41 protein-coding genes are annotated in these 57401 nt (G+C 68.0%); 30 read left to right on the top strand and 11 right to left on the bottom strand.

The window, feature by feature from the left end; translation table 11 throughout:
* The first annotated feature begins 214 nt into the window (after nt 1-214).
* Nucleotides 215-1402 (top strand): acyltransferase family protein, encoded by a 1188-nt coding sequence (locus TA3x_RS28970; RefSeq protein WP_435022655.1) that lies wholly within the window; start codon nt 215-217, stop codon nt 1400-1402.
* Nucleotides 1403-1462: 60 nt separating this feature from the next.
* Here TA3x_RS28970 and TA3x_RS28965 read toward each other — a convergent pair whose 3' ends face one another.
* Together TA3x_RS28965 and TA3x_RS28960 are read right to left on the bottom strand one after the other, a co-directional pair.
* A complete protein-coding gene (locus TA3x_RS28965; protein WP_435022653.1) occupies nt 1463-3001 on the bottom strand; it encodes a replication initiator protein A in 1539 nt (512 codons plus the stop codon).
* An 808-nt stretch (nt 3002-3809) separates the two neighbouring features.
* Nucleotides 3810-5030, bottom strand: a complete 1221-nt coding sequence (locus TA3x_RS28960; RefSeq protein ID WP_435022651.1) for an FHA domain-containing protein — start codon at nt 5028-5030, stop codon at nt 3810-3812.
* A gap of 270 nt (nt 5031-5300) precedes the next feature.
* On the opposite strand from TA3x_RS28960, the gene TA3x_RS28955 reads away from it, so the two are divergent.
* The 25 genes from TA3x_RS28955 to TA3x_RS28835 all read left to right on the top strand — a co-directional run bounded on the left by TA3x_RS28955 (nt 5301) and on the right by TA3x_RS28835 (nt 38439).
* Nucleotides 5301-7550: a polysaccharide biosynthesis tyrosine autokinase gene (locus tag TA3x_RS28955; RefSeq protein WP_435022649.1), complete on the top strand. Its 2250-nt coding sequence runs from the start codon at nt 5301-5303 to the stop codon at nt 7548-7550.
* Nucleotides 7551-7661: 111 nt separating this feature from the next.
* A complete protein-coding gene (locus tag TA3x_RS28950; protein ID WP_435022647.1) occupies nt 7662-9512 on the top strand; it encodes a hypothetical protein in 1851 nt (616 codons plus the stop codon).
* Between the two features lie 93 nt (nt 9513-9605).
* Nucleotides 9606-10649: an NAD-dependent epimerase/dehydratase family protein gene (locus TA3x_RS28945; RefSeq protein WP_435022645.1), complete on the top strand. Its 1044-nt coding sequence runs from the start codon at nt 9606-9608 to the stop codon at nt 10647-10649.
* A 169-nt stretch (nt 10650-10818) separates the two neighbouring features.
* Entirely contained in the window at nt 10819-12135 is a 1317-nt protein-coding gene (locus TA3x_RS28940) for a transporter substrate-binding protein (protein WP_435022643.1), read from the top strand.
* 69 nt (nt 12136-12204) lie between these two features.
* A complete protein-coding gene (locus TA3x_RS28935) occupies nt 12205-14250 on the top strand; it encodes a methyl-accepting chemotaxis protein (protein WP_435022641.1) in 2046 nt (681 codons plus the stop codon).
* A gap of 65 nt (nt 14251-14315) precedes the next feature.
* Complete coding sequence (locus tag TA3x_RS28930) at nt 14316-14783, top strand: chemotaxis protein CheW (protein ID WP_435022639.1); 468 nt, start codon at nt 14316-14318, stop codon at nt 14781-14783.
* The gene (locus tag TA3x_RS28925; RefSeq protein WP_435022637.1) at nt 14780-16012 is read left to right on the top strand and encodes a CheR family methyltransferase; all 1233 of its coding nucleotides are present in this window, start codon (nt 14780-14782) and stop codon (nt 16010-16012) included. The genes TA3x_RS28930 and TA3x_RS28925 overlap by 4 nt, the downstream gene beginning before the upstream one ends.
* Nucleotides 16009-16686, top strand: coding sequence for a chemotaxis protein CheW (locus TA3x_RS28920; RefSeq protein ID WP_435022635.1), 678 nt, complete (start codon nt 16009-16011; stop codon nt 16684-16686). Before TA3x_RS28925 ends, TA3x_RS28920 begins: the two co-directional genes overlap by 4 nt.
* Entirely contained in the window at nt 16683-19166 is a 2484-nt protein-coding gene (locus TA3x_RS28915; RefSeq protein ID WP_435022633.1) for a hybrid sensor histidine kinase/response regulator, read from the top strand. The genes TA3x_RS28920 and TA3x_RS28915 overlap by 4 nt, the downstream gene beginning before the upstream one ends.
* Nucleotides 19163-20212, top strand: a complete 1050-nt coding sequence (locus TA3x_RS28910; RefSeq protein ID WP_435022631.1) for a chemotaxis response regulator protein-glutamate methylesterase — start codon at nt 19163-19165, stop codon at nt 20210-20212. Before TA3x_RS28915 ends, TA3x_RS28910 begins: the two co-directional genes overlap by 4 nt.
* Nucleotides 20209-21414 (top strand): SpoIIE family protein phosphatase, encoded by a 1206-nt coding sequence (locus tag TA3x_RS28905; protein ID WP_435022630.1) that lies wholly within the window; start codon nt 20209-20211, stop codon nt 21412-21414. Before TA3x_RS28910 ends, TA3x_RS28905 begins: the two co-directional genes overlap by 4 nt.
* Nucleotides 21415-21532: 118 nt before the next feature.
* Nucleotides 21533-22810, top strand: a complete 1278-nt coding sequence (locus TA3x_RS28900) for a glycosyltransferase (protein WP_435022628.1) — start codon at nt 21533-21535, stop codon at nt 22808-22810.
* A gap of 195 nt (nt 22811-23005) precedes the next feature.
* A complete protein-coding gene (gene rfbB, locus TA3x_RS28895) occupies nt 23006-24067 on the top strand; it encodes a dTDP-glucose 4,6-dehydratase (RefSeq protein WP_435022626.1) in 1062 nt (353 codons plus the stop codon).
* 26 nt (nt 24068-24093) lie between these two features.
* The gene (gene rfbA, locus TA3x_RS28890; protein ID WP_435022698.1) at nt 24094-24969 is read left to right on the top strand and encodes a glucose-1-phosphate thymidylyltransferase RfbA; all 876 of its coding nucleotides are present in this window, start codon (nt 24094-24096) and stop codon (nt 24967-24969) included.
* Complete coding sequence (gene rfbC / locus TA3x_RS28885) at nt 24966-25532, top strand: dTDP-4-dehydrorhamnose 3,5-epimerase (protein ID WP_435022624.1); 567 nt, start codon at nt 24966-24968, stop codon at nt 25530-25532. Before rfbA ends, rfbC begins: the two co-directional genes overlap by 4 nt.
* Nucleotides 25533-25580: 48 nt before the next feature.
* Nucleotides 25581-26807 (top strand): glycosyltransferase family 2 protein, encoded by a 1227-nt coding sequence (locus TA3x_RS28880; protein WP_435022622.1) that lies wholly within the window; start codon nt 25581-25583, stop codon nt 26805-26807.
* Between the two features lie 395 nt (nt 26808-27202).
* Complete coding sequence (locus TA3x_RS28875; protein WP_435022620.1) at nt 27203-27934, top strand: sugar transferase; 732 nt, start codon at nt 27203-27205, stop codon at nt 27932-27934.
* A gap of 189 nt (nt 27935-28123) precedes the next feature.
* Nucleotides 28124-28891, top strand: coding sequence for an exosortase-associated EpsI family protein (locus TA3x_RS28870; protein WP_435022696.1), 768 nt, complete (start codon nt 28124-28126; stop codon nt 28889-28891).
* A gap of 838 nt (nt 28892-29729) precedes the next feature.
* Nucleotides 29730-31901, top strand: coding sequence for a polysaccharide biosynthesis tyrosine autokinase (locus TA3x_RS28865; RefSeq protein WP_435022694.1), 2172 nt, complete (start codon nt 29730-29732; stop codon nt 31899-31901).
* A gap of 60 nt (nt 31902-31961) precedes the next feature.
* Complete coding sequence (locus tag TA3x_RS28860; RefSeq protein ID WP_435022692.1) at nt 31962-32930, top strand: exosortase/archaeosortase family protein; 969 nt, start codon at nt 31962-31964, stop codon at nt 32928-32930.
* Nucleotides 32931-33001: 71 nt separating this feature from the next.
* Nucleotides 33002-33745 (top strand): WecB/TagA/CpsF family glycosyltransferase, encoded by a 744-nt coding sequence (locus tag TA3x_RS28855; RefSeq protein ID WP_435022690.1) that lies wholly within the window; start codon nt 33002-33004, stop codon nt 33743-33745.
* Between the two features lie 62 nt (nt 33746-33807).
* On the top strand, nt 33808-34866 hold the full coding sequence (locus tag TA3x_RS28850; RefSeq protein WP_435022688.1) for a glycosyltransferase family 2 protein: 1059 nt from the start codon (nt 33808-33810) through the stop codon (nt 34864-34866).
* A gap of 18 nt (nt 34867-34884) precedes the next feature.
* The gene (locus TA3x_RS28845) at nt 34885-36054 is read left to right on the top strand and encodes an HAD-IIIA family hydrolase (protein WP_435022686.1); all 1170 of its coding nucleotides are present in this window, start codon (nt 34885-34887) and stop codon (nt 36052-36054) included.
* Between the two features lie 93 nt (nt 36055-36147).
* Nucleotides 36148-37137: a UDP-glucose 4-epimerase GalE gene (gene galE / locus TA3x_RS28840; RefSeq protein WP_435022684.1), complete on the top strand. Its 990-nt coding sequence runs from the start codon at nt 36148-36150 to the stop codon at nt 37135-37137.
* A 36-nt stretch (nt 37138-37173) separates the two neighbouring features.
* Nucleotides 37174-38439 carry a glycosyltransferase family 4 protein gene (locus tag TA3x_RS28835; protein ID WP_435022682.1) on the top strand — a complete coding sequence of 422 codons (1266 nt, stop codon included), beginning with the start codon at nt 37174-37176 and terminating at the stop codon, nt 38437-38439.
* A gap of 12 nt (nt 38440-38451) precedes the next feature.
* On the opposite strand, the gene TA3x_RS28830 is transcribed toward TA3x_RS28835, so the two are convergent.
* The 4 genes from TA3x_RS28830 to TA3x_RS28815 form a co-directional block, all read right to left on the bottom strand.
* Nucleotides 38452-40605, bottom strand: coding sequence for a hypothetical protein (locus TA3x_RS28830; RefSeq protein WP_435022680.1), 2154 nt, complete (start codon nt 40603-40605; stop codon nt 38452-38454).
* A gap of 42 nt (nt 40606-40647) precedes the next feature.
* Nucleotides 40648-41922 (bottom strand): ABC transporter ATP-binding protein, encoded by a 1275-nt coding sequence (locus TA3x_RS28825; protein ID WP_435022678.1) that lies wholly within the window; start codon nt 41920-41922, stop codon nt 40648-40650.
* 46 nt (nt 41923-41968) lie between these two features.
* A complete protein-coding gene (locus TA3x_RS28820; protein ID WP_435022676.1) occupies nt 41969-42799 on the bottom strand; it encodes an ABC transporter permease in 831 nt (276 codons plus the stop codon).
* Nucleotides 42800-43032: 233 nt separating this feature from the next.
* A complete protein-coding gene (locus tag TA3x_RS28815; RefSeq protein WP_435022674.1) occupies nt 43033-43980 on the bottom strand; it encodes a bestrophin family protein in 948 nt (315 codons plus the stop codon).
* Nucleotides 43981-44126: 146 nt separating this feature from the next.
* Between TA3x_RS28815 and TA3x_RS28810 the strand changes: the two genes are divergently transcribed.
* From TA3x_RS28810 to TA3x_RS28800, 3 genes are all read left to right on the top strand, one after another.
* Nucleotides 44127-44759 carry a RedB protein gene (locus TA3x_RS28810; RefSeq protein ID WP_435022672.1) on the top strand — a complete coding sequence of 211 codons (633 nt, stop codon included), beginning with the start codon at nt 44127-44129 and terminating at the stop codon, nt 44757-44759.
* Nucleotides 44756-47836, top strand: a complete 3081-nt coding sequence (locus TA3x_RS28805) for a response regulator (protein ID WP_435022670.1) — start codon at nt 44756-44758, stop codon at nt 47834-47836. The genes TA3x_RS28810 and TA3x_RS28805 overlap by 4 nt, the downstream gene beginning before the upstream one ends.
* Before the next feature lie 405 nt (nt 47837-48241).
* A complete protein-coding gene (locus TA3x_RS28800; protein WP_435022668.1) occupies nt 48242-50065 on the top strand; it encodes a hypothetical protein in 1824 nt (607 codons plus the stop codon).
* Here TA3x_RS28800 and TA3x_RS28795 read toward each other — a convergent pair.
* Nucleotides 50050-51333 (bottom strand): DUF1207 domain-containing protein, encoded by a 1284-nt coding sequence (locus TA3x_RS28795; RefSeq protein WP_435022667.1) that lies wholly within the window; start codon nt 51331-51333, stop codon nt 50050-50052. The two genes, TA3x_RS28800 and TA3x_RS28795, sit on opposite strands and share 16 nt — an antisense overlap.
* A 328-nt stretch (nt 51334-51661) precedes the next feature.
* Here TA3x_RS28795 and TA3x_RS28790 point away from each other — a divergent pair, with 328 nt between their 5' ends.
* The gene (locus TA3x_RS28790; protein ID WP_435022665.1) at nt 51662-53002 is read left to right on the top strand and encodes an FHA domain-containing protein; all 1341 of its coding nucleotides are present in this window, start codon (nt 51662-51664) and stop codon (nt 53000-53002) included.
* A 22-nt stretch (nt 53003-53024) separates the two neighbouring features.
* Here TA3x_RS28790 and TA3x_RS28785 read toward each other — a convergent pair whose 3' ends face one another.
* From TA3x_RS28785 to TA3x_RS28770, 4 genes are all read right to left on the bottom strand, one after another.
* Nucleotides 53025-54353 (bottom strand): nucleotide sugar dehydrogenase, encoded by a 1329-nt coding sequence (locus TA3x_RS28785; RefSeq protein WP_435022663.1) that lies wholly within the window; start codon nt 54351-54353, stop codon nt 53025-53027.
* A complete protein-coding gene (locus TA3x_RS28780; protein ID WP_435022661.1) occupies nt 54350-55294 on the bottom strand; it encodes an SDR family oxidoreductase in 945 nt (314 codons plus the stop codon). Before TA3x_RS28780 ends, TA3x_RS28785 begins: the two co-directional genes overlap by 4 nt.
* Nucleotides 55295-55467: 173 nt before the next feature.
* On the bottom strand, nt 55468-56499 hold the full coding sequence (locus TA3x_RS28775) for a ParB/RepB/Spo0J family partition protein (RefSeq protein ID WP_435022659.1): 1032 nt from the start codon (nt 56497-56499) through the stop codon (nt 55468-55470).
* The gene (locus TA3x_RS28770) at nt 56499-57401 is read right to left on the bottom strand and encodes a ParA family protein (RefSeq protein WP_435022657.1); all 903 of its coding nucleotides are present in this window, start codon (nt 57399-57401) and stop codon (nt 56499-56501) included. The genes TA3x_RS28775 and TA3x_RS28770 overlap by 1 nt, the downstream gene beginning before the upstream one ends.

Genomic DNA, 57401 nt, shown 5'->3' with positions numbered 1-57401 from the left:
GGCTCGCTCCCTGTGAGGCGCTTTCCCGGGGAAACCGGCCGTTGAGCCGACTTCCCATTCCATGCTCGTTGGATCGGCAGTTTCCCGGGGAAACCGAGAGCGGGAGTTGGCTTTCCCGGGGAAACCGGGTGGCGATGCGACGATTTCCCGGGGATGATGCGGGCCCGGCCGGCTTCCTCGATGTCTCCCCACCCGGCGCGGGGAAGGGCACCCCATGACGACCGAACTCCCGGCATCCCCACCCAACCGGCTCGCCTCGCTCGACGCCTATCGCGGCACGGTCATGCTCCTGATGATGGCCGAGGTCCTGGAATTTCAGGAGGTCGCCAAAGCGGTGCCCGGGCCGGTCTGGCGATTCCTGGCCGACCAGCAGACCCACGTCGCCTGGCGCGGGTGCTCGCTCCACGACCTGATCCAGCCATCGTTCTCGTTCCTGGTCGGGGCCGCTCTGCCGTATTCGATGGCCGCCCGCCAGAGGCGCGGCGAGCCGTTCTCGCGGTCGCTGCTCCACGCGGCGTGGCGGTCCTTCGCCCTGATCGTGCTGGGGATCTGGCTCCGGTCGATCGGCCGAAAGCAGACCAATTTCACGTTTGAGGACACCCTCACCCAGATCGGCATGGGCTACCTGCCGTTGTTCCTGCTCGGCTATGCGTCGGCCCGGGCCCGTTGGGCCGCCTTCGTCGCGATCCTCCTGGGCTACTGGGCGGCGTTCGCGGCCTACCCGCTCCCGGGCCCGACCTTCGACTGGTCGGCGGTCGGCGTCCCCCCGGACTGGCCCCACCATGAGTCCGGGTTCTCGGCCCACTGGGACAAGAACAGCAACCTGGCCTGGGCGTTCGACACCTGGTTCCTCAACCTGTTTCCCCGGGAAAGCCCGTTCCTGGCCAACCGGGGCGGGTATGCGACCCTGAGCTTCATCCCCACCCTGGCCACGATGCTCCTCGGGGCAATCGCGGGGGACTGGCTCCGATCGGATCGGACGCCCGGCCGCAAGCTGGCGATGATGGTCGGGGCGGGGGGTGCCGGCCTCCTGCTCGGCCTCGTCGTCCAGGGCCTCGGCCTGTGCCCGATCGTCAAGCGGATCTGGACGCCGAGCTGGACCATGTTCAGCGGCGGGTTCTGCCTGGCGATCCTGGCCGGGTTCTACGCCGCCCTCGATCTCGGAGGGCCGCAAGGGTGGTCCTACCCGCTGCGGGTGATCGGGCGGAACTCGATCGCCGCCTATCTGATCGCCCACCTGATCGATGGCTTCATCCGGTCGGATGTGCGGACCCACTTCGGGCCGGGCGTCTTCACGCGATGGGGGCCGTATGAGCCGCTAGCCGGGGGAGTGGTGGTCCTGGCGGCCTACTGGCTGATCCTGCTCTGGATGGATCGCCGGCGGATCTACCTCAAGATCTGACCGGGCGATTTCCCCGGGAAAGCGACGGGCCGCCCGCCGCTTTCCCGGGGAAAGCGGTCATCAATCGTCCTCGGCCGTGAACAATCCCTTCTGGACGACCATGGGGGGTCGCGGGGCGTCCATCGCGGCGAGGCACAGCGGTTCGAGCATGTGCTTCCACCGGCCGAGGCCCGGGTTCGATGCCTTGACCGACAGGCGGATGGCCTCGCGTTCGGATTCGGGCAAGCGGTCCCAGCGCTCCCGGAGGGCGGCCTCGCGGGCCTCGGCCTCCGCCTTCTCGTCGCGGGTCTTGCGCCGGGCGGATTGCTTGGTCTCCTCGACGTTGGCCTTCGCCGCCGCCGCGCGGGCCTTCGCCGGGGCGGCGGCGAAGTCCTCGGGCGGCTGGTAGTCGGACCGGATCGAGGCGACCAGGTATCCGGCGGGGTTCTTGCCGACCCGCTTGTCCTCGTTCCGGGTCAACCAGTCGAAGACTTCGAGCTTGGTGCGGATCCGGACCGCCGGGTGGGCCGCGACCAGGTCGGCGGCCGTCTTCGGGGTCACGCCCCGGGCCGTGAGCGCCTCGACCAGCTCGTTGGGCTCGGAGGCCGGGGCAGGGGGGGCCGTGGCCTCGTCCTGGTGGCGGATCAGGATGATCCGCCAGTTTCCCCGGGAAACCCACGAGTAGCGTTCCTCGGCGTCCAGGGGCTCCAGGAAGCCGAGCTGCTCCAGTTCTTCGAGGGCCGGCTTTAGCCTCCGCTTCAGCTCGGTCGGGGCATAGGACCGGCTCATCCCGATGTGTTCGCAGGCCAGGGTCCTGAGGTCGAAATCGAGCCGGTTGCGGCGATAGAATCGCTTGTCCAAAAACCGGAACATCCGCTTGGTCGTGGGCAACCGAAGGCTCAGGTAGAACTCGAGATCGAGCTGCTTCAGGTTGCCGCTCTGGAAGCTCTGGAAGATCACCTCGTTCCAGCGGAAGCTGGACAGGGGCAGGGGGTCCCCCTCGGCACCGACCTTCCGGGGCCGCTTCGACGGCGCGGGCTTCGCCCCCGGCTTGGCCTTGGCCGCCCGCTTGCGACGCTCGCGATCGTAGAGGGTCACGTTGTCGAGGACGTGGAACGTCTCATCGACCCAGCTCTTCTCGATGTTGTCCCACCACGCATTCTCATACGCCAGGACGACCCCGACCCAGCGGTTGAGGGCCTCCTCGATCCGTTTGTAGCTCGCCCCGCTCTGGGGCCAGCCCAGGATCTCGATCAGCTCGTAACGCGAGAACGGCACCTTGGCGTCAGTGAAATTGCTCCGCCTCTTGGTGAGCTGGATTAGGCCCACCAGCACCTCGTCGTCGGTCGAAGTGGGGAGGCCATGCTTGCCGGTCCCCATGATCGTCAGGCGGCGGATGATCGGCGGCTCGTCGCGGCGCTCCAGCTTGTCCTCGAAGACCAGCGTCGTCTGCCCGTTCGGGACCCGGTCGGTCAGGGCCGCAATCGGGAATTCGGCGAGATTGAGTTCATCCTTCCATCCATGATCGGATGCAGTTGCATTCCCTTCGACCGATTCAAAGCCCCCATTCTCTTCAGCCGTCCATTCCAGATCTTCCTGCTTATCCGCTCCAAACATCATGATTGACGTCCAATCGTGCGGGTTGTTCCGGATAATCAGGAGAAAAAGCAACAACAAGACGGCCGCAGGCTGTTGTTGTCTTTCAGTCTAAACAAAAGTCTAAAACAAATTCTAGGCGCCGCAAGTTTGCGATCTAACAGAAGTTGTGGAGCGCAAGTATGTCCGGTTCATCGGTAGTGGTATGTCCGGTTCATCGTGAGTGCACGGACCAACTATGTCCGGTTCATCGGTAAAAGTATGTCCGGTTCATCGTGAGTGCAGCGCCTAACCATGTCCGGTTCATCGGTAATGGACGGGTGTGATCTATGTCTCATCCATCGCTATCGGCGCCTGTCCACTAAAACGGGCCAGGTGACCAAGTATGTCCGGTCTATCGTGATGGACGGATGCCCCCCCGATCCTCACGGCCGACCGGTCGGGGACGAAGTATGTCCGGTTCATCGGTATCGCAACGAGGCCCTTTTCCGGACCCTCAGACGGTGCTTGGGGAGCCACCCAGGGCGGCCCAAGTATGTCCGGTTCATCGGTAATGCGAGCCGATCATCGAGCGTTCGGGCTTGTGGGCTAGGGTGGCCGCCTTCATCGGCTCGGGGGCTGGGCCCAAGTATGTCCGGTTCGTCGTGACCAGATCATCACCATACCGACGGGAGGGACGATCGCAGCAGTCGCTCAGTCGTCATTCGGCGCGAGGCGAAACGATGGCGTGCCCAGGAAAGGCCCTGGCGGATTGCCAGTGCGATCCGGAATCGCCGGACGTGTCATCCGACCATCCAGGATGGCGATGGCACCTTGGGGATCCTGGGCGATTTCAGGATGGGTCGTTTGGAGTGGGCTTCGGCGGGACGAGATCGGTCGTCGGCGGATCGGATTCGACGTCCGAGGAGGCCCGGGGACTGAGTGCCGTCGTGATCCGTCCCAGCATATCCTTCCAGCGCGATCGCGTCTCCGGTTCCAGGGCGTTGAGCCGGCCGAGGAGCCATGCGGCGTTATCGGTCGCGGAAGTCGGGGCGGCGGGCGTGGCCGGGATCTCCAGGTCGAACGGGCGGGCGGACTCCGCCGGCAGGGCGGGGGGCGGGATGAGATCCTCCCGGAGCGCGGCAAGCTCGCGACGAAGGGCATCGATCTGGGCGAATTGGCCTTCGATCAGGGTCGCGGCATCCCCCTGGAACTGACGGAGTAGGTCGAGGATCTCGTTCAACCCGGCCTCGGGTTCGCGAACGGCGGGATGGGCGGTGAGGGCCTCGATCGGCTCCGCCTCGATGACCGGGACGATCTCGCGAAGCACCGCCGGGACCACTGGCAAGGCAACAACTTGGGTGCCGATGCCGACCCGAAATTCGGCCCGGCCGATCCGGAGGATGTCGCCGTCCCGGAGCGGCGCGGAGCCGACAACCGGCTGGCCATTGACCCGGGTGTCGCGGCCGAGGAGGTCGATCACCCGGGCCGAATCCGGCTCGCGCCAGATCGCGCAGTGGATCGGCGAGGCCGCCGAACCGAGGAGCCGGATCCCGCACGCCGCCGACCGCCCGAGGAAGGCGAGCGGCGACCCCAGGACCCAGGGCGCGTGGCCGCCGTCCAGGGGATGCAGCGACAGCCGTTCCAGGTCGGGGCCGGCCGGCGCGAAGAGGTCATCGTAGACCGGGGAGGGATCGATGGCCGCCCCGTCGGCGCGGAGCCGGAGGACTTCCAGGCGTCGGCCGGCGATCTCCAGGGCATCGCCCGGGATGAGCCACTGCGAGGCGATCTCCCGCCCCGCGAACCGGGTCCCGGATCGGGTCAACAGGTCGACGCAGAACAGCCCTCGACGGTCGAGCACCAGCAGGGCATGGCGGGGCGCCGCGGCCCGGTCGGCGATCCGGATCGATGCCCCGGGGTGGCGTCCGATCAGGGCGACCGGCCCTTCGGTTCGGAGGATCCGCCCCGGTTCCTTGCCCGGCCCTCGGAGCCTCAACGTGACCTGCCCGTCGGCCCACGGCACGCCGAGGGCGGGCAACGGGTCCGGGCCGATCGGCATCGCGGCACGACTCATCGGGCCACCGGGAAGAGGAGCAGGGCGGTGTGTCCGGGACGAGGTGGCAACGTCCATCGATCCATGAATTTATAAGGCCGGGTTCGGTTCCGTGAACGCCGCGTTGCGGCCGATCATTCTAGGCGATCGCGACCCTCCGTTGCAATCGTGGGTGGGTCGTCGGGATTTGACCCTTGTCAGGCGATCACGTCGACGCGCATCATGGTCGCCGGACGCGACGATGCGGGCTCGTCCCTCTTGGACGTCCCTCCAGGGAAGGATTCGACACCCATGCCGCCGACCCCCCGCCCCCTTGGGGGCCCCAAGATCCATCACGCGATCGAGAGGCCGCTCGCCCTGCCCGCCCCGGCTGATTTCGGGCCCGTCGCCGATCAGTTGCCGGGCGAACCCGCGTCGACGTCGGCCCGGTCGGGGCGGAAGTCTGGGCTATCGCTCGGCCTGGCATGGCGGGCGGTGCGCCGCCACGCCTGGGTCGCGCTGATCGCCTGGGCCGCCGGCACGGCCGGGCTGATCGCCTGGGCGGACCGGAAGATCCGGCCCGGCTACCAGGCCGTCTCGGTCATCAAGGTCGATGCGGGCGATCGGGGCCGGTTCCGCGACGGCGGGCCGGGCGGCGACTTCGAGGTCTACAAGCAGACCCAGGCGCGACGGCTGGCCAACCCGGGCGTGATCGAGGCGGCCATCAAGGCCCACCCCGAACTGCTCGGCCTGCCCACATTGGCCAGGGGCCAGGCGCCGGAGGACGCGGTCCGGTCGGCGATCGTCGCCCAGGTCGTGCCCCAGACCGACCTGATCCAGGTGACGATGACCTCGCCGACCCCCGACGAGCCGGCCCGGGTCGTGGATGCGGTGATCGAGTCGTTCCTCAGGGCGACCGAGAACGGGGACGACGGTGCGGTCGAGAAGGTCCGCCGGATCCGCGAGGCGCGGGATGCCCGGGCGCGGGAGGTCGACCTCCGCCGCTCCGAGGTCGTCGACCGCGCCGCCAAGCTCGGCGCGATCGATTCGGCTCGCGCCCGCGACCGCGATGCGGTGGCCCTGGATCAGTACAAGACCCTGTCCAATCAACTCCTCACGATCGACCTTGAGATGATGGCGGCGCGGGCCAAGCTCGACCGGGCCCGTCAGCGGTCGGCCGCCCACGAGCCCGACGCCAAGGTCGATGCGGCGGTCGTGGCCGCCTTCTATGCCGATCCCCAGGTCGCCACGCTCCGGGGCCAGGTCGAGGCCGCCCGCGACGAGCTGGCCCAGGCCGATCGGGTGGCCCGCAACGCCAGCGAGATCCCCCGGGGCGCGGCCCGCAAGACGATCGACGAGGGCCAGAAGCAGATCGATCAGCTCTGGATCCGCAAGAAACCTGCGCTGGCCCAGGCCGCCAAGTCCACCTCGGCGGCCGAGGTCGAGGCCCAGCAGGCCGCCGGCCGGCTCGTCGAACTGGAGGCGATGACCGCCGGGCTCAACGATCGGCTGGGCCGGCTCAACGCCCAGACAAAGGCGGCCGGCGCCGACGAACTGACCCTAGAATTCGCCCGCCACGACCTCGCCCGCTCCGAGGCGATGCTGGATACCCTCACCAAGGATCTCGACCGGGCCGAGGTGGAGGCCAAGGGGGCCGTGGCCGGGTTCCGCCAGGAGTTCCCGGCCCGCGTGGCCGAGCTGCCCGACGGCCATCGCCGGATCAAGGCCATGGTCATCGCCCCGTTCGGGATGCTCCTCGGGGTGGTCGGCCTGCTGGTCCTGGCCGAGCTGCGGTCGGGCCGTGTGGTCGGCCCCGATGACCTCCCGACGACGCTCCAGCCCCGCGTCCTGGGCGTCCTGCCGACCCTGCCCCGGCCCGGGACCGCGCGGCATCGCGACGACATCGCCCGGTTCGTCCAGGGCCTCGAACATCTCCGGGTCGTCCTCTGCGATCGCCGCGACCACCGATCCCGCCGCTGCCTGCTGATCACCAGCGCCTCGGTGGGGGAGGGGAAGACGACCTTGGCCGCCCAGCTCGCCGAGCGGTGCGTCAATGCCGGCCTCTCTACGCTGCTGATCGACGCCGACCTGCGGAGCCCGACCCTGAGCCAGATGTTCGACCAGGGGAACCGCCGCGGGCTGGCCGACGTGCTCCGGGGCGAGGCGACCGCCGAGGAGGCCATCGGCGTGATCGGCGACGCCGGGGGGGTCCACTTCCTCGCCGCCGGGACCGACCGGGCCGACCCCGGCCGGCTGCTCCACGGCGAAGCCCTGGGCCGCCTGCTGGCGCGGGCCCGCGAGAGCTTCGACATGGTCATCGTCGACGCCCCGCCCGTCCTGCCCGTGCCCGACGCCCTGACGATCGGCCGCTGGGTCGATGGGGCGGTCCTCTCGGTCCGGTCGGACACCAGCCGGTTCCCCCTGATCGAGCAGGCCGACCAGCGGCTCGCCTCGATGGGCGTGCCGGTCCTGGGGGCTGTCGTTGCCGGCGTCCGCGATGCGGGCCGGGCCTACGGGGTGCCGACCGGGCCCGGGCCGGTGGTCACCTCGGTCGACGGCTGACCCGTCTACCATGCTCATTGCCCTTGTGCAACCGCCCGAACTCGATACCCTTCCGGGCTCGGGGCGGTCGCCGGGGAGGGCCCGCGCTCCCGTCCCCGCCGGGGATGGATCATGGACGGATCGCTTCGCGAGCGATGGCGGCGGCCGATCATCGGCCTGATGGTCGCCTCGTTCGCGACCCTCCTGGCCGTCCCGCACCTGGGACGGTTCCGCACCCCGTCCCTCTACAGCGATGACCTCCTCCGCGTGGCCGACCTCCAGGCCAAACCCTTGGGCGAAGTCCTGTTCCGCCCGTTCAACGAGCACATGGCCCCCTGGTTCGAGGCCGTCTCGTGGGTCGTCTGGCAAGCGGCCGGCCGCGACCTGACCCGGGCCCCGGCCGCCTTCACGCTGGCGACCTACGTCCCCTTCTGGCTCGCGCTCGGGCTGATGGCCGCTTGGCTCCGGCGCGAGACCGGATCGCGGGCCACCGCGTTAATCGCATGCACCGCCTTCGCCCTGTCGTCGACGACCGCCGAATGCAGCTTCTGGTTCTCGTCGAGCAGCTTCACCTGGGCCTTATTCTGGACCCTGGTCGCGTTGCTCGGCGGCGCCGCGACGGGCGGGAAGAATGCAGGATCACGCGTCGCGGGGCTGTTCCTCGGCGGCATGCTGGCCCCGGCTTCGTCGGCGATCGGCCTGCTGGCCGGCCCGATCGTCGCGACCCGGATGGCGGTCCGCAAGGGGGACCGCCTCTCCGCCCTCATCCCCCTGGCGGGCACGGCCGCCTTCCTGGCGGTCGCCGCGAGCTTCCGCTATGACCGGGTCCTGGGTAGCGGCATCCGCAATCCGCCGGATCGGCTGGGCGGGCTGTTCCTGGCGATGCAGGCCCCCATCGCCCGGCTGCTGCCCGGACTGCTGGCCGGGATCGACCTCGACCGGACCCTGCCGGGCGGGATCCTCTTGGCCCTGTCCGTGGCGGTCCTGACGCTCGCCGCCTTCGTGCTGATCCGCGATCGCCGCGCCGGACCGGCCCTGGTGGCCTTGGGGCTGATCGTGGGCGGTTATGTGCTGACCTACCCCTTCCGCAACTCGCACGGACCACGGTGGTTGTACGCGGTCGGCCGCTTCCATCTCTTTCCCCAGCTCGGGTTGATCCTCCTGTTCGCCCTGTTGTCGCGGCGATGGCTCGGCCGTCTGGATGAGTCATGGCCCCGGACGCTGGCGGCGATGAATGGCGTGGCTGCGGTGCTCCTGCTCCTCCACGGCGGTCGATTCGAGCGGGAGTTCGCGACCTATCACCATCCCGAGCAACGGGAAACGCTCGCCGCGATGGTCCGCGTCGGCGAGGCGTGCGCGTCCCAGGGCATCGACCGCGCCCGGTGCCTCGCCGCGCTCGATCCGGTTTGGTGTTACTGGTTCCAGCCGGAATACAACGGGCTTTGGCTGGTGCCCCGGTTCGGGTCGGGGATGGTCGGCAGCGACGAGGACGCCCGGAGGCTCCTCCTGGGACGTCTTTCGGACGCAGATCGCCGGGCCCTGTGGGGCGGTATGGATGTGTCCGCTCGGGCCCAACCCATCGGGGCAGGCGGGCGGCCCACCCTGACCTCGGGGCATCTGGCGGCCGGGGACCATGCCCGGCCCCTCCTCCCGGCCCAGGCGCTGCCGCAATACGTGATGACCGGCTGGCCCGCCGCGCTGGAGTATCGGATGGACCGCTATTCGGGGGCGGAGGAGCCGCGATTCCTCACCTTCCGGTCGGGTCCGTTGCGGATCCCGATCGAGATCGACTGGCGAGGGGCGGGCGAGGGTTGGTCGAGGGAGCGGAGCATTCGATTCCGGGCCGACCCGGCCGCGGGAGAGCAGGAATGGGCGATCCCCCTGGATCGGCTGCCGCACTGGTCGAAAGGCCGGGTCGAAGCGGTGCGTGTCCGGTTCGTCGCCCCTCCGATCGCCTTCGGCGAACCTCGGCTGACCCGATGAGGCGGCAATTGGCGTATCGCCGGAAGGCCCGGTAAGCTACCCTGACCACGGACCGAGGAAGGTCGACGGATTCGGCGGATCAAGGATTGAGACATGAGCGATCAAGGCGGACGCAAGTGGATCGTCACCGGGGGCGCCGGGTTCATCGGGTGCCACGCGGCGTCGCGGTTCCATGCGGCCGGGGATCGCGTGGTGGTCGTCGACAACCTGAGCCGTCGCGGGGCCGAGGATAACCTCGCCTGGCTGCGAGGGCAGGGGATCGAGACCTTCGTCAAGGCGGACATCCGCGACGCCTCGGCGATGTCCGACCTCCTGGCCCAGCACGCCGACGCCGATGCCGTGCTGCACCTCGCCGGGCAGGTCGCCGTCACCACCAGCGTGGCCGACCCCCGCTCCGACTTCGAGACCAACGCCCTCGGCACGCTCAACATCCTGGAAGCCGTCCGGCTCGCGGCGGGCGGGCGACCCGCCGTCCTTTACAGCTCGACCAACAAGGTTTACGGCAACTTGGAGCAGGAAAAGGTCATCATCCGCGATGGCCGCTATGCCTACGAGAACCGGCCCAACGGGGTGGACGAGCACGAGCCGCTCGACTTCCACAGCCCCTACGGATGCTCCAAGGGGGCCGGGGACCAGTACGTCCGCGACTATGCCCGGATCTACGGCCTGAAGACGGTCGCCTTCCGCCAGTCGTGCATCTATGGCACGCGCCAGTTCGGCATCGAAGACCAGGGCTGGGTCGCCTGGTTCTGCCTGGCCGCCACCCGGGGCCAGAAGTTCTCGATCTTCGGCGACGGCCGGCAGATCCGCGACGCCCTCTGGATCGGCGACCTGATCGACGCCTACGAGATCGCCCTCGACCGGATCGACCGCGTGGCCGGCGAGGTCTTCAACATCGGCGGCGGGCCCGACCGGACGTTAAGCCTCCTGGAACTGGTCGGGATGCTGGAGGCCCACTTCGGCCATCCCCTCAATCCGGCCTTCGCCGACTGGCGGCCCGGCGACCAGCGCGTCTTCGTGGCCGACATCCGCAAGGCGTCGCGCATGCTCAACTGGTCCCCCAAGGTCGGCGTCGCCGAGGGCGTGGGGCGCCTGCTCGCCTGGATCGACGAGAATCGCAACCTGTTCACGGTCTGACCGGGACGGGTTGACCTCGCCGCCCCGATGAGGGGACGGGGAGAAATCTTGCCGATAGGGAAGCATGGGTAGTTGGGGTCGGTTATACTCCCTCACATCCCCTGGACGGTCCCGGCCCCCGGCGTCGGCGGTCGCGATGCGCACGGGTCGTTGATCGTGAGGGCGGCCCATGTGGCGGAAGACGGCGATCGGGGCCTTGATCGGGATCGGGGCCCTGGTGGCCCTGGTCGTGCTCGGCGAGCTGGCGGGATCGCGGACGTTCGCCCGGATCGGGTCGCTCGCCGCCGAGGTGCGGCCGCCGATCCTGGTCGGCGTGATCCATTCCCTCTCTGGGCCGCTGGAGCCCTATGAACGCCCGCTGCGTGACGCCGAGCTGCTTGCAGTCAAGCAGATCAACGACCGGGGGGGCATCGGCGGTCGACTCCTGGAGGTCGTCGAGGCCGATGGCCGATCCGACCCCCGGACCTTCGCGTCGCAGGCCCGACGGCTCATCGAGTCCAACAAGGTCAGCGTCGTGTTCGGCGGCTGGACCGCAGAGAGCCGCCGGCTGATGCGGCCGGTCATCGAGGAGTTGAACTCCCTGCTCGTCTTCCCCGGCGATTTCGAGGGGATCGAGGAGGCGTCCCGCATCATGTACGCCGGGACGACCGCCAATCAGCAGGTCGTCCCCGCCGTGCGGTGGGCCATCGATCGGCTGTCCGTCAAGAAGCCGTTCCTCCTGAGCAACGACGAGGTGTGGTCCCGCACGGTCGCCGAGATCGCGCGGGACCAGCTGCGATGCTCGGGGATCGAGCCGGCCGGCGAGCTGTCGATCTCGCCCGGCGTGGACGGGGTCGCGGCGGCGGTGGCCGCGATCCGGAGGGCCCAGCCCGACCTGATCCTCAACTTCACGTCCGGCGACACCAACACCGCCCTGTTCACGTCCCTGCGGCGGGCGGGGATCACGGCGGCCGGCTCGCCGGCGCTGTCGTTCCGGATGACCGAGGATGACGGCCGCCGGATCAACGCCGATGACCTGAGCGGCCACTACCTGGCGGCGGATTACCTCACCACGCTGGATACCCTGTCCAACCGCGAGTTCCTCCGGATCTTCAAGGCGCACCACGGCGACGACCGGATGCCCTCGGCCCCCGCGGTGATGGCGCACGAGGGGGTCCGCATGTGGGCGAAGGCGGCCGAGGAGGCCGGCGACCCGTCGTCCGCGAACGTCCTCCCCCGGCTGCCCCGGATCAGCCTCGACGCCCCCGAGGGGGTGATCAGCGTCGACTCGGCGATCCGTGCGGTGTGGCGGCCCTGCCACGTGGGGCGGTTCCGCCCCGACGGCCAGATCGAGGCGACCTGGTCGATCGACCGGCCGATCCGCCCGGTCCTCTACACGATCACGCGCGGCGATGGCGACTGGCGATCCTTCCTGGACGGCCTCCGGGAAGGTTGGCGCGGCAACTGGTCCGGCGCCGGCCAGACGCCGGCCGTCCCGCCGGGCTGAAGCCCGGCCGCTCGTCGGACGCGATCCACCCGGAATGATGCCCCCCCTTCGAGATAAGGTCGACCTCGCATGCCTCTCCGAATGCTCGCGCCGAGCCGGGCCAGCATCGCCACCCGGCTGATCGGCTGGTTCCTGGCGATCGCCCTGGTGCCGTGCATCGTGATCACGCTGATCACGGGGCTCCTGTCCCGCTCCGCCCTGGAGACGACGGTCCGCCAGCGGCTCGAATCGATGGCCCGGGCCAAGACGGAGCAGATCGAGACCTACGTCGCGGAGCGGCGGGGGGATGCCCGGATCTCCGGATCGGCCCCGAGCGTGATCAACGCCGTGACCGAACTGGGGGCCCTAATCCGCGATGGCAAAAAAGATACCCCGGAGTTCGCGGCGGGGGAGGGGCGGGCCCGCGACGTCCTGGCGCGGATGATCGAGACCTACGCCTACGAGAACGCCTACCTGCTGAGCATCGACGGGGCCTTGCTCGTCTCGTTCAAGACGGGCCTGGATCCGGGAGCCTCGATCGACGCAGGGCCGCTCCGGGAGACCCAGTTCGCCGACGTCTTTCGCCGCTGCAAATTCCTGATGCAGGCCACGATGTCCGACTTCCAGGTCTACCCCGGCCGGCGCGAGCCCGCCGCCTTCGTGGGCGGCCCGGTCGTCAGCGAGGGGCGGCTGGTCGGCGTCATCCTGTTCGAGTTCGGCAATTCCGCGCTGTTCCGGGTGGCCACCGAGAACGAAGGCCTGGGCGAGACCGGCGAGACCGTGATCGCGATGCGGACCGGCGACGAACTGACCTTCGTGGCCCCGACGAAGTTCGATCCCTCGGCCGGGTTCCGGCGCAAGATCCGGTTCGGCTCCGACGAGGGGATCGACCTCCAGGAGGCCGTGCGCGGGGGCCGGGGCTACGGCGAGACGATGGACTACCGCCGGATCCCGGTCGTGGCGGCGTGGGCCTACCTCCCCTCGCTGCGGTGGGGGATGGCGATCGAGCAGGACACCGCCGAGGCGTTCGCCCTGATCACCCGCCAGCGTCAGGTGGCCGCCGGCCTGGTGGGGTTCACCATCCTGGCCGTCGGGTTGGTCGCCCTGGTGGTGGCCCGCTCGATCACCCGGCCGATCCGCGAGGCGGCCCTGGTGGCCGAGCAGATCGCCTCGGGCGACCTGACCGCGATCGTCTCCGGCGACGCGCCGGGCGAGTCGGGCATGCTCCTCCGCTCGGTGCGCAAGATGACCCTGGACCTGCGGTCGCTGATCGGCCGGATCCAGAAATCGAGCATCACCCTGATGTCCACCGCCACCGAGATCGCCGCGACTTCGCGGCAGCAGGGGGAGGCGATTAGCGACTACGGGGCCTCGACCAGCGAGGCCGCCGCGGCGGTCAAGCAGATCTCCGCCACCAGCCGGGAACTGCTCAAGACGATGGACGAGGTCAACGAGGTCGCCGCACGCACCGCCGGTATGGCCTCGGAGGGGCGGGGGAGCCTCGGCGAGATGGGCCGGTCGATGCGGCAGCTCGCCGAGTCGACCGGGTCGATCGGCTCGAAGCTCTCGGTCATCAGCGAGCGCGCGGCCAACATCAACCTGGCCGTGACCACGATCGCCAAGGTCGCCGACCAGACCAATCTCCTGTCCATCAACGCCGCCATCGAGGCCGAGAAGGCCGGGGAATACGGCCTCGGCTTCCTGGTCGTCGCCCGCGAGATCCGCCGCCTGGCCGACCAGACCGCTGTGGCCACCCTGGACATCGAGCGGATGGTCAAGGAGATGCAATACAGCGTCTCGGCCGGCGTGATGGAGATGGACAAGTTCTCCGACCAGGTCCGGCAGGGCGTCGGCGAGGTGGCCCAGATCGGCGACCAGCTCGGCGAGATCATCAACTCGGTGCAGGGCCTCACCGGACGGTTCGACCAGGTCCACGAGGGGATGCGGGTCCAGTCCCAGGGGGCCGACCAGATCCGCGAGGCGGTCACCCGGCTCAGCGAGGGGGCACACCAGACGTCGATCTCGCTCCGCGAGTTCAACAAGGCGACCGACCACCTCCGCGAGGCGGTCGGCGGGCTGAAGGACGAGGTTTCCCGGTTCACGATCGGGCATCCCGATGCCTCGGCCGCGGGGTGAGGTAGACTGGGGGCGGGGCGGGCCGCCGCCCGGCCCCACCGGCGGCACAACCGAGGCGATCGCCCATGCTGGTCCTCACGTTCCGAGTCGCCGAGGCCCCGTTCGCCGTCGCCGTGGCGCGGGTCGTGGAGGTCGTCCCCCGGGTCCGGCTCCGCGCGTTGCCTCAGGCGCCGGACTACCTGGCCGGGCTGCTCCACTTCCGGGGCAAGGCGGTGCCGGTGGTCGACCTCGGCACGAGGATCGCCGGGATCCCGTGCGCCGACCGGCTGAACACCCGGATCATCCTGGTCGAGGCCGCGGCCCGGGGCGGGCCGGCCAGCCTGCTCGGGCTGATCGCCGAAAGGGTCGACGACGTCCGTTCGGTGGACGAGGCCGGGGCGGCCCTGCCGGCCGCCGGGTTCGCGGCGGCCCCCTACCTGGGGGCGGTGTACCAGGCGGACGGCGGGCTGATCCAGATGATCGAGCCGGACCGGATCCTCTCCGACGGCGATGGGGCCGCGACCGCCGGCCTGGCCGGGGCGGGTGGGCTGTGACCGGGACCATCCAGCGGCTGCTGGCGGATCGGATCGGCCTGGACCCGTCCACGGTCGGGGATAACCTGATCACGCGCGGGATCCAGGCGCGGATGGCCGAACTCGGCCTGCGCGATCGCGGCGAGTACGAGACGCTCCTGTCCCGGTCCGAGGCCGAGCAGCAGGCCCTGGTCGAGGAGGTGGTGATCCCGGAAAGCTGGTTCTTCCGCGATGACCGGCCGTTCCGCCTCCTCAAAGAGCGGGCCCTCGCCGGTTGGGCGTGCCGGCCCGAGCGGCCGCCGTTGCGGGCCCTGAGCCTCCCCTGCGCCGGAGGCGAGGAGGCGTACTCGATCGCCATCAGCCTCCTGGATGCCGGCCTCCCGCCCGGCCGGTTCCGCGTCGATGCCGTGGACGTCAGCCGCCGCAACCTGGATCGGGCCCGGGCTGCGATCTACGGCAGCAACTCCTTCCGGGGCGGGCAGATGCCGGGGACCTCGCCCCACTTTTGCCCGGTCGCGGGCGGGATGGCCGTCGCCCCAGAGGCCCGCTCGACGGTCGCGTTCCACCTCGGCAACATCCTCGACCCGTCGCTCCTGGCCGACGTGCCGCCGTATGACATGGTCTTCTGCCGCAACCTCCTGATTTACTTCGACCCTCCATCGCGGGTCCGGGCCTTCGCCAATCTCGATCGGCTCCTGGCGGACTCGGGAATCCTGTTCCTGGGACATGCCGACCGGACGTCGGACCTCGCCCGATTCGAGCCGATCGACGACCGGGGGTGTTTCGCGTTCCGCAGGTCGGCCCCGGCCCCTCCCCCCGCCGATCCGCCCCGTCCTTACCCGCCGGGATCCAGGCCGACGCCGAAGCCCGTCGCGATCGCCCGGCCCGCCCCGGCCCCGATTCCGGAATCGCCCCATCCAGCGCCGCCCCCGCCGGCGAAGCCTCTGGAGGAGGCGTCGGCCCTCGCGGACCAGGGGCAGTACGACGAGGCGACCCGGCTCTGCGAGCGGGCGATCCGCGCCGCTGGGCCTTCGGCACGAGCCTACTTCCTCCTGGGGATGATCCGACAGGCGGCCGGCGATCGATCCGGGGCCGAGGCCCACCTCCAACGCGCCGTGTACCTGGACGGGCAGCACGATGAGGCGCTCCTGGCCCTGGCGATCCTGGCCCGTCGCCGGGGGGATGTCGCGGCCGAGGCCGGCTACCGCCGCCGCGCCGAGCGGGCCCGATCGCGGAAGGGGACATCATGAGCATCGCGGAGTCCGCCCTCCGGACGATCGACGACTGCTGGAACCGGATCGGCGTCAACGGCGATCAGAGCTGCCCGGAGCTGGCGACGCACGTCCATTGCCGCAACTGCCCGGTGTTCGCCTCGGCGGCCCGCCTCATCTTCGACCGGCCGCCGCCCCCCGGCTATCTCGACGACTGGGGGGGGATCCTCGCCCAGCCCGTCGCCGTGGCCGACCCCGACGAGGTCGGCCTCCTGGTCTTCCGGCTCGGGGAGGAATGGCTCGCCCTGGGGTCGCGCCTGGTCGCGGAAGTGACCACCGTCCGGCCCGTGCATCGCGTGCCCCACCGCTCCAATCACATCCTTTCCGGGATCGTGAATCTGCGCGGCCAGCTCAAGTTATGCGTGTCGCTCCACGGACTGCTCGGGGTCGAGCCGGCCGCCGCCGGCCGCGACGGCGCGGCGCGGACCCGTCTGGTGGTGATCAGCCGCGACGGCGAGTCCTGGGTGTTCGCGGCCGATGAGGTGGCCGGCGTGCAGCGGATCCCCCGCCGCCATCTCCAGAAGGTCCCGTCCACCCTGGCCAACCCGTCGGGCAGCTACAGCCAGGCCGTCTTCGCCTGGGGCGACGACCGGAGCGTGGCCCTGCTGGACGACCCCCGCGTGTTCGCCGCACTCCGGAGCCTCGGCCAATGAGCGACGACCTCAGCGGCTTCTCCCTGATGGACCTGTTCCGGTCCGAGGCCGACGGCCAGACCGCCGCGCTGGCCGAAGGGCTGTTGAACCTGGAAGGGGAGGGGGCCTCGCCCGCCGCGATCGAACCGTTGATGCGAGCCGCCCACTCGCTCAAGGGGGCCGCCCGGATCGTCGGGCTCGATGCGGCGGTCCGCGTCGCCCACGCCCTGGAAGACTGCTTCGTTGACGCCCAGAAGGGCGCGTTCGCGATCCAGACCCACCACGTCGACATCTTCCTCAACGCGGTCGATCTCCTGTCCCGCTGCTCGATGGTCGCCGAATCCGAGATCTCCTCCTGGCAGGCCGAGCATGAAGCGGAGATCGCCGGGGCCGTGGCCCAGCTCGAAGCGATTCGGGAGGGGAAGTCGGCACCGGCCCCGGCGCCAAACGAACCCATCGCACCGGCCCCGGGCGATCCCCCAAACGAACCCAACGGCGCGGGAGAACCGGCCGACCTCGGGACGCCAAACGAACCCAACCCGCCACCGCCGACCGACCCCGCGGCCGTCGTCCCGAACGAACCCAACGACGACCCGCCACCGTCCGTCGCTCCGCCAAACGAACCCAACGAGTCGGGCCCCGACGACCTCCTCGACGACGAGCACGCCCGCGCCGTGACCGGCCGCATCGAGTCGATGGCCCCGGAACTGTCGATCGACGACATGCCGGTCCAGGGCCCGCAGGCCGATTCCCCGAACCGCGTCGTCCGGGTCTCGGCGGAAAGCCTCACCCGGCTGATGGGGCTGGCGGGCGAGTCGCTGGTCCATGCCCGGCAGCTTCGCCCCCTGGTCGATGCCCTGACCGCACACCGGGCGGGGCAGGCCGCCTTGCTGGAAACTTTGCGGGCGCTGGAGGATCGGCGTTCGTCGGGGCCGGGCGGCGGGGTCGAGATGGAGTTGATCGCCAAGGCCCGCGGCCAGGTCGACCGGAGCTTGCAGGACCTGGGCGGCGATGTCGAACTGTTCGAAGACTACGCCCGACGGGGGGAGGACCTGGCCGGCCGGCTCCATCACGAGGTCCTGGCCAGCCGGATGCGGCCGATGTCCGAGGGGGCCCGGGGCTTCCCCCGGATGGTCCGCGACGTGTCCCGCCAGCTCGGCAAGATGGTCCGGTTCGAGCTGAAGGGGGAGAACACCGGCGTCGACCGCGACATCCTCGACAAGCTGGAGGCCCCGCTCAACCACCTGATCCGCAACTCCCTGGACCATGCCATCGAGAGCCCGGCCGAGCGCGAGGCCGCGGGCAAGTCCCCGACCGGGACGATCCGCCTGGAGGCCCGCCACCGCGCCGGGCTCCTGCAGATCACCCTGAGCGACGACGGCCGGGGCATCGACGTCGAGCGGCTCCGGGTCAAGGTCGTGGAGAAAAGGCTCGTGGCCGAGGGGATGGCCGGGCGGCTGACCGAGGCCGAATTGCTCGAATTCCTGTTCCTGCCCGGCTTCTCGACCCGCGATTCCGTGACCGAGCTGTCCGGCCGGGGGGTGGGGCTGGACGTGGTGCAGGACATGGTCCGCACGGTGGGCGGTACGGTGCGGATCGCCTCGCGGCCGGGCCGTGGGACGAAGTTCACGCTCCACCTGCCGATCACGATGTCGGTGGTCCGGGCGCTGCTGGTCCGTGTGGCGGGCGAGCCCTACGCCTTCCCCCTGAACCGGATCGACCGGATCGCCCGGGTGTCCCGGTCGGGGCTGCGGATGCTGGAAGGCCGGCCCCACTTCCCGGTCGACGACCAGCTCGTCGGGCTGGTCGAGGCGTCGCAGGTCTTCGGCCTGCCCGGCGGGGAGACCAGCGGCGATGAGCTGCCGATCGTGGTGGCCAGCGACCGGAGCCAGCGGTTCGGCGTGGTCGTGGAGGCGTTCCTCGGAGAGCGGGACCTGGAGGTCCGCCCGCTCGACCCCCGCCTGGGCAAGCCGCCCGACATCAATAGTGCCTCGGTCCTGGAAGACGGCTGGCCGGTCCTGATCGTCGACGTCGAGGACATGGTCCGGTCGATCGACAACCTGTTCGGCGGCCGGCGGCTCAAGGGGTTGAGCGACGCCGCCGAGCTGGCCGCGCGGCCCTCGGCGAAGCGGATCCTGGTGGTCGACGACTCGATCACCGTCCGCGAGCTGGAGCGACAATTGCTGGAGGGCCGGGGCTACGATGTCGATGTGGCCGTGGACGGCGTCGATGGCTGGAACGCGGCGCGCGGGGGCGGGTATCATCTCATCATCAGTGACGTCGACATGCCGCGCATGGACGGCATCCAACTCGTCCGATCGATCAAGTCCGACGCCCGTCTCCGGGGCACCCCCGTCATCATCGTCTCCTACAAAGACCGGGAAGAAGACCGGATGCGCGGGCTCGACGCCGGCGCGGACGGCTACCTGACCAAGAGCAGCTTCCACGACCGGACGTTTTTGGATGCCGTCGTGGACCTGATCGGCGAGGCCGCCGGATGAGAATCGCCATCGTCAATGACGTCCCCCTGGCCCGCGAGGCGCTCCGCCGCGCCGTGGTCACCGTCCCCGACTTCGAGGTCGCATGGCTGGCGGCCGACGGCGACGAGGCGATCGAGAAGACCCGGGCTGACCGCCCCGACCTGATCCTGATGGACCTGATCATGCCCCGGGTCGACGGGGTCGAGGCGACCCGGCGGATCATGGCCGAGACGCCGTGCCCGATCCTGGTGGTCACGGCCACCGTCAGCGGCAACATGGGCCGGGTCTACGAGGCGATGGGGCTGGGCGCCCTGGACGCCGTCGATACCCCCTCGTTCGACCCGCGCGAGGGGACGCTCGGGACCTCGCCGCTGCTGGAGAAGATCCGCACGATCTCGCGACTGATCGGGCGGCCGTCGCGAGTCCCGATCGCCACGCCGGCCGCCCCCCCCTTCGACGAGGGGAATCCCCACTTCCCCCTGATCGCGATCGGGGCATCGACGGGAGGGCCGGCGGCCCTGGCCCGGATCCTGAACAAGCTGCCCGACACCGAGGAGGCGGCCGTGGTGATCGTCCAGCACGTGGACGAGGCCTTCTCGCGCGGCCTGGCCGAGCATCTCACCAAGGAGACCGGCCGCGAGGTCGAGCTGATCGTGCCCGGCACCGTCCCGCTCCCGGGGCGGCTCTACCTGGCCGGGACCAACGACCATGTCATCCTCGACGACCGCCTCCGGTTCCGGTACGTGGCGGAACCCTCGACCCTCTACTATCGCCCCTCGGTCGACGTCTTCTTCGCGAGCATCGCCGGCCGGTGGCCGGTCCGGGGATCGGCGGCGCTCCTGACCGGGATGGGCCGCGACGGGGCGCTGGGCCTGAAGGCCCTGCGCGAGGCCGGGTGGGCGACGATCGCCCAGGACGAGGCCACCTGCATCGTCTACGGGATGCCCCGGGCCGCCGCCGAGATCGGGGCCGCCGAACAGATCCTTCCCCTCGGCCAGATCGCGCGGGCGCTGGCCGACGGGATCACCAGTCGCAACGCACGGGCCCGGGGGGCCAGCCCACGATGAACGACGAACCCGCGTTGACCCAGCACCCGGTGTCGGTCCTGCTCGTCGACGACCAGCCGATGATCGGCGAGGTCGTCCGCCGGATGCTCGTCGGCGAGCCCGACGTCGTCTTTCACTATTGCAAGGATGCCGCCCAGGCCGTCGAGCGGGCCACCGCCATCGGCCCGACCGTGATCCTGCAAGACCTGGTCATGCCCGACATCGATGGCCTGTCCCTGGTCAAGATGTACCGGGAGAACGAGGCGACCCGCGAGACGCCCCTGATCGTCCTCTCCACCAAGGAAGAGCCCAAGATCAAGGCGGACGCCTTCGCCCTCGGGGCCAACGACTACGTCGTCAAGCTGCCGGATAAGCTCGAACTGTTGGCCCGGGTCCGCTACCACTCCAAGGGGTACATCAACCTCCTCCAGCGCAACGAGGCTTACCGGGCCCTCCAGGCGAGCCAGCGCCTGCTGGCCAAGGACGTGGCCCAGGCCGCCAAGTACGTCAAGTCGCTCCTGCCCGACAAGCTCCGCAAGGGCACCATCACGACCGACTGGCGATTCGTCCCCTCGGCCGAGCTGGGCGGCGACTCGTTCGGCTACGACTGGGTCGACCCCGACCACTTCGCCTTCTACCTCCTGGATGTGAGCGGCCACGGGGTCGGATCGGCGTTGCTATCCGTCTCGGCCCTCAACGCCCTGCGCTCGCAATCCCTGCCGCAAACCGACTTCCGCGATCCCGGCCAGGTCCTCACGGCGCTCAACCGGGCGTTCCAGATGGACCAGCAAAACGGACTCTTCTTCACCATCTGGTATGGGATCTACCACAAGCCGACCCGCCGGCTGGACTACTCCGGGGGCGGCCACCCGCCGGCCCTCCTGCTGACCGGGGAAGATGCCGGGCGCTGCGAGCTGCAATCGCTCGACTCCAATGGCCCGATGATCGGCGCGGTCGGCGACCTGGAATACGCGACCTCGACCACCCAGATCGGCCCGTTCGGCTTCCTGTCGCTCTACAGCGACGGGGCCTTCGAGATCGAGCAGGTCGGGGGGAAGACCTGGCCGTTCGGCGACTTCGTCGCCTTCATGCAGGCGGCGATGAGCGGGGAAGGGGCCTCGGCCATGGACCCGCTGATCGCCCACGCCCGGAAACTTCAGGGCTCGGAGGAATTCGCCGACGACCTGTCCATGGTCGAATTCCGGTTCCTCCCCCCCGCCTGACGGCGTGCGGCCCCGGTGCCACGCGGGGCCGAGTCCGGTTGCGGATCAAATTGCCCATGCCTTAAACTGGGCCCGCGGCGACGAGGGAGAGCGACGCGACCGATCGAGAAATCCCGCGATGTGGCCCGACCCGATCGAGAATCCGTACCTCCTGCTCGTCAACATCCCCCACGCCGTGCTCCCGGACGGCCGACGCGCCGTGGACCAGCTCTGGCTCAAGGATCTCCAGCTCCATCGGAAGTATCTCTCGCGCCTGGAGCTGGCCTCGCCGTTCCGGCCCGGGCCCCCGGTGGCCGGAGAACTGCCGATCGACGACGAGCCGGACCTCGGGACGCTCACCCATCAGCCCGTGCCGATGTCGAAGGACGAGCCGAGGGGGATCATCGATGCCCCGGTGACGTTCCTGCGGCTCTGGAAGGCGGTCGGTCGGGCGGACCTCGTCCATGCCGGGATCGGCGGGTGGCCCTATCCCCTGGGGTGGCCGGCGGCCCTGTTCGCCAAGATGCGGGGCAAGATCCTCCTGGTCAACGTCGAGTCCGCCCCCTGGCGGCTGGGCCTGGAGCCCGGCGCGCGGCTCGTGGATCGGATCCGGGGCGTGGCCTTCGAGACGATGGCCCGCTGGTGCGTCAACCGGGCCGACATCGCCCTGTTCACCCAGGCCGAATACCGCTCCAGCATGCTCAAGCCGGGCCGGCGGCACCTCGGCCACGTCACCCACGCCTCCTGGATCGATGAGGATGTGATCCTCTCCGACGAGGACGCCGGTCGGGCCTGGGACGCCAAGCCGGCCTCGCCCCTGAGGTTGGTCTTCGCCGGCCGGATCACCGGGACCAAGGGGGGCCGGATCCTGATCGAGGCGATCCGCAAGTTGGCCGAGGCCCGGGTCCCGGTCCAGATCGACGTGATGGGATCCGGCGACCTGCTGGAGAGCTTCGACGCCCTGGCGAAAACCCTGGACGGCCCGACCACGGTCCGGCTCCGGGCGCCGGTCCCCTACGACGCGACCTTCTTCTCGGCGATCCGGGAATATCACGGCCTGCTCGTGCCGAGCCTCGCCGACGAGCAGCCCCGGATCATCTATGACGCCTTCTCCCAGGCGGTCCCGGCCATCGCCAGCAACACGGCCGGCATCCGCGACTGCGTCCGGGACGGCGAGACCGGGATCCTGCTGCCCCCCGGCGACGTGGACGCCCTGGCCTCGAAGATCGCCGAGTTGGCCCGCCACCCCCACGGACTCCGCCCGATGGGCCTGGCCGCCCTGGAGGTGGCGCGTCGCCTGACCCACGCGGAGATGCACCGCACCCGCCACGCCCTGCTGCGGAGACGCATCGACGAACTCCGGCCGAAGCCTTCCCGGGCCGGCGCCCATGCCCCGGCTGCGCTCGTCGAGACCTGAGGCGTGGGGGGCTGTTGGCAATTCTCACCATGATTCGTTTCCTCCACGGCCGGGCCGGGTTTCCGCCCACGCGGCGTCGACTCCGCCGGGTCGCTCAGTTAGACTGACAGCCCTGCCCGCGAGCGATCGCGGGGCGGCGCGGAGCGTCGCGACCGAAGCATGGCGGCGCCCCTCGAGTTTGCAGGACGATCCTGGATGAAGGTTCTAGTGACCGGAGGCGCCGGGTTCATCGGCTCCGCCGTCGTCCGCCAGTGGATCCGCGAGACCGATGCGGAAGTCGTCAACGTCGACAAGTTGACCTACGCCGGGAATCTCGCCTCGCTGGCCGAGGTGGTCGACGACCCCCGCCACCACTTCGAGAAGGTCGACATCTGCGACGCCGATGCCATCTCAGGCGTCTTCGAGCGGCATCGGCCCGACGCGGTGATGCACCTGGCCGCCGAGTCGCACGTGGACCGCTCGATCGACGGGCCGGGCGAGTTCATCCGCACCAACGTCACCGGGACGTTCACCCTTTTGCATGCCGCCCGCGCCTACTGGAGCGGCCTGGAAGGCGGGGCGCGGGATCGCTTCCGCTTCCACCACATCTCCACCGACGAGGTCTTCGGCTCGCTGGGCGCCACGGACTTCTTCCGCGAGGACACGCCCTACAGCCCGAACTCGCCCTATTCGGCGAGCAAGGCTTCCTCGGATCACCTGGTCCGGGCCTGGTATCACACGTATGGCCTGCCGACGCTGGTCACCAACTGCTCCAATAACTATGGCCCGTACCATTTCCCCGAGAAACTGATCCCCCTGGTCATCCTCAACGCGGTCGCCGGCAAGCCCCTGCCGATCTACGGCAAGGGGGACAACATCCGCGACTGGCTCTTCGTCGAGGATCACGCCCGGGCCTTGCGGCTGGTCCTGACCGAAGGGAAGGTCGGCGAGACCTACAACATCGGCGGCCACAACGAGCGGACCAATCTGGAGGTCGTCCAGACGATCTGTGCCCTGCTGGATGATCTCCGGCCCGACTCGCCTCACGCCCCCCACGCCAACCTGATCAAGTTCGTCGCGGACCGGCCCGGCCACGACCAGCGGTACGCCATCGACGCCTCGAAGATCCAGCGCGAGCTGGGTTGGACGCCGGCCGAGACCTTCGAAACCGGCCTCCGCAAGACGGTCCTCTGGTATCTGGAGAATGAGCTCTGGTGGCGCGACGTCCAGTCGGGCGGCTATCGCCAGGAACGGCTCGGCCTGGGGGCGAACTCATGACGTCCCCCGCGATCAATCCCCGGGGCATGAAGGGGATCATCCTGGCCGGCGGATCGGGCACGCGGCTCTATCCCCTCACCCGGGTCGTGAGCAAGCAGCTCCTGCCGGTCTACGACAAGCCGATGATCTACTACCCGCTCAGCGTCCTGATGCTGGCGGGCCTGAGCGAGATCCTGATCATCTCGACGCCGCAGGACCTCCCGCGGTTCCGCGAGCTGCTCGGCGACGGGTCCCAGTGGGGCATCCAGCTCTCATACGCCGAGCAGGCGGTCCCCAACGGGCTGGCCCAGGCCTTCGTGATCGGCCGGGAGTTCGTGGGCGACTCGCCCGTGGCCCTGATCCTGGGCGACAACATCTTCCACGGCGACTCGCTCAGCGAGCAGCTCCAGCGGGTCGCAACCTCGCCCGAGGGTGCGACCATCTTCGGCTATCACGTCCAGGACCCCGAACGGTACGGCGTGGCCGAGTTCGACCGCGACGGCAACGTGGTCGACCTCCAGGAGAAGCCCGAAAATCCCCGGTCGAATTACGCCGTCGTCGGCCTCTACTTCTACGATAACGCCGTGCTCGACATCGCCCGCGACCTCGCCCCCTCGAAGCGGGGCGAGTACGAGATCACGGACGTCAATCGGGCGTATCTCCAGGCCGGCAAGCTGAAGCTGGAGATCTTCAGCCGGGGCATGGCCTGGCTCGATACCGGCACGCACGAGGCCCTGCACCAGGCGGCCAACTTCATCCAGGTCGTCGAGCAGCGGCAGGGGCTCAAGATCGCCTGCCTCGAAGAGATTGCCTACCGGATGAAGTTCATCGGCGAGGAGCAGGTCGTCCAGCTCGCCTCCGGCCTCAAGAACGATTACGGCCAGTATCTCCTGGCGATGCTGCGGGAGCCCGTGCGTCCATGAACGTCTCCGAAACCCGCTTGCCGGGCGTCATGCTGATCGAGCCGCGGATCTTCCGCGATGATCGCGGCTACTTTTTGGAGACCTGGAGCCGGGCCGTCCACGGTGCGAAGGGGCTGCCGGAGGTCTACGCCCAGGACAACCTGTCCTGCTCGGCGGTCGGGGTCCTGCGCGGCCTCCACTTCCAGTTCCCCACCGCCCAGGGGAAGCTTGTGAGCGTGATCCGAGGGCGGGTCTGGGATGTGGCCGTGGACATCAGGGTGGGATCGCCCCACTTCGGAAAATGGGTCGGCGAGACCCTGGACGCGGAATCTGGGCGTCAGCTCTACATCCCCGGCGGATTCGCCCACGGATTCCTCGTGATCGGCGATGAGCCCGCGCTCTTCTCCTACAAATGCACCGAGGGGTATGACCCCCAGGGGCAATGCTCGATCGCCTGGGACGACCCGGACCTGGGCATCGAATGGCCCGCGTCGAATCCTCTCCTTTCTCCCAAGGATGCCGATGCCCCGCGCCTTCGCGACATCCCGGAGGAGAGGCTCCCCCGATACGAGCCCGCCGCCTGAGCCCCGCCGAGTCCCGCCGCAGCGACGGCGACCACCCCTGGTTGGATCATGAGCGAAATCATCGGTTGGTCGGCCGCGGCGATCGCCGTCGCTCTCGCGCCCTTCTACCTCCTGCTGGCCTCGGTCCTGGCGGCAGCGGTCCTGGGCCGGCGGGAGAAGAGATCGAGCACGATCTCCCAGTCGCCATCGAAGCGATTCCTGATCATCATCCCCGCCCACGATGAGCAGGACCTGATCGCCACGACGGTCCGAAGTTGCCAGGCCCTCGATTACCCGCCCGACCTCTATTCCATCCACGTGATCGCCGACAATTGCACGGATCGGACCGCCGAGGCGGCCCGAGAGGCGGGGGCGCGGGTCTACGAGCGCTTCAACGTGACCCTTAAAAGCAAGGGCCACGCGTTGGAGGAATTCTTCTCGGCGGTGCCCGAAGCGTCCACTCTGGCCGGGGCTTATGACGCCGCCGTGATCGTCGATGCCGATACGGCCCTCGATGACCAGCTCCTCCGAAGATTCTCCGATTCCCTGGATCGTGGCCATGATTGGATCCAGGCGTATTACACCGTCAGCAACGCCGACGCGACCTGGCGGACTCGCCTGATGACCTATGCATTCAGCCTCACCAATGGGGTTTGGATGCTCGGGCTGGATCGTCTGGGTCTGAGCGTTGGGCTCAAAGGCAATGGGATGTGCTTCTCGCGACAGGGCCTCTCCCGACATCCCTGGCGGGCTCATGGCCTGGTCGAGGACATGGAATTCGCCCTCATGCTCCGCGAGGCCGGAGAACGGATCCACTTCCTCAAGGACGCGATCGTCCGCGGAGAGATCGTCAGCCGGGGCGGGTCTGCCGCGGAGTCTCAGAGAATTCGATGGGAGTCGGGACGGAAATCCCTCCGCGAGTCATTCCTGAGACCAATCGTCGCCTCGACTCGACTTAACCCGATGAAAAAGATTGTGTATATCGTGGATCTTTACTTCCCGCCCTTGGGTCGATTGGCGATGGCGACCGTCCTGCCGGCGGTGATGCTGATCGTTCAGGTCTGGATGGGAAGAAGCGTTCTTGGTTTAGATTTCTTCATTCTCGATATCTATGCCGGCATGATGGTTCTCTTGGCGTTGTATGCCCTGAGCCCACTCGTCGTGATGGATCTCCCCGTCCGCTATCTGAGCGCGTTACTTGCCCTACCCTATTTTCTGTTCTGGAAGGCGTTCAAGACGTTCGGTCGGAAACCCGCTTCCTGGATTCGCACACCAAGAGAGGTTGGAAGGAAGTAGGGCACTTGCCAGTGCGGCATAGAATTTAGGCACTGATGTCACATTCTGGGCGGCAGTGTCGTCCGGCTTCGTGAAATGGATCACAAACCTCCCGCGAAATTCCCGATAATCGAGTATCTAAAGGATCCGAGGTGAACGAAAAGGATGCGGCATCAGGTTGGGAGCATGGATGAAGATCGAATGAAGTTCCTTAAAAGCAACATCTCTCGGCAATCACTGCTCGGAAGAACGTCATGCGAGCCTTGTAGCCAATTGACCCTGTGGAAGCGGTTTGCTAGAGTCGTCCACGGCCAAACCGACTGAGGAGCAATGAACTTCCCATTAAGCCCCTCCTTCTCAATCATGCCTCCCGACTCGATTCTCATTCTCAGGTGACCTCCGGAGAAGCGGAACCGATGAGCAGCATCACTCCTGCACGATTTGGACCTATCGACGTGGATTCATGCATGGCGCCCCCCAGCACTTGCCTGGATGGGATTCCGAATCGGCTTGAGGATGCGACCTCATCCTTGATCGGTTCGATGGCCAAGCGAGCGATCGACTTGGTGGGTGCCATCGGCGGGTTGATCTGCCTCGCCCCGATCATGGGGCTCATCGCCGTCCTGATCCGCCTGGGATCGAAGGGCCCGATTTTGTTCCGCCAGGTTCGGCTGGGACGTGATGGCAAGCCATTCTATTGCTTGAAGTTCCGCACGATGGTCGCCGATGCGGAGAAGAAACTCGACGAATTGGAAAATCTGAACGAGTCGGCGGGCGGCGTCCTCTTCAAGATCAAGGAAGACCCACGAGTAACCGGCTTGGGCCGGATCCTCCGCAAGACGAGCCTCGACGAGCTCCCCCAGCTCTGGAACGTCCTCGTCGGCGAGATGAGCTTAGTCGGTCCTCGGCCGTTGCAACTCCGCGATTGCGATCGGCTCGATGCCAACGATCCGATCGGTTACCAGAAGCGGCTGAAGGTGCTCCCGGGCATCACGGGCCCGTGGCAGGTGGGTGGGCGAAGCGACGTCGATAGCGATCGGATGATGGACCTTGATCTCGACTATGTCGATAACTGGTCCCTCGGCCTGGATTTGCGTATCATCGCTCGGACCGTGGTGGTCGTCGCCCTGGGCCGTGGGGCCTGCTAGATCGTCGAGATCGTGTCACATGGACCTTCGACATCCGTAGCGGTGGAGTCGAGACCACCACGATCCTGAACCGGGGTGCATGCAACCATGTCAGCCATCCAAGATTCACCCCCATCGGGTCCCCAACCCTCGAAGATTCGATCGGGGAAGAGCGGCGTTCATGCCGTCCTGGGTTCTGGATGGGCGTGGATGGCCCTGGCCTGTGTTCTGATCGGGACTGCGGGATGGCTCAGGACTCGCCAGGATCGCCAACTGGGTATCGAGAGAAGTACCTTCCAACCTTGTCCGTTCCAGCTGGAAGACATTCCCCAGCAGTTGGGTTCCTGGAAGAATGAGCCGAGTCTGGCCCGACAACTCGACGACAAGACGGTCCAGATCACGGGATCGACGGATCACCTTGTACGAACCTATGTCGACGATCTCACCGGGGTTCGCTTGTCGCTCCTGGTGCTCTATGGGCCCGCCGAACCGGTGATCCCTCACACCCCCGAGGTGTGTTACCCGGCAACCGGGTTCTCTCCGGACGGGGCTGCGTTGCAACGGGAGATCCCGTATGGCGACAAGTTCGCCGTCTTCCAGGCCGCGATCTACTCGCGTCCCGGGACCCTCGTCAGCGTACGAGAGCGGGCCTATCACTCGTTCCGACTGGATGGCCGGTGGTCTCCCGACGTGGGGCGGGGTATCAAGTTCCACCGGAGCAATCCGGGCCTGTTCAAGGTCCAGATCCAGCGGGGGATGAGTCAGGGGGAGAAGCCTGACAAGAACGAGCCGATCGAGGCGTTCCTGGCCATGCTGATCCCCGATCTGGAACGGAGGATCGCCGAGGGTGATCCATCGGAAGCCTCCGCGGCGAGCCCGATCGCTAAGACGAATCCCGGCGCAGCCCGCGCATCCTCCGCGACATCTCGAACCGATGCGGCTGATGACCGGGCCATCCCCGAGAAGGCGACGCGTTGAGCTCGCCGGATGGCCCGATCCGCTGACCGACCCACCGGACCATGCGAGCGGCGATACCGACCCACCAGCCGCCGACGATCAGCAACGATGCCAGGGCGAAAACCAGGAGGATCACGGGCGAAAGGTAGAGCATCAACGCGATGTGGATGACCCGAGGCCACCGAGATCCAGGACGTTCCACGCGGACGCCGGGTTCGATTCTTCGACTCCTCGTAATCGATGCGATGTCAAGTCGACACGTCATGGCCGGCCTCTCGGGAGATCCCTGATCGGACTATCGCGGAACGGTCTCGGTATGGGCGGAAGGGTCCTGGTGTGAATGGCCTGGGCTTCGAACGTCGTATCGGACGGAATGGCGCTCGCCATCACCTAGAAGTATACTCGATCGAGGCGGGCTGGAAAGTTTCCGCCGGTCGATCCCGGCGTGTCGACGTGCCGCATCAACGGAGACCTTTATCTACGAGAAGCAATTTCATTGATCTCGTTGACCGGCCGCCGATTTGAAACGTACAGTGCAGTGGACGCATCCGAAACGTGCGACGACCACGGGTGCGTCGGATGATCGCTCCCTCCCTCGCCTTCCGATCCCGGGCCGAAGTCCCCGCCTCGACGAGGTTCATCGGGACTCGGAACCGATGACATTCCCGTCGATCTCGCGGCTTCATACTATCCGGTACCTCGCGGCAGATCACCCAAGATGGACTCACACGACTTGAACCGCCCGCTCGTGCCCGCCCGAATGCTCCCGGCGCGAATCGGGGTGGGCGCGGGTTTGCCGGCCACCGTCCAGGCGCAAAGCTCACCGTCTCCGCAGATCATCCGCGCGACCCTGCGAGCCGTGAGGCGATATTGGTGGCTGGTGCTCGGCCTCTGGTCGGTGCTCAGCGTCGGGCTCGCCGCTCTGATCTACCTCAAGGTGCAGCCGCTCTACGAGTCGGAAAGCTATCTGCGGGTCGAAGAGAAGAATTCGCTCTACGTGGGCAACACGAACAACGACCTTTCGATCTTCCTCGAAACGCTGGTGCAGTTGATCAAGAGTTCCAACGTCCTCCAGACCGCGGCCGTCGACCCCGCCGTGGCCGTCCTGCCTCGGATCCGGCAGGCCGATGATGCGGTGTTGGAACTCCGCAAGGCGATCAACGTCCGGACGATTCCGGGCACGTACCTCATCTCGGTCTCGATGGCCTCGCGCGATCCGGGCGAAGCGGCGACCATCGTCAACGCCGTGGTCGACTCGTTCCTCAAGATGAACCGCGAATGGTCCGACGGTCTGACACAGGCCCAGACCGAACGGCTGGAGACCTACCTGGCGACCCTGAAGGCCCAATCCGACGAGCTCGAGAATCGTTGGAAGGAGTTGGCCAAGAAGGGGGACGTCGACAACCAGGTCTTCCAGCAGAATCTGTCGACGCAGAAGTCGGACAACGGCAAGGGCCAGGCGGTGGCGGCGCCCACCAGCGGCTCCATGATGACCATCCAGGAATACAAGACCGTCCAGCGGGAGTACCTCGAAGTCACGCGCGAACTGGCCACCGCCGAGTCGTGGCGCGACCACATCCGCTCCACTCGCGGGTCGGCGATGGCCGAGGGGAACGAGAAGGAAAACCTCGATCAGCAAGTCGTCCGGATGTTCCACACGGACCCTGAGGTCATCGGGACCGGAGACAAGCTGATCGCCCTGCAAGAGAAGATCAACAACGTCAAGAAGGTCTCTCGTGATCCGAACGACCCGGCTCTGCGCCGCCATCGAGAGGCTTTCGAGAACGTCAAGGCCCGATACGATCAGCTCTGGGCGACCAAATCGCCCCAGTTCCGCGATCACATCCTCAAGCGGGGCACCAACCCCGATGATGAGATCCGCGAGGCCGATGAGAAGATCCACAACCTGAAGTTCCGCAAGGCGGCGCTCGAAGAGGAGATGAAGAAACTGCAAGTCGCCTCGTCGAAGATGGCGACCGATGAGGTCGAAATCGCCCTGATCCGGGAGGCCCGGCAGGCGATCAAGGACATGCAGGACACGATACATCGCAAACTCGACGACTTGAAGTTCTCCGCCAAGGACGGGTCGCGAATCCGCCTCACCAACGAAGCGACCAGGGCCGGGCGTCCGCAGTCTGACAATCGGCTCAAGTATCTGGCCATGACGCCGGTCGGCGTCTTGCTGGCGGTGCTCGGCCTGGTCATCGCCCTGGAACTGCGATCGGCCCGCGTCTCCGACCCCGACCTGCTGTCGTCCCGGGTCCGCCATGAGGTGTTCTCGATCGCCCCGCTCCCCAACCTCTCGGGCAACGAGGACGGCCGCTCCGCCCGCGCCGAGCAGAAACTCGCGCGATTCGTCCAGAGCCTCGACCACCTCCGCGTCGCCCTCTGCGACGGCGGCATCCCGGGCCAGGGGCGCGTCGTCCTGATCACCAGCGCCACCGGCGGCGAGGGCAAAACCACGCTGTCGGCCCACCTGGCCGCCCGGTGCGCCAACGCCGGCACGTCGCTCCTCCTGATCGACGCCGACATGCGGCATGCCTCGCTCGGCCGCCTGCTCGACGTCCCGACCGGCCTGGGCTTGGCCGATGTCCTGAACGGCGACATCACGATCGAGGAGGCGATGAGCACCGTGCAGGCGGGCGGATTCTCCTTCCTGTCGGCCGGGACTCCCGGCATCGATCCGAGTCGGATCTTGACCTCCTTCCGCTTCGCCTCCCTGATCGACCAGCTCCGGGGGATGTTCGACCTCGTCCTGATCGACTCCCCGCCGATCCTGCCCGTGCCGGACGCCTTGCTGATGGGCCGCCACGTCGATGGTGTCGTCATGTCGTCGCGTTTCGACGCCAGCCGCCTGCCGATGGTCGAACGGGCGAGCCGACAACTCGCCATGGCCAACATCCCGGTCCTCGGGATGGTCGTGAACGGCGCCCCCGCGTCGTCGACCGACTACGGCAAGTACCATTATGATTATCAATACCCGTCCCGCCGCGCCGGGGCGGAAGGCGAGGCGGATCAGTTCACGGCCTAATCGGGCACGGGACGCGACGGTCCGCAGCGTTGATCCGGGATGATTCCATCGGGGTTAGGCATGTCCATCAAAGAGACCGACATCAATCACGACGACGACTTCGGGCCCGCCCCCGTCGTGGCACGATACCGACCGGCCGACCTCGTCGCCGAGCTGGCCCCGGTCATCGCGGTGGTCGTCGCGATCTGGCTGGCCTACACGCCCAACCTCCAGTCTCTCTACAAGACCTGGATGAACGACCCGGACTACTCGCACGGGTTCCTGGTCATCCCGATCGCCCTGGTCATCATGTGGAAAAGCTGGCCCGGGCTGGCCGATCGATCCCCGTCCCTGGTCGGGTGGGGGCTGGTCGTCGCCGCGCTCGGGGCCCGGCTCTATTTCCACAATCGCGGGAGCCAGTGGTCCGAGACCGCGACCCTGTTCCCTCTGATCGTCGGCCTCGGCCTGGCCCGCCTCGGTTGGAAGATCTTCTTCCGGATCTGGCCGGGCTTCGCCTTCCTGATCTTCCTGTTCCCCTTGCCCGCGGCCATGAACACGCTGCTCTCCCAGCCGTTGCAGAAGATCGCCACCGTCTTCTCGGTCGCGCTGCTGAAGGCGACGGGGCTCTGGGTGATGGCCGAGGGGAACGTCATCATGGTGGACTCCGAACGGCTCGAAGTCCAGGAGGCCTGCAACGGCCTGGCCATGCTGATGAGCCTGGCCGCGACGGTGGTGGCTGCGGCCAGCCTGATCCCCATGTCACACCTCAAGCGGCTGATCCTGCTGGCGAGCGTCGTCCCGGTCGCGCTGCTGAGCAACATCCTGAGGATCACGGCGACCGCCTGGTGCTATCATTCGTTCGGGGCCGAGGTGGGCAGCAAGTATGCCCATGACCTGGCCGGGTGGCTGATGATGCCGACGGCCATGGCACTGGTCGCCCTGGAACTCACGATCGTCTCCTGGCTGATCGTCGAGGCGCCGGCGGATTCACAGAAGCCCCTGTTGATCGGCATCAACCCGGGCGTCGCCAACATGGCCGGAAATTCGTGATGACCGAGCGTTCCTGGGTTTGGGGTGTCCCGCTTTCGCGCGTGACCCGGCAATCGGCGACCGATGCGGTGATGACGATGATCGCCCGGGGTCGGCCGGCGTACTTCATCACGGCCAACGTCCACTATGCGATGCTGACCGAGCAGCATCCCGACCTCGGCCCGATCAACCAGGGTGCCGAGCTGATCCTGGCCGATGGCGCGCCGCTCGTATGGGCCTCGCGGTTCCGGAAAGTCGTCCTTCCCGAACGAGTGGCCGGTTCCGACCTGATCTACGACCTCTGCGAGAAGGCGGCCGGGCTCGGCCACTCGGTCTTCCTCCTGGGGGCTGGGCCGGGCATCGCCGACGAGGCGGCGAGGCGGCTGGTCGAGCGTTATCCCGCCTTGCGGATCGCCGGCACCGCCTGCCCCGGGCCGGACGAACTGGGGGGGGAGCCGGGCAGGGCCCTGGTCGAACGGATCCGATCCGCTCGCCCCGGCCTCCTGCTGGTCGCCTTCGGGCAGCCCAAGGGCGAGCGCTGGATCGCCGAGAATCTCGAAGCCCTGGGCGTCCCGGCCTGCGTCCAGGTCGGGGCCACTCTGGATTTCGTCGCGGGCCGCGTGCGGCGGGCGCCTCGAATCTATCAGAAGATCGGCATGGAGTGGGCCTACCGGATGGCCCAGGAGCCGGGTCGGCTCGTCCCCCGCTATTCGCGGAACATCCTGTTCATCTTGCGATCGATCGCCCGCGACCTGACCGGGCGGGGCGGTCAACCGGAACAGGCGGCCCCGATCCCGCTCTCGCTGGCCCAGGAGACGGCGGGGCCATCATCGTGAACGCCCCCGTCGACTCTCCACCGATCGACCATGACGGGGCCGGCGAAGCTGGTCCTACCCCCATGCGTGCGGAGGTCACCGGCGTGGTGGCGATCGGCCGCAACGAGGGAGACCGACTCCGCGGGTGCCTCGACTCCCTGGCCGGCCGGTTGCTGCCGATCGTCTACGTCGATTCGGGATCGACCGATGGCAGCGTCGCGCTGGCTCGATCGGCGGGCGTCGAGGTCGTCGAGCTGGACATGAGCCGGCCGTTCTCGGCGGCGAGGGCCCGGAACGCCGGGTTCGAGCGGCTCCGGGAGATCGAGCCCCGCCTCGGCTCGGTGATGTTCCTCGACGGCGATTGCGAGGTCGTCCCCGGCTGGCTCGACCTGGCTCGGGCCGAGATGGATGCAAGGCCCAGGGCGGCGGTGGTCTGCGGCCGCCGCCGCGAGAAGTATCCCGAGCGATCAGTTTACAATCGCCTGGCCGATCTCGAATGGGAGACGCCGATCGGCGAGGCCTTGGCCTGCGGTGGCGATGCCCTGATGCGGGCCGAGGCCTTCGAGGCCGTGGGGGGGTTCGATCCGACCGCCGCCGCGGGTGAGGAGCCCGAGCTGTGCCAGAGGCTCCGCGCCGCCGGGTGGTCGGTCTGGCGCATCGATGCCGAGATGACCCTCCACGACCTGGGCATGACCCGATTCCGCCAGTGGTGGCGGCGGATGTACCGGGGCGGCTACAACGGCCTCGACATCCAGACCCGATTCCCGGGCGGAGATCAGCCGTTCGCCCGCGAGTTGAAGCGGTCGCGGCTCTGGGCAATCCACGTCCCGATCATGATCCTGGCCGGCTCGACGATCGCCGGATACCTGGTCGGCCCCTCCGCCGCTGCGGCCGTCGCCCTCGTGTCGTCGGCCATCTACCCGGCCAGAGCGGCCCGGCTGGCGCTGAAGATTCGCCCTCGGGTCGAGGGCTGGTATACGGCCCTGGCCTATGGTGCCCTGATGATCGTCGGCCAGTTCGCCAACGCGGCGGGCCAACTCGGCTATCGGATCGACCGGCGGAGCGGCCGGACGGGCCGCCTCATCGAATACAAGCGGGTGGCCGAAGCCGTCCGGCCGGCGGCCACCACCCTATCGTCCTGAATAGAGCCCTCGACCCGCATGCCCGACCCCGACTGGCAGGCCGACCTGGCCCGGTATCCTCGACGTTCCCTCTTCAAGGAGCAATCCCTCTGGGCGATCGCCGTCTATCGCTTCGGGCGGAGGGTGGACCGTCGTCGTCCCGGGCTGGTGCGCCGGCTGCTCACGAAGGCTTACTGGCTGGCTTTCTATGCGGTCGAGACGATGACCGGGGTGAGCCTGCCCAAGTCGGCGACGATCGGGCCGGGCCTTCGGATCTGGCACTTCGGCAACATCTTCGTCACCCATGACGCCGTGATCGGCGCGAACTGCACGCTCCGCCAGGGGGTATCTCTCGGCAACCGTTTCGAGGGCGGTCCTTCGCCGACCCTGGAAGACGATGTGGAATTGGGTGCCTACGCCCAGGTCCTCGGCCAGGTGCGGGTGGGCCGTGGGGCGAAGATCGGGGCCATGAGCGTGGTCCTCCAGGATGTGCCGCCGGGGGCCGTGGCCGTCGGCGTCCCGGCGCGGATCCTGGCCTCCCCCTCTCCGGCGGTGCGGGAATCCGCCCCGAGCGATGGGGCCCGACGCCCGGCCGTCTTCCTGGACCGCGACGGCACGGTGATCGTCAACGTCCCTTACCTGGGGGATCCAGGACGGGTCCAGCTCTTCCCGGAATCCGTCCCGGCCTTGAGGCGGCTTCAGGAGGCCGGTTACGCCCTCGTGATCGTGACCAATCAATCGGCGGTCGGTCGTGGGAGGATCACCCTGGACCAGCTCGCGGCGGTCAATGATGCGATGGTAGCTCGCTTCGCCGCCGAAGGCGTGACCCTGGAAGGCATCTACTTCTGCCCGGAAGTTCCCAAGACCGGCGACCGGACCACGATCGACCATCCCGACCGCAAGCCGGGACCGGGGATGTTGCTGCGGGCGGCGGACGAACTCGGGCTCGACCTGTCCGAATCCTGGATGATCGGCGACATGCTCAGCGACGTCCTGGCCGGTGTGAATGCCGGATGCCGGGGCACGATCCTGGTGGAGACCGGTCACGGCCTGAGCGATCAGGAAAAGGAGCATGATGCCGGTCATCACGTGGTGCCCGACCTGAACGCCGCCGCCGACCTGATCCTCGGGCGGGCCTCGGGAGGGCAGGGGCCCGGGCATGCCCCGGAGCACCTCGATGGTGCGGCCCGGTCCGGCGTCGCGACTTGATCGCTCGTCGTCGATCCCGCTACCATGGCGACGCCCGCCATCCGGCCGGCCGATCCGTGATCCGGCTTAATTTTCCGGGAGCAGCATCCAGCCGTGAAAATCCTCCTGACCGGCGGCGCCGGGTACATCGGAAGTGCTTGCCTCCGTTCGCTCCTGCGCAACGGCCATGATCCGATCGCTTACGATAACATGCTGGAAGGGAATGCCGCGGCGGTCCCCGAAGGCCGGTTGGTCGTCGGCGACATTAACGATACAGACCGTCTCGCCGCGACGCTCAAGGACCATGATATCGATGCGGTGATGCACTTCGCCGCCCTGGCCTCGGTGCCGCTGTCGATTGTCGACCCGGACGGTTATTACACGGTCAACGTGCTCGGGACCAAGAGCATCCTCGACGCCATGAGGCGGTCGGAGGTCTCGAAGATCGTCTTCAGCAGCACGGCGGCGACCTACGCGTTCGGCGTCGAGATGCCGATCCGGGAGACCACCCCTCAGCTGCCCGAGACGCCCTACGGCACGACCAAGCTGGCCGCCGAGCGGATGATCAAGGAATACGCCCGGGCCTACGGGCTGTCCTACACGATCTTCCGCTACTTCAACGCATCCGGTGCCGACCTGGATGGGAATTTCGGCGAGAGCCGCCATGTCGAGGGGCACATCATCCCCTTGACCCTGATGGTCGCCACCGGTCGGCGGGACAAGCTCAAGATCTACGGCGGGGATTGGGACACTTGCGACGGCACCTGCATCCGCGACTACGTCCACACCGACGACCTGGCCCAAGCCCATCAACTGGCCGTCGAGACCCTCGGCCCCGGCGTTGGCCGCGAATATAACCTAGGGTCGGGCACCGGCACGTCGATCCTGGAAATTCTCCGGGCGTGCGAGAAGGCCGTCGGCCACCCGATCGCCCATGAGGTCGTGGATCGCCGGCCTGGCGACCCGGGGACGCTCATCGCCACGCCCGAGAAGGCCATGGCCGAACTCGGCTGGGCCCCCCGGCACGACATCGATGCGATCGTCTCCTCCGCCTGGAAATGGCATTCCTCCCACCCCGACGGTTACGCCTCGGCGGGGCGTTGACTTCCCGTCCCATCCACCCGACTCGCGTGCCGAATCATGAAGATCGCCTATCTGCTCCCGATCTATCCCGAGGTCTCCATGGTCCCCATGCGACGAGAGATCGTCGCGATGGAAGAGCTGGGGGTCCCGATGGAACGGTTCGCCCTCCGGTGGACCTCGGATCAGCTCGTCGATGTGGTCGACCGGCGCGAGCAGGCCAGGACCCGGGCCATCATCTCGGTCGGCGCCCTGGGGATGATCGGGGCCATGCTTCGCACCGCCATCACCCGGCCGGGCCGGTTCTTCCGTGCCTTCGGTGAGGCGATCCGGATGGGGAGGAAGTCGGAGAAGGGGCTGCTCCGCAACCTGATCTACTTCGCCGAGGCCTGCGTCTTCCTGGGGTGGATGAAACAGGGGGGATTCACCCACGTCCATTGCCACTTCGCCACCAACGCCACGCTGGTGGCCATGCTGTGTCGGATCATGGGTGGGCCGCCATACAGCTTCACCATGCACGGGCCCGAGGAGTTCGACGCCCCCCGGCCGCTCGGCCTGAAGGAGAAGATCCGGCATGCCGACTTCGTGGTTGCGATCACTGACTTCACCCGCAGCCAGCTCTATCGCTGGGCCGACTATGCGGACTGGGGCAAGATCCGCATCGTCCGTTGCGGCGTCGACCGGATGTTCCTCGACGCGGAAAAGACGCCCGTCCCCGACGTGCCCCGGCTGATCAACATCGGCCGGATCGTCGAGCAGAAGGGGCAGCTCCTCCTGATCCAGGCGGCGGCCAAGGTGATCCGCGAAGGGATCGAATGCGAGCTGGTGATCGTCGGCGACGGGCCGATGCGGGGCGAGGCCCAGCGCCTGATCGACGAGTACGGGATCGGGGACCGGGTTCGGATCACGGGGTACAAGTCCGGCCCCGAGGTGCGGGAGGAGATCCGACAATCCCGGGCGTTGGTCCTGCCGAGCTTCGCCGAAGGGCTGCCGGTGGTGATCTTCGAATCCCTGGCGATGGGCCGCCCGGTCATCAGCACCTACATCGCAGGGATCCCCGAACTGGTCGAGAACGGCCGCTGCGGCTGGATGGTCCCGGCCGGCTCGGTGGATGCCCTGGCCCGTGCGATGCGGGAGGCCCTCTCGACCCCGGTCGAGGAGATGGATCGGATGGGCCGGGAGGGGGCCCGCCGCGTCGCCGAGTTCCACGACGCCCGCGTGGAGGCCGCCCGGCTCGCGTCCTGGTTCGATCACGACGCCCCCGCCTCATTGACGGACGACCGCCGGGTCGAGCCCGCCGATGCGGTCGCCACGACCCGGGGCTGATCGGGGCCGATTTCACGCCTGCCGGACGGGCAGGCGGCCCCGGACGTCATTCGGCACGTAGGACTGGGCTTCGCGGCGGAACCGGGCGAGGCCCGGATGGTTGGGCTGGTGGCGGTCGGCCCAGGCGATGCCCCGGGCCAGGGCATCGGAGCCGCCCGGCTCATCTCCCATCCGAAAGCATGCCATGGCCCGGAACAGAAGGTCGAAGGCCGTGCCGCCGGGCGGGCCGAGCTTGATCGAACGGTCCAGGGCCTGGATCGCCCCCGGATCATCGCCCGCCCGGAAGCAGGCCACGCCCAGCGTATTCCAGTAGGCCCCGGTCGTGGGGGATTCGATCGTCGCCCTCCGGGCCAGGAGGACGGCCTGCTCGGGGTCGCGGACCTCAGGCTCATCGGCGGTGGCCATCAGCCAGGCCAGGTCGTTGAGTGCCACGACCCACTGACGATGATCCTCGCGAGAGATGGGGGCCAACTCGGCCAGCTCGATCACCGACCGGCGTTGGAAGGCCAGGGCCTCCCCCTCGCGTCCCTGACGTCCAAGGTCGTGTGCCAGACCGGATAGGGTGAGTGCCAGAGTTCGCCGATCGTCGACCGTGGCATCCGCGCTTTCGGCCAGGTACTCCCGGATTTCGAGTGCGGAGCGGCGCTCGGACTCGGCCGCGCCCGGGTTCCGCCCCGCCTCCATGAGTCCGGCCAGGCCGTCGTAGGCGCGGGCCTGGTCTCGATAAGCTTCGGCGTCGTAGGAGAGACGAGGGGCGGAGGCCACGACCTCGCGATAAGCCATCGCCGCCTCATGGTAGCGGCCCTCCAGGGCGAGTTCATCGGCCAGGTCGAGCTGCTGCTTCAGGCCCGAGCGACGGGAAACCGCGCCGATGGCCGGCAACCCGATGACGCCCCCCGCGATCAGCGGATAGTTGACGGACCGCATCCCGTTGAACAGGTTGTCGATCGCATAGAGGCTCAGGGAGACCGCGAACGCCGCGGCCGGCGCCAGCGCCGCGCTGGACCAGGTCGCCACGGGGTTCCGACGCATCAGGGTGATGATCGGCAGGTTCAGGAAGAGCAGGAAGCAGACCAGGCCGAATGCCCCGCTACTCCCGTACGTGATGATCCACATCCCATCGCTGATGACCTGGTCGTTCCCTTTCTCATCGTAGATGCGATACCGGCCAGACGGGCCCCATCCGAAGAGCCACTTCCTGTTGGCCTTCTCGATGAATCGATCCTCGCAATCGAATCGATATTGGAGGGAGATCGCCCGATCCTCGCTGAAATTGGCGGCGATGGCCTCGGTGAGCCCGCGGCCGGACCAGATCCCCGTCGAGCGAGTCGCGGAGTAGAGGTAGGGGATGGCGACCAGGATCATGATCGGGATCGGGGACCGGGTCACGCGCACCGCCCAAAGGATGATGAGCCCGACGATGAGCAGGAAGATCGCCCCGGTCGCCTTGCACAGGATCGTGATGCCGAGCAAGATCACGACGGCCAGCCCGAAGGGCCAGTTCCCCAGCGTCCGGATTGAGCCGCGTGCCCAGCAACGATAGGCCACCAGCGACACCACGGCCATCCACATCCCGCATTCCAGTCCGTTGGACAGGAAGACGCGCGGGCGATAACCGCCGAAACGGAACCCTTCCCAACCCGGGGTATAGAACCCGTAGACGAACACATTCAGCATTGGGCTGAAGCGGATCTCGTACAGGCACAACGGCACGTAGGACAGTCCCCCGACGACGATCCCGATGGCATAATCCCGCAGGTTCTCCGTGGAGTTAAGATACATCCGGCCGAGGAGATAGGGCATTCCCCACCAGGTCATCTCGCGCTCGAAGAAGGACAGCCCTTCGTTGAAGCTGATCCCGTTGCTCAGGACGGACAGGATCGGCGCAACGCAGAAGCCGATCGCGGGCAGGTCATACCAGCGGAATCGGAAGGCCAGGACCGTCTTCAAGTCGAAGATGAGGATGCCCAGGAAGACGCCGCCGGTGGTGATCGACGCCTTCTCCAGGTCGGGGATCCCCGGCAACTGGAAGTAGAGCATCGGGAGGTAGAGCCACCCGACGATGTAGGACAAGATCAGCGCGCGATGGGGCGGCAAGATCGAGAAGAAAAAGAGGATCGTCGGGACCCAGGCGAAGAACACCGCGTAGGCCAGATAGATCATCATCGTGGTCGACCCCGCCGCCGGAGAATGGGACGTCGGACCGGATCAGACCGTTTCCAGCTCGATGACGGGGGCCCACTCGCCGTCCTCGATGTATGTGCACATCCCCTTCTCCCACTCGAAGTAACCCCGGGCGAACGAGCCCATGGTGACCTCGAACGGGCAGATCTCGGTCTGCTGGTCCTGGATGAAAGAGGCGTTCTTCTCGATGAACAGTGTATTGAGCATGTACCGACCCTGGTAGAGCCGGGAGCGGGGGACGTCGAAGCGGATACGGTAGTCGCCCCGGGCGTGGCGGAACGGGGCCGAGGCGTCGGCCAGCAGCATCTGGGTGATCGGCCGACCGAGGCTATCGACGATGTCGAAGACGAAGCTCAGCGAGTCGCGCGGGCTGCCGACGTGGAGGACGAACTCGAAGGACAGCGGCTCGCCGAACTCGTGGATCCCCGATTTGTCGGAGGTGATCACCCGAGCTTCGGCCAGGTAGTTCGAGTCCGGGTCCCGGGGCTCCTCCGCTTTGTAGGGGTCGCCCACCGAGGTCCCGGCCAGCGACATCTCGACGAACGAGCGGATCGCCTCGCCGGTCGGGGCGTCCAGCGTGAGCCGGCCCTTCTGGAACAGGAGGCAACGCTTGGTCAGGGCGGCCACCGACGTCATGTTGTGGCTGACGAAGACCACCGTCCGGCCCTCGTTGATCACGTCGTTCATCTTGCCCAGGCACTTCTCCTGGAACGCCATGTCGCCGACGGCCAGCACTTCGTCGCAGAGCAGGATGTCCGGCTCCAGGTGGGCCGCGACGCCGAACGCCAGGCGGACGTACATCCCCGACGAGAACCGCTTGACCGGCGTGTCGAGGAACTTCGAGACCTCGGAGAACTCGACGATCTCGTCGAACTTCCGGGTGATCTCCGACCGGCGCATCCCCAGGATCGAGCCGTTCAGGTAGATGTTTTCCCGGCCGGTGAGGTCGGGGTGGAATCCCGTCCCCACCTCCAGGAGCGAGGCGACCCGGCCCCGGAGCCGGGCGGATCCCGTGGATGGGTCGGTGATCCGGCTGAGGATCTTCAGCAGGGTCGATTTCCCGGCGCCATTGCGGCCGATCAGGCCGACCGCCTCGCCGGGCTTGATCTCGAACGAGACATCCTTCAACGCCCAGAACGCCTCGGCCTGATGGGCCCCTTCCCCGAATCGCATCGCGCGGCGAAATGGCCCCGTGATGATCTCGGAGACCGTCTCGACCATGGTCTTCTTGCTATTGGGGGCGAGCCCCAGCCGATAAGACTTCCCGAGGCGATCCAGGGTGATGGCCGACTGACTCATGGGGTGCTCGCTTGATCGAGGGTGGGAGACGCCGACGCGGGGCGGGTCAGATGATGTCGGCGATGTGGCGCTCGATGCGGCGGAAGAAGTAGATCCCGAACAGGAAGGTGGCGAACGCCGAGGCCGTCGAGATCGCCAGGATCGGGAAGTTCCAGGGCATCCCGAAGACCGCCGCCCGGAAGCCGTCGACCAGCCCGAACATCGGGTTGAGCGCCAGCAAGTAGGCATACTTCCCGAAGTTGGTGGCCGGGAAGATTACCGGGGTGAGGAACAGGAGCAACTGGAGCGAGAAGCTCAGGACGAACCGGAAGTCGCGGAACAGGACCACCAATGCCGAGGTCGCGAGGCCGGCCCCGAGCGTCGCGATGAACGTGACGGCGATCAGCAGGGGGAGGAAGACGACCTGCCAGCTGGGTACGATCCGGTAGAACGGCAGGAGCATCGCGAACAGACCGGACGCCACCAGCATGTCGACCAGCCCCGCGCCGACCGGCGAGGCCGGGGCGTAGACCCGGGGGAAATAGATCTTGGTCAGCAGGTGCTGCTGGGAGATCGTGCTGATCCCGGCGGTGTTCACCGCGTTGCTGAAGAACGTCCAGGGCACCAGCCCGGCATAGGCATAGAGCGGGTAGGGGATGCCGTTGGTGTCCATCTCCGGCACGAATCGCGAGAACGTGAAGGCGAAGACGAACATGGTCAACAAGGGTTGGATCACCGCCCAGCCGACGCCCAGCACCGTCTGCTTGTAGCGGACCCGGAGGTCGCGGCCGATCAGGGTGAGCAGCAACTCGCGGGTCGCGTAGATTTCCCGCCAGTTGACGGGGACCCAGCCCGACTGCGCTTGGAGGACGATCTCGGGCCGTTCGGCGTGGTGCATGGAAATCCCGACTCACGATCCCAGGTGGAGCCAATCCCGGAAAGTTTCAACTCTAGTACACTACGATCGATGGACGGGGCGGAGTGGGGAGTTTGAAGTGCTTCCAGGCGGGCGAAGACGCCACGATTCTAGCGAAAACTCCGGCCCTTTTGCAAGCAACCGCGAAGCCCGCCCCCCTTCTCGACAACATCGCGGTGCACGGAGACCACAGCAGATCCGGCCATCCGGATGCCTCAAGACGACCCCGGCGCGCGACCACTCACGGCGGGCTTCCTCAGGCCGTCGAGATCGCCCGCGATCAATTCCGCGAACCTCTCGATGGGCAGGTCGTTGTCGTCGTCTCCGAAGGGATTTTCAATCTCCACGCCGATCTCCTCGACGCCGAAGAAGACATACGAGATCAGGAGCGTATCCAGGACAGTCCCCCACCCATAATCTTTGACGAGCCCGAACGGGAGCGTGAAGCAGTAGAGGATCAGGGCACGCCGCAGGTGGACGACGTAGGCGAAGGGCATGGGGGTTTTCTTGATCCGATCGCATCCTCCCAGGCAGTCGATCAGCTGTCGGACGTCGAGGTCGAGGTGGGCCAGCAGGACGTCGGAGATCCGCCCCTCGTCGCGTGCCGCGGCCAGTTCGTCGCCGATCCGCGACGCCACGGCCAGGGGGACGGAGCGGGAAGCCAGGACGGCCGCGACCTCCGGCCCGGGGAGGCGGGCGGCGGATGGCCCGAGCCCGGAGCCACCGCGCAGGACCACCACCGCGGCATGGGCGAATGCGGCGATCCAATCCATCACGGCATCGCGGCGCGTCGGGTCGCCGGCGAGGTGAGTCGCCGTGGCGCGGCCGAGGTCGCGGGACGCGTTGATGATGCTCCCCCACATCCTCCGGCCTTCCCAGTACCTTTCATACGAGACGTTGGTGCGGAAGACGAGGAGCAGGCCGAGCGCGACCCCCACCAGGCTATGGATCGTCGTCGGGATGACAACGACATCGCTCACGTACTTCGCGAAGGTGACCACCAGCGCCGACCATGCGACGCAGGCCAGCACCCGGCCCATGATCTCCCGGACCATCGAACCTTTGATGTCGAAGAGGTGGGACAGCCAGCTGTGGGGATCGTAGTCGATCATGGGCGGTCGGGCCTCGGCGTTGAAGCGGGGGTCGGATCGGCGCCGGGCCATCTTCGCGGATTCCCAGCCGCGATCCCATCCCGGGTTCGACCATTCGCCGCGAAGGGGCGAGGACGCACCCATGGCCGACTCGGGAGCGAATCGCGTCCTATGCTTCAAGCGTGCGCCCGCAACCTCTAAGGTCGAACAAGATGTGGATGCCGAGACGGTCCCCGACCCGATGGGCTGCCGCGACCGTCGCCATCGCCCTCTGGCTGGGGATGGTCGCCGCCGGCTTCCGGGCCATCGAGGTCCACGAGACGACGGCGGGGGATGTCGGCCGGGTTCCGGCCTCCTGGCCCGACGCCACGACGCTCGACTTCGTCCCGAGGAGGCCGAACGTGCTCATGGCGGTCCATCCTCGATGCCCGTGCACCAGGGCCAGCCTCGACCTCCTCCTGGCCGGCACGCGTGGGATGGCCCTGGACGCTTCGATCCGCCTGCTGGTCTACCGCCCGGAGGATGCCACGCCGGACTGGGGGGGGGCGTCCGTCATGCCGTTCGTCGGGTCGGGGGGCGGGGCCGCCGTCGTAGACGACCCCGGGGGCCGCGAGGCCGCCACATTCGGGCTGGTCACATCGGGGGCGGTCGCCGCTTACGACGGGGAAGGCCGTCTCCGGTTCTCGGGCGGACTGACCGCGGTCCGCGGGCGCGACATCCCTTCGAGGGGGGCCGAGGCCCTCGGCTCGGTCCTGTCGGGCCGCGATCCGTCGACCGGCAGTTCATCGGTCTTCGGGTGCGGGATGGCCGCTGCGAGCTGCCTCCCGGCAGCCGGGCGGTCCGGACCATGAAAGGGCCGAGCGACGGTCGGGCGATTGAAGCCAGGGCGCGGACGATCCTGGGGGGCCAGATCCGCCGCATCAACCGGTGGACGGATCGCTTCTTCGCCGGCCTGCTGATCGCCCAGTGGGCCGCGGCGATCGGACTGGTCGCTTGGATCGCGCCGCTGACCTGGGACGGGCCCGAGAGTCGCATCCACCCCCATGTCTGGCTGGCCTCCGGACTCGGAGGGCTGATCGTGGCCCCGGTGGTCGTGCTCCTCCGCCTGAGGCCCGAGGCATCGGCCGGCTACGTCGTTGCGGTCGCCCAGATGCTCATCGGCTCGCTCCTGATCCACCTGACCGGCGGACGGATCGAGACCCACTTCCACGTCTTCGGATCGCTCGCCCTCCTGGCCTTTTACCGCGATTGGAAGATCCTGGCCATCGGCTCGGCGGTCACGGTGGCCGACCATTTCCTGCGCGGCATGTTCTGGCCCCGGTCGATATTCGGCCTGTCGGCCGTCGACCCCGCTCGTTGGATCGAGCATGCCGGGTGGATCTTCTTCGAAGATGCCTTCCTGGCCTGGTCCTGCCTCCGCTCGGTCGACGAGATGCGCCAGGTGGCCCGGAACCAGGCCGCACTGGAGGACTCCGGGGCTCGGGTCGAGGCCATGATCCGGGCACGGACCGCGGACCTGGAGCGGGGGGAGCAGCGCTACCGGACCCTGATCGAGGCCACGTCCGCGATCGTCTGGAATACCCCGGCGTCGGGCGAGTTCGTCGGCCCTCAGCCCGGCTGGAGCGAATTCACCGGCCAGAGCTTCGAGGAATTGAGGGGCCACGGCTGGCTGAACGCCATCCACCCCGACGACCGGGAAGACACGGCGAGGACCTGGTCGGAGGCGGTCGCCCGCCGGTCCCTCTACGAGATCAGGCACCGCCTATGCCGCCGCGACGGCGAATATCGCCACATGCTGGGCCGGGCCGTACCCATCGCCGACGACACGGGAGAGATCACCGAATGGCTGGGCATCCACTGCGATGTCGATGACCAGGCCCGGGCGATCGAGGCGATGGCCGTCGCCCGCCGGGCCGCCGAGTCGGCCAGCCGTGCCAAGGGCGAATTCCTGGCCAACATGAGCCACGAGATCCGCACGCCCATGAACGGCATCATCAACATGACCGAGCTGGCGTTGGGCACCGAGCTATCCCCCCAGCAGAGCGAGTACCTCAAGGTGGTCAAGGGGTCGTCGGAAGCCCTGCTCGGGCTGATCAACGACATCCTCGACTTCAGCAAGATCGAGGCCGGCAAGCTCGACCTCGACCCGGTCCCCTTCCGCCTCCGGGATTGCATCGACGAGACGATGCGCGTGCTGGCCCACCGCGCCCACGCCAAGGGGCTTGAGATCACCGCGAGGGTCCCGCCCGGGGTGCCGGACATGGTGATCGGCGACGCCGGCCGCCTCCGCCAGGTCCTGGTCAACCTGGTGGGCAATGCGATCAAATTCACCGAGCAGGGCGAAATCGCCGTATCGGTCGAGGCGATCGGATGCCCCACGCCCGGGACCGCGGCGACGCTTCGCGTGGCCGTGCGTGACACGGGCATCGGCATCCCATCGGAGAAGCTCCGCACGATCTTCGAGCCGTTCGAGCAGGCCGACGGGTCCACCACCCGGAAATATGGCGGGACCGGCCTGGGGCTGTCGATCTCGGTCAAGCTGGTCGAACTGATGGGCGGCCATCTCGAAGTGACCAGCCAGCCGGGCCGGGGCAGCCTCTTCGCCTTCGAAGTCTCATTCGGCCTCCCGCCCGATCCCGCCGGATCGGCTCGGGCCGTCGAGACGTTGGGCGGTGTGCCGATCCTCGTCGTCGATGACAACGCGACCTGTCGGGCCAATCTCGTCGAAATCCTGAGCAGTTGGGGGGCGACCCCGGCCGAGGTGGACGACGGGCCGGCGGCGCTGGAACGGATCGCCGAGGCCCGGGCCAAAGAACGTCCGTTCCGGATCGTCCTCATCGACGCGATCATGCCCGGGATGAGCGGATATGCCGTGGCGGAGGCGGTCTCATCCGATCCGGATACGCCGGGCCCCTGCGTGATCATGATGACCACCATCGATCATGTCGGCGATCGATCCCGGTGCAATCCTCGCGGGATCGCCGGCCGGCTCACCAAGCCGATCTGCCAATCCGAGCTCATGGATGCCCTGAACGCATGCCTCGACGCGAAGGGATCGCGTGCACCTTCCAGTTTCCCGGGGGACTTATCCGGCGAAGGGTCGTTTTCCGGCCGTCGCTACTCGATCCTCGTCGCCGAGGATAACCTGGTGAATCAGAAGGTCATGAAGGGACTCCTGGCCAGGAACGGCCACTGCGTCACCATCGTCGGCGACGGCCTCCAGGCCATGGCGGCCCTGGCTCGCGAAAGGTTCGACCTCGTCTTGATGGACATCCAGATGCCCGAGATGGACGGGTTCGAGGCGGTGGCCGCGATCCGCGAGTCCGAGATCCCAGGTGGACGCCGACAGCCAATCATCGCCCTGACGGCCCATGCCATGAAGGGGGATCGCGAACGATGCCTGGATTCGGGCTTCGACGGTTATGTCATCAAGCCGGTCCGGTCGGACCTGCTGTTCGAGGCCATCGATCGCCTCATGGCCCCCTCGACGGCGGCCATCGACCCGACGCCCGCGCCGCCACATCGCCCGGTAACCGTCTACGACCGGGCCGCCGCGCTGGAACGCACGGGGGGAGACGAGGCCCTGCTCCGCGAGATCATCGGCCTCTTCATCGACGATTGCCCGAGGCTCCTCGAAGAGATCGAGTCGGCGATCGAATCCGACAATCCGGCCCGCCTCAGGCGTGCGGCCCATACCCTGAAGGGGACCGCGGGCCATTTCGGGGCCGAAGATATTGTCGATGTCGCCGCGCGGCTGGAGTTGGCGGGCCACGCCCCGTCCTGCCGATCGTCCGCGCCCGAGGTCGCATCCTTGCTGGCCGCCCTCGATCGCTTCTACGACGCCCTGGGCGATGTGGCCCCGCCTGCGGCTCCGTGGCAGCTCGCCCCCATCACCGAAGGTGTGAATTCGTCGCGCGACGATGGCTGAACTCAGGATTTCCTAAGTTTCAAGACCCATCCCTACATAATTCCCATTATCGGACGCGATCCCCGTGCACGAGTGGGGCGATAGGGCCCCTGCCAATAAGTATCTCGTCAAGATCCTTCGGTCGGTCGACCCTCCGTGTCCGGGCTCTACCAGGGATCATCTCGGTAACCTCGATAAGAGTCCGAACTCGACCCTTCTCATGGCGACCGTCCGTGGAGGGGAGAATCAGCCTGGGTCGATCCGGATCAATCCGGACTTGCTTGAGAAGATGATCTCAGGCCCGAGTGATCGTTCTTTATGTCGAACGGTTCGCCGGGCTGATCCAGCCATTCGGGTTGACGCCGTTCGGGGTGGGCGATGATACTCCGCCGCCCGCAATCGAGGCGTCACCCGAGAGCCGTCTTCATGAGCGACAACCCGTTTCCCGGGGAAAGTCCCCCCCCTGCCCCTCGCATCCGCCGATGGCCTCGCCGGCTGGGGCTGGTCCTCCTCGGTGTCCTCACGCTGCTCGGCCCCTGGCCGGTCGACAATGGGAGCTTCCGGGGGACGGCCTACGAGGCGAGCACGCTGGAGCGGCTCGTGGGGATGCCCGGGCCCACGGCGCCGGGGCCGATCCGGACCGGGCTGGCCGAGGTCGACCTGACCCCCGACGCTCCGGTTCCTCTGGCCGGGTTCAGCGTCCAGGCGGGGAAACCGTTCGCCTCGATCGACACCCGGTGTTACGGCCGGGCGCTGACGATCGCATCAAAGTCCGGGACGACGACGATCGTCACAGCCGACCTGCTGCTGATCAACGCCGAGCTGGCAGGGCTGATCGCCGAGCGGGCCGGGGTCGGACTCGATGACCTGGCCTTCTCTTCCAGCCATACCCACGGGGGGCCGGGCTGCTGGGGCCGGCACCCGCTCGAACGCCTGGTGGCGGGCAAGTTCGACCCGGCCATCCTCCGGATGCTCGCCCAGCGCCTGGGCGATGCCGTTCGGCGGTCGCGGGCCGATCTAGTCCCGGCCGAAGTCGCGTTGGTCCAGGCCCACCCGTCCGGTCGGCAGAAGAATCGGGTCATCTCGGGAGGGCCGACCCACGACGCCCTGTCCGGGTTGGTGTTCCGGCCCCGAGGGGCCGCCGACGGGACGCCGCCGCTCGCCATCCTCGCCGTCTTCGGTGCGCATGCCACCGTGGTCCGGGCCGATCCGCCCCGACTGAGCGCCGACTATCCCGGGGCGATGGTCGCCGCATTGAAGGCGAAGGCCGGAGCGGGGATGGTCCTGTTCGCCGCCGGGGCGGTGGGCGACGCGGCGCCGATCCGGCCCGAGATTCCGTCCACGGCGAAGGCGGCGAAAATTCTGGGTGAGCAACTGGCCGACGACCTGATGGCCGTGTTGCCCTCGGCCCGCTTCGAGGCCGACGTGGCCGTCGACCATCGCCGGCTCGCGGTCGACCTCCCGCCTGTCCGGCTCTCGTTCTTCTCGGCGTGGCTCCGCTTCAGCCCGCTGGCGACCTGGTGGATCGCCGACCAGACGAGCCACCTCGATGCCTTCCGCATCGGGCCGGCCATCCTGCTGGGGTTCCCCGGCGACGAGGCCGGGCACCTGGCCGCTCGGATCGTCGATGAGGCCGAGCCGGGCGACCCGACGCCCGTCGTGACCAGCTTCAACGGCGACTATCGCGGATACTTCGAATCCCGCGACATCTTCGTCGGGACCTCATGCTACGAGACCCGGTGGATGAACTTCTACGGGCCGTGGCTCGGCGAATATCTCGGCGACATCGCCTCGCAGATGGCCCGACGGCTCGCCGGGCGGCCCATCCTGGTCGCGCCGTTCGCGGCGGCCTCGGAGATCCGGTCGCGGGCCTTCGTCGCAGCGTTGATCGTGCTGGGTGCGGCCGGATTCGCCGTCCGGCGGAGGGGACGCCAGTGGTCCGGGGGGCGACTCGGGGTGGCGATGGCCCTGGGCCTGGCGATCATCTTTGTCGCCTCGCCCCGCCTCATGGACTGGTCCAGGATGGGGCTCATGGATGAGCCGGCCTCCCTGTTCGGCCTGATCCTCGGAATCAAGGGCGTCTTCGGGCTCTGGCGGAGCCCGGCCCACCTGCGGCTCAACGTCGTCCTTGGGCAGGTCGGCGTGGCCTTGCTGGCCGCATCCTGGCCGATCGTCCTGGCGGCCGGCCTCGTCGCCCTGACGACCCGGCCGGCAACGACGATCGTCCCGTCCGATCACCAGTCGAGGTAGAAACCGATGGCCGACCAGTTCTCCTGCTGCTTGTAGAACTGCCCGTAGGGGGAGAGGCCGCCGTAGTACTCGTACCCGATCCGGACCGACCGGCCGGCGCGGACCCACTGCCAGCCGACCTGGAACGTGTTGTTGACGTTGTAATTTTGATATTGTCTGATATCGATGTCATACGCGATGTAGGGCCGACCCTTGACGCCCGTATCTTCGTAGTTGCTGTAGGAAATGCCGAAGTCGAATCGGTTCCGCATGTTCGCGTTGGTGTACTTGCTGGTGAGGAAGGCGTAGCCATACTGGCCATAGACCCGGAGATGTTCGCCGAAGTTGCGGCTGATGCCCAGGACGATCTCGTCGATGGCCAGAGCCTTCTGCATCCGGCCGGTCGCCTCGCTGTACTCGTCGCCGATGTGGGTGCTCGTATGCTCGTAGGACAGCTTGGTCGACCACGGGCCCTTGGCGTAGGTCAGCGGGATGCCCGCCCGATAGTCGGCGGCGGTCAGCAGCCTCTTGTCATTAAAACGGGTGAATACCGCCGCGAAGACATCGAGCTGGAACCCTTCGTGCTCCCGCCCCTCGGGCGCGAACCGGCCCAGGCCGAACTGGGCGCCGATCGCCGTATCGATGAACGACTGCTGCTTGAAGTTGGTGAACTTGGCATACATCCGCGGCTCCCGCTGGTTGGCCAGGGGGACCTTCCACAGCAGGTCGCCGGGGAGCGGGATGTAGGTCAGGGGCTCGGGCCACAGGAACGTGTCGTGGAACCAGTGGGCGAAGGCGGTGTCTTTATTGCCCAGGACCCCGACGGGGCCGGTGATCTCGGCCGTGCGGCGGGGCTCCACCGCCCCTTCGGTCCAGGGGCGGCCATCGATCAGCACCGGCGGCGGGTCGGCGGCCATCGGGACCGGGGGGACCGCCAGGAGCGGGTCGGTCGGGACGACGGGCACCGGCTCCACCTCGTCCGGACTGTCGTCCGGCCGCGGGTCCGGGTCCGTCTCGAACGGTCCGAGGCCGGGCGGCGGGGGGGCCTCGGCCGACGGATTCGGATCGGGCACGCTCCGGCCGGGCCGCGACCGGAGCAAGGGGCCTTCGACCCGTGGGCCGTTGTTCGGGACGAGGTCGGGGCCGAGGTACAGGCCCGTCTCCTGGCCGGAGGCGGAGGCCGGGAGGGTCGCCAGGGCCATGAGCGCGAGCAGGGACCAGGCCATCCGCCCGACCGGCCGGCGAGACGTCGCGGGATCCGCGGGGGTCATCGGGGAGCGACGATTCATCCTGGGCCTCACCGCCGGGTCGTTGCGTGCCTCGCGGCCGGGGCCCCCGGGACGGTCTGCCCCGAAAAGTCCTCCGAACCACCGATCCTCAGCCTGGCTATCGACCACTTTCGGGGGCCGGCCGCAACAAAAATGAGGATCGTGACGGTTTGTCCGGTCGCGGCGACCTTGAGGGCTGGACCGACTGCGCCGCCGATCTTGATGGGCGAACTGCGAAGTTAAATTGCGTCCTTCTGGTCGGGAAACCTAGAATCTTCAGGTGGGATCTGAGGATCGCGCGGGGCCGGGGGCCGTTCGTGAATCCCGAAGGTCGGGCGAGGCGTGGATCTTGAACAACGCGTTCGCGGAACATTTCCTGGCGGCATGCGGCAGCGAAGAGCCGATCCGGGTCGCCGTGACCCGGGCGGGCGAGCGTTCCGCGGAGAACTGGGTCTTCTCGCGCCCGTTCCTGATCATCGGGCGGCGGTCCGACTCCGACCTGGTCCTTGACCACTGGCAGATCAGCCGGCGACATGCCTACCTCCAGTACCTCGACGGCGGATTCATCTGCGTCGACCTGGGGAGCCGGACCGGCACCTTCGGCGGCGACGCGACCGAGCGGGCCGGGTGGATCTCGCGCGACCAGCCCCTCCAGATCGGGCCGTATGAGGTCCGGCCGATCTGGCCCTCCCGCACGACCAAGGAGATGGGCGAACTGCCCGGGGTGGTCTGGGACCTCCCCAGGAAGGCCGTCGGCGGCACCTCGTGGCGGATGGAGCATCAGCTCGTCCTGGTCGGCCGGTCCCCGTCCTGCCGCGTCCGGATCGTCGAACGGGACATCTCGAAGTTCCACTGCAGCCTGGTCCGGACCCGCCTGGGGGTCTGGGCGATCGACCTGCTGGGCCAGGGCGGCCTGTTCGTCAACGATGAGCCGGTGCGCTATGCCCGCCTCGAAGACGGCGACGAGCTGCGGGTCGGGACCCACGTCCTCCGGCCCCACTACGATGAGCCGCCCCCGGTGCTGGCCACGTCTTCCGGCCCCCTCGACTTCGACACCATCATGACTCGCGACGAAGACCAGGGGACCCAGCTGCCGGCCCGCATGGAGCCTTTCCCCGGGAAACTGAGCCGACAACGGATCACCGTCCCCGCGCCCCGCATGCCCCAGGCGGGGTCGGATCTGGCCGCGATCCTGGAAGGCCACGGGCAGCAAGTCAGCCCGGTCATGACCGCGCTGGTCCAGCAATTCGGCCTCATGCAGCAGCAGATGTTCGAGCAGTTCCACCAGACGATGGAGGCGATGTTCGAGGGCTTCGCCGCCATGCATCGGGAACAGTCCGAATCGATGCGGGCGGAGATCGAGCAGGTCCGCCAGCTCAGCCGCGAGATCGAGGAACTTCAGGCGGAGACCGATCGCCTCAACAAAGAGGCCCTGAAGCGGCAGGAGCAGTCGAAGGCAACCCCACCGCCCGTCGCCCCGCACCCTGCCCCGCCGGCCGCCTCGTCCATGCCCGCGGCATCCCCTCCCCTGCCCGATCCTCGACCGCTGGGCGCCTTCAAGCTCCCGACCCCCGACCATGCCGAGGTCGATGGCGACATCCACGCGCAACTCGTCCGGCGCCTGGCGGCGATCCATTCCGAACGCCAGGGCCGTTGGCAGAAGATCCTGGGGATGATGTCGAAGTCCTGACCCGCCCGATTTCCCGGGGAGATCAGGCCCGGACGATCCGCCCCGCCGTGGCGGGGATCCCGGCGGTCGCGTTCCGGGTATCGACGATCAAAGGGGCATGGGCGACGATCCACGGCCAGTCGAAGGCCGAGTGATCGGTGACGATCAGGACGCAATCCCGGCTCGCCAGGTAGTCCGGCGTGAGCGGGCGGCTGTCCATCCTGAGGTGGGGGTAGTGCCGCATCGCCGGCAGCGTCGGGATGTGGGGATCGTTGTATTCGACGATCGCCCCCTTGGCCATCAGGAGGTCCATCAGCTCGAACCCGGGCGACTCGCGAGGGTCGTCGACGTCTCGTTTGTAGGCCATTCCCAAAAGTGTGATCTTGCTCCCCCGCACCGGCTTGCCGACGTCGTTGAGGGCGTCGGCGACCCGCCCGGCCACGTAGGCGGGCATCGAGGTGTTGACCTCCCCGGCCAGCTCGATGAAACGCGTGGTCATCCCGTGCTTGCGGGCGACCCACGAAAGGTAGAACGGGTCGATCGGGATGCAGTGCCCGCCCAGCCCCGGGCCGGGATAGAACGCCTGGAAGCCGAATGGCTTCGTCTTGGCGGCGGCGATGACCTCCCAGACGTCGATCCCCATCCGGTCGAACAGGACCTTCAGCTCGTTGACCAGGGCGATGTTCACGGCGCGATAGGTGTTCTCCAGGATCTTGCTCGCCTCGGCCACCTCGGGCGAGGAGACGGGCACGACCCGGACGACGACCCCTTCATAGAGGGCCTGGGCCGCCGCCGAACTGGCCAGGTCCAGGCCGCCGACCACCTTGGGGATCAAAGGGGCCGTGTGGGTCGGGTTCCCCGGGTCCTCGCGTTCGGGGCTGAACGCGAGCAGGAAGTCCACCCCCACGCGGAGGCCGCTCTCCTCCAGGATCGGCAGGACGACGTGGCGGGTCGTCCCGGGATAGGTCGTGCTCTCCAGGACGACGAGCTGGCCGGGCCGGAGCGTGGCGGCGATCGATCGGGCCGAGGCGACCACGTACCCGAGGTCCGGGTCCCGGGCCTCGGTCAGCGGCGTGGGGACGCAGACGACGATGGCGTCGGCCTCGCCGAGCCGGTCGAAGCGATCGGTCGCTTCGAACCCGCTCCCGTTCATGGCGGCGATGGTCGCGTCGTCGATGTGGCCGATGTAGCTCTTTCCCCGGGAAAGCCGGTCGACCTTGGCCGGGTCGGTGTCGAACCCGAGCACCGGGTAGCCGGCCTCGGCGAATGCCCTCGCCAGGGGCAGCCCGACGTAGCCGAGGCCGATGATGCCGACCCGCGCCGAACGGTCGACGAGCCGCCCCAGGAGCGTGGCCTTCGGATCCTCGTTCATCCCCGCGCCCCCAGGGTCCGGCGGAGCCCTTCCTCGAAGTCGACGATCGGCTCATACCCGATCAGGGCCCGGGCCCGATCCAGCGACGCCTGCGAATCCCGGACATCGCCGGGCCGATCCGGCCGGAACTCGGGGACGAGGTCGGTCCCCAGCGAGTCGTTGATGGCAGCGACCAGATCCAGCAGGCTGATCCGCCGCCCGGTGCCGACGTTGATCGCCGCCCCGCCCAGTTTCCCGGGGAAATCGAGCGCCCGGAGATTGGCCTCGACCACGTTGGCCACATAGGTGAAGTCGCGGGTCTGCCCCCCGTCGCCATAGATGATCGGGGCCCGCCCCTCGGCCATCGCCTTCGAGAACAGCGAGATCACCCCGCTATACGGGCTCGACGGATCCTGACGGGGGCCGAACACGTTGAAGTAGCGGAGGCTGACCCCGTCCACGCCCATGGTCCGGGCGTAGACCCGGATGTAGTGCTCGCCGGCCAACTTCCCGGCGGCGTAGGGGCTGAGGGGGTCGGGGACCATCCCCTCGTGCTTGGGCAACTCCGCCGTCTCGCCGTAGGCGCTGCTGGAGGCGGCGAAGACCACGCGACGCACGCCGGCCCGCCGGGCGGCCTCCAGGACGTTGAGGGTCGCGGTCGGCCCGCTGGCATGCGACTCGATCGGCTCGGCGACCGACCGGGGGACGCTGGGGATGGCCGCCTGGTGGAGCACGGCATCGACGCCGCTCATGGCCGACTCGCACGCGGCGAGGTCGGACAGATCCCCCTCGACCCACTCGAACCCGTCGCCCAGATGGGCCAGGTTGGACCGGCGGCCGGTGGCGAGATTGTCGATCACCCGGACCGGCGTCCCCCGGGAAATCAGCGCCTCGACGAGGTGCGACCCGATGAACCCGGCCCCGCCCGTCACCAGCACCCGCCCTGCCCCATGCTCCGCCATGCCGGTTCGTCTCCGCCCGCCCCTGGTGAATTCAGTGGCATGAGTGTATCAGGCGGGGGTCGGCGGGTCATCTTGGGTGCGGAGGGCATCCGACGGCCCGGACGATGGGATGGGACTTTCCCCGGGAAATCGCCCCGACGGCCGGACGGTTTCCCGGGGAAATCGATGGCCGGTCAGTTTCCCGGGGAAAGCGACCGCATCACGTCGCCGTCATTGACGGCCGCGGGCGGCGGCATGGCGGCCTTCACCTGCTCGATCGCCTCGGAAAGGGCGGCGAGCAGGTCCTCGTCGCGGACGGTTTTCCTGGGGAAAGTCACCACGATCTTAGCGTTGGCCGTCTTGAAGGCGTGGACCGCCCCGCGTCCGGAAGCGGGTGCCTTCCCCCCGCCCTTGGCGGCCGTCTTCGAAGCCCGACCCGGGCGGCCGGAGACCTCGCGGACCACCTCGGCGGTGGCGTCGCGGGTCAGCTCCTCGGAGATGATCCGTCCGACGATCTCGCGCTGCTTGGTCGGGTCCTCGACCTTGGCCACCTCGTAGGCGGCGGTGGCCGGGATCGCCCCGGCCTCGACCTGGACCTGCAGCTCGTCCGGCAGGGTCAGGAGCATCAGCGACTTGCTGATGGCGCCCTGGCTGACCTGCAACTCGCCGGACAGTTCCTTGGCGGTCCAGCCGTGCATGTCCATGAGCTGGCGGTAGGCCTTGGCCTGCTCGATCGGCTTGAGGTCCTCGCGGAGCAGATTCTCGATGATTTGCTCCTGGAGGATCTCGGTCTGGGTCAGGCCGTCGTCGGCGAAGATGCACGCGACGGTCTTGAGCCCGGCCTTGATCGCGGCCCGATACCGGCGCTCGCCCGAGATCACCAGCCATTTGCCGATCGCCGCGTTCCAGCGGACCCGGATCGGCATCAGCTGCCCGTGCTTGAGCAGGCTCGCCGAGAGCCGGTCGATGGCGTCGGCGGAGAACTCCTTGCGGGGCTGATCGGGGTCCGGGACGATCCGGTCGATCTCCATGTGGCCGGCTTCGCGGTTCCGCGTCCGGCCGTCGTCCGGGCTGGTCTGGGCCGGCTTCCCGATCGAATTCGGGGAGTGGCTTTCCCGGGGAAACGCCCCGCCCGGCGCAGCACCGGGAACTCCCGAGCGGACGCCCAGGCTCTCGCTCAGATTCTGGCCGAATCGGCGGTGGATGCTGTCGGCGGCCTTGCTCATCACGCCACCTCCTGCGCGGGGATCTCGGCATCGATGTCGGCGGGGATGTCCAGGTCCTTCGGCCCAGCCCGGTGGCCGAGGTAGAGGAACTCGGCGGGCCGATCCCGGGCTGTCTCGGCCCGCTCGATCAGCTCGTCGGCGACCGCCTTCACGGCCTTGGCCGCCGCCGACCTCGGCTTGTACGAGCCGACCGGCTGGCGGGCGGCCACGGCTTCCTTGAAGTCCTTGGCGAGCGGGATCAGGGACCGGAAGACCTGGTCGTCGTAGAGGGCCCGAAGCTGGTGATCGTAGGCCGCGTGGATGCCCAGGCTCTTGTTGAACATGGTCACCAGGTAGCCCGCCAGCCGGAGCCGGGGATTGTGGTGGGCCACGGCCAGGTCGAAGGCTCTCTGGATGTAGATGATCCCCTGGGCGCCGTAGTCCTCGGCCTGGACCGGCACGACCACGACGTCGGCCGCCAGCAGGGCCGACCAGCTGCACAGGCTCAGGTTGGGCGGGCAGTCGATCAGGGTGATGTCGTGGTCCCCCCGGGTTTCCCGGAGAAACTGGCGGAGGGCCAGCTGGAGTTCGCCGGTCTCCTGGGGGCGGGGGACGTTGTAATCATCCAGGGCGTTCGCCCCCGGCGCCAGGCTGATGCCGGGGAAGGCCGTCGGGCGGATGATCTCCTCGGGGTCGGGGTCGTGGGCGTCGTCGAACAGCCCGGCGACCGTGGATCGCTTCGGCAGGTCCTCGGTGGCCTGCGGGCCGAGCAGCCCCTGGGTCAGCGACGCCTGGGGGTCCATGTCCACGAGCAGGACTCGTTTCCCGTCGCGGGCGAACGCCCCGGCGAGATGGTGGCAACTGGAGGTCTTGCCGCAACCGCCCTTGCGGTTCAGCATCGCGACCGTGATCGGCGCGGACAT

This window comes from Tundrisphaera macrotermitis, assembly GCF_051175315.1.
Lineage (GTDB): Bacteria > Planctomycetota > Planctomycetia > Isosphaerales > Isosphaeraceae > Tundrisphaera.
This window is presented reverse-complemented; position numbering and strand designations above follow the sequence as displayed.

Excerpts from the sequence above, each read along its gene's own strand:
- TA3x_RS28875 (WP_435022620.1), top strand. The coding sequence starts at position 27,203 with ATGAGCAGCATCACTCCTGCACGATTTGGACCTATCGACGTGGATTCA.
- rfbB (WP_435022626.1), top strand. The coding sequence starts at position 23,006 with ATGAAGGTTCTAGTGACCGGAGGCGCCGGGTTCATCGGCTCCGCCGTC.
- TA3x_RS28835 (WP_435022682.1), top strand. The coding sequence starts at position 37,174 with ATGAAGATCGCCTATCTGCTCCCGATCTATCCCGAGGTCTCCATGGTC.
- TA3x_RS28795 (WP_435022667.1), bottom strand. The coding sequence starts at position 51,333 with ATGAATCGTCGCTCCCCGATGACCCCCGCGGATCCCGCGACGTCTCGC.
- TA3x_RS28910 (WP_435022631.1), top strand. The coding sequence starts at position 19,163 with ATGAGAATCGCCATCGTCAATGACGTCCCCCTGGCCCGCGAGGCGCTC.
- TA3x_RS28935 (WP_435022641.1), top strand. The coding sequence starts at position 12,205 with ATGCCTCTCCGAATGCTCGCGCCGAGCCGGGCCAGCATCGCCACCCGG.
- TA3x_RS28860 (WP_435022692.1), top strand. The coding sequence starts at position 31,962 with ATGTCCATCAAAGAGACCGACATCAATCACGACGACGACTTCGGGCCC.
- TA3x_RS28900 (WP_435022628.1), top strand. The coding sequence starts at position 21,533 with ATGTGGCCCGACCCGATCGAGAATCCGTACCTCCTGCTCGTCAACATC.
- TA3x_RS28780 (WP_435022661.1), bottom strand. The coding sequence starts at position 55,294 with ATGGCGGAGCATGGGGCAGGGCGGGTGCTGGTGACGGGCGGGGCCGGG.
- TA3x_RS28970 (WP_435022655.1), top strand. The coding sequence starts at position 215 with ATGACGACCGAACTCCCGGCATCCCCACCCAACCGGCTCGCCTCGCTC.
- TA3x_RS28830 (WP_435022680.1), bottom strand. The coding sequence starts at position 40,605 with ATGATGATCTATCTGGCCTACGCGGTGTTCTTCGCCTGGGTCCCGACG.
- TA3x_RS28870 (WP_435022696.1), top strand. The coding sequence starts at position 28,124 with ATGGCCCTGGCCTGTGTTCTGATCGGGACTGCGGGATGGCTCAGGACT.
- TA3x_RS28800 (WP_435022668.1), top strand. The coding sequence starts at position 48,242 with ATGAGCGACAACCCGTTTCCCGGGGAAAGTCCCCCCCCTGCCCCTCGC.
- TA3x_RS28820 (WP_435022676.1), bottom strand. The coding sequence starts at position 42,799 with ATGCACCACGCCGAACGGCCCGAGATCGTCCTCCAAGCGCAGTCGGGC.
- TA3x_RS28930 (WP_435022639.1), top strand. The coding sequence starts at position 14,316 with ATGCTGGTCCTCACGTTCCGAGTCGCCGAGGCCCCGTTCGCCGTCGCC.
- TA3x_RS28945 (WP_435022645.1), top strand. The coding sequence starts at position 9,606 with ATGAGCGATCAAGGCGGACGCAAGTGGATCGTCACCGGGGGCGCCGGG.
- TA3x_RS28805 (WP_435022670.1), top strand. The coding sequence starts at position 44,756 with ATGAAAGGGCCGAGCGACGGTCGGGCGATTGAAGCCAGGGCGCGGACG.
- TA3x_RS28905 (WP_435022630.1), top strand. The coding sequence starts at position 20,209 with ATGAACGACGAACCCGCGTTGACCCAGCACCCGGTGTCGGTCCTGCTC.
- TA3x_RS28950 (WP_435022647.1), top strand. The coding sequence starts at position 7,662 with ATGGACGGATCGCTTCGCGAGCGATGGCGGCGGCCGATCATCGGCCTG.
- TA3x_RS28810 (WP_435022672.1), top strand. The coding sequence starts at position 44,127 with ATGCCGAGACGGTCCCCGACCCGATGGGCTGCCGCGACCGTCGCCATC.
- TA3x_RS28845 (WP_435022686.1), top strand. The coding sequence starts at position 34,885 with ATGCCCGACCCCGACTGGCAGGCCGACCTGGCCCGGTATCCTCGACGT.
- TA3x_RS28775 (WP_435022659.1), bottom strand. The coding sequence starts at position 56,499 with ATGAGCAAGGCCGCCGACAGCATCCACCGCCGATTCGGCCAGAATCTG.
- TA3x_RS28850 (WP_435022688.1), top strand. The coding sequence starts at position 33,808 with ATGCGTGCGGAGGTCACCGGCGTGGTGGCGATCGGCCGCAACGAGGGA.
- TA3x_RS28940 (WP_435022643.1), top strand. The coding sequence starts at position 10,819 with ATGTGGCGGAAGACGGCGATCGGGGCCTTGATCGGGATCGGGGCCCTG.
- TA3x_RS28955 (WP_435022649.1), top strand. The coding sequence starts at position 5,301 with ATGCCGCCGACCCCCCGCCCCCTTGGGGGCCCCAAGATCCATCACGCG.
- TA3x_RS28915 (WP_435022633.1), top strand. The coding sequence starts at position 16,683 with ATGAGCGACGACCTCAGCGGCTTCTCCCTGATGGACCTGTTCCGGTCC.
- rfbC (WP_435022624.1), top strand. The coding sequence starts at position 24,966 with ATGAACGTCTCCGAAACCCGCTTGCCGGGCGTCATGCTGATCGAGCCG.
- TA3x_RS28880 (WP_435022622.1), top strand. The coding sequence starts at position 25,581 with ATGAGCGAAATCATCGGTTGGTCGGCCGCGGCGATCGCCGTCGCTCTC.
- TA3x_RS28965 (WP_435022653.1), bottom strand. The coding sequence starts at position 3,001 with ATGATGTTTGGAGCGGATAAGCAGGAAGATCTGGAATGGACGGCTGAA.
- TA3x_RS28825 (WP_435022678.1), bottom strand. The coding sequence starts at position 41,922 with ATGAGTCAGTCGGCCATCACCCTGGATCGCCTCGGGAAGTCTTATCGG.
- rfbA (WP_435022698.1), top strand. The coding sequence starts at position 24,094 with ATGAAGGGGATCATCCTGGCCGGCGGATCGGGCACGCGGCTCTATCCC.
- TA3x_RS28960 (WP_435022651.1), bottom strand. The coding sequence starts at position 5,030 with ATGAGTCGTGCCGCGATGCCGATCGGCCCGGACCCGTTGCCCGCCCTC.
- TA3x_RS28785 (WP_435022663.1), bottom strand. The coding sequence starts at position 54,353 with ATGAACGAGGATCCGAAGGCCACGCTCCTGGGGCGGCTCGTCGACCGT.
- TA3x_RS28920 (WP_435022635.1), top strand. The coding sequence starts at position 16,009 with ATGAGCATCGCGGAGTCCGCCCTCCGGACGATCGACGACTGCTGGAAC.
- TA3x_RS28815 (WP_435022674.1), bottom strand. The coding sequence starts at position 43,980 with ATGGCCCGGCGCCGATCCGACCCCCGCTTCAACGCCGAGGCCCGACCG.
- TA3x_RS28770 (WP_435022657.1), bottom strand. The coding sequence starts at position 57,401 with ATGTCCGCGCCGATCACGGTCGCGATGCTGAACCGCAAGGGCGGTTGC.
- TA3x_RS28855 (WP_435022690.1), top strand. The coding sequence starts at position 33,002 with ATGACGATGATCGCCCGGGGTCGGCCGGCGTACTTCATCACGGCCAAC.